Genomic DNA, 42,180 nt, shown 5'->3' with positions numbered 1-42,180 from the left:
CCACCGGACCGGCTTCCACAAAGCGAAAGCCAGCCCCGTACTCCCACTCACCGAGTACGGAACTGGCTCCCGCCACGCTACGCCACCCGGCACACTCAACCCACACGGGCATGGGTAAGCACAGGAAATCTCAGACGGTCTCGATGAAGTGCACGGCGATGCGGGCCTGGCCGGGACCGGGCACCGGGTCAGGGACGGTCTCGGGTCGGAGGTTGCCGGGAGGGCCGTAAGAGTGAAGCAGGATGGCGTGCATCGCTCCACCCTGTTACCTCAAGCTGAGTTGAGGTCAACCGTGCACCATGATGGACGCATGGACGAGATGGTGCTGCTGAGACATGGTGAGACCGAATGGAGCAGGTCGGGCAGGCACACCGGCCTGACCGACGTGCCGCTGACGGCGCATGGGGAGGAGCAGGCGCGCGCGCTGGCACCGTTGATCAAGGAGCGCCCGTTCGATCTGGTGCTGGTCTCTCCCGCCCAGCGCGCGAGCCGCACGGCGGAGCTGGCCGGGCTGAGCGGCTTCGAGGTGGACCCGGACCTGTGGGAGTGGGACTACGGCGGCTACGAGGGCATCACCACACCCGAGATCAGGCAGACCCGGCCGGGGTGGTACCTGTGGCGTGACGGCGTGATCCGGGGTGACGCCGCCCATCCGGGCGAGAGCGCCGAGGAGGTGGGCGCGCGCGTCGACCGGGTGATCGCCAAGGCTAGGAGGGTGCCTGGGCGGGTGGCGCTGGTGGCGCACGGTCACCTGCTGCGCGTGCTGACCGCCCGCTGGCTGGACCTGCCGCCGCAGGACGGCCGCTACTTCAAGCTGGACACGGGCACCTACTCGCGGCTCGCCTTCGAGCACGGCGAGCCGGTGATCGCGGCCTGGAACGCCCCGCTCAACCGACCCTGACCCGTAAGGCCGCCTCGTGCAGCGCTCGGCCGGTCAGCCAGTCGCGCAGGGGGCCGAGGCGAGGGTCGTAGGACAGCGGTCGCTCCCATAAGGCCACGAACACCTCCTGGGTGACCTCCCCGGCGAGCCCTTCGTCGCGGGTCACCCGGACCGCCACGCCGTAGACGGAGGCGCTGTGCTCGTCGTAGGCGGCGCGCAGGGCGTCGAGATCGCCCGCGACCAGCCGCGCCGACAGCTCCGCGTCGTCGTCCATCAATCACAGCCCATCAGTCACAGCCCAGCGTGGCGGCGGCGCGGAGCAGCTCGCGGGCGAAAGCGGGATCACCTTCCGCCGCGTACGGGAAGCAGCCCGGCTCCCACCGGTCGGCCAGCAGCCGGCAGAAGTCGACCGCGTCCGCCGACACCACCGCCGTCACCCGCTCCGAGGCGGGCGAGAGCGGGACCGTCCACGACCCGCCGCCCGGACCGGTCAGCACGAACGTGGCCGACACGTCGCGGCGCGACTTCCTGATCGCCCGGGGCAGCATGGCCAGCCCGAACTCGGCGATCATCCGCAGGTGGTCGGGCGGCGGCGGCTGAGCCGGGCGGCCGAGCGCCTGCCGGACGTCGTCGGCGTGCGTCCAGGTCTCGAACGTCCGCTGGATCAGCGCGTGGCGCAGCGACCCGCGTACCGGCTTGGCGCCGGCCAGCTCCACCTCCGCGCCGAGGAGCGCGCCCGTCGTCGCCGAGACGCGCTGCAGCAGTGATCCGGCCTGCTCGCGCCAGCGGGGGTAGACCGGATCGGGCTCCGGGGCGCGCACGCCGAGGAACCAGGCCACCGGCCCGTCGTTGGCGGCCAGGTGCTCGATCATGCGGCGTACGGTGCGGTGCCTGGCGACCGGGGCGCCCCACTGCCGCGTGGTCAGCCCCGCGAGCAGCTCGTCCAGGAGCGCGACCTGCTCGGCGTAGGGCACCGCCACTTCGGCGACGCCCTTCTCGGCGGGCGCCCTGCGGCGCCGGGCCCTGGTCAGCACGGCCGCACGCAGCCGCGGCGGTGCCACGGCTGCGGGGTCGGGGCCGTCGAGGAAGGTGATGGCCGCACGGCAGTGCGGGCAGGAGCCGACGTGGCCGTCGGCGCCGTGCCCGTTGGAGAGGTACGCGTCAGTCATGGCTGCCTCCGCGACCATGACGCTAACCCGATGCGCGCTCCGGCGCCAGACGGCTGCCGGGGAAGGGGGCGAGAAGGGTCTCCCGCCAGGGGCCGTCGAGGAAGTCGCGGGCACGTCTGCCCCAGGCGAGCAGCCGGGGGTCGGCCGTGGCCTCGTCGTCCAGGCCGAGGGCGGCGTCGCGGGCCCGCTGGGTGGCCAGATGGTCGTCGAGGGAGACACCCCAGAGGGTGACGGCCTCGTTGTCGGTGAACAGCACCTCGTACAGGCCGGCCAGCCGGTGTCCGTGCTCGGCCAGCAGCGGGGCGCGTTCGGCGCGGACGGCCGCCAGGTAGTCCAGGGCGGCGCCGGGCCGTACCCTGGCGCTCTCGAACAGGTAGAACTCGGCGGGCGGCACCTGAGTGAGCGGCGGGCTGCCGGCCACGGCGCCGAGCGGCCGCGAGAAGGCCGAGTGGCGCAGATCGTCGATGTCGGACAGGAACAGCCGCTGGTCCACGCCGCGGTAGATGTCCATCATCTGCCGCCAGCCGCCGTCCCATCCGCCGTGGCACTCCCACAGGGTGACCACCTTGAACTGGGGGTGGCCGGTGATGCCGACGGCGTAGAAGGCGCCGGCCAGGTCGATGTCGCGGGAGCGGATGGACATGCCGGAGGTGAGTTCGGGCGCCGTCCTGGTCTCGTCCTCGCGCTTGTAACGGGTCAGCCAGGTCAGGTACTCCAGCGGACGCCGCGAGTTCATGGGCCTGAAGTCGACCTCCTCCAGCAGGTGGATTCCGCGCCGCACCACGCCTCCTCGACCAAGCGGTTGCTCGGTCAGGAGCGTAACACGGTCAGGACAGGGCTTGAGCGGGCTGCGGCCCCCGGCCGGTCAGCCACTCCAGGACACGGCGGTGCCCGTGCGTGGCGTCCTCGAAGTGCCCCCACTGCCAGTAACGCGGCTGGTCCCGGATTCCGGTCACCCAGGTGCGATAGGAGACCGAGCCGCCGTCCGCGAGCGCCGGCGCGACACCGTACGTGCGGATCACGACCTTGCCGCCGGGTGCGAACAGCACGTCGTCGGCGATCGGATAAAGGGTCATCTGGTCGAGCATGACCTCATCCTCCACGGGCGGATAGGTCCGCCCGTTACGCCCCCGGCGCGCCCTCGTTAAGCGGGCGTGCCGGGGGTTAACAGCGTGTTACACCAGCAGAGCGTCAAACTCTCCGTCCTTCACCCCGAGCACCAGCGCCCGGATCTCGTCGCGGGTGTAGATCAGGGCAGGGCCGTCGGGGTAGCGGGAGTTGCGCACCGCGACCCCACCGTCGGGGAGCTCCGCAAGCTCGACGCAGTTGCCCTGCGAGTTGCTGTAGCGACTCTTGCGCCAGGCCACCTGGGTCAGGTCGGCCGCAGGCATGCCGTTATAGGTCTGGTTCATCTACATCTTTCTGAGAAGGCCGCCGATGAGCTCGACGGTGCCCCCTGGCGTGGTGCTCTCCACGCACAACTGCTCCATTGCAGTGAGGTACGGGTCGATATCCTCACGTTTGTCCAGGTACAGGGCACCCCAGAGCTGTTCGACGTAGACAACGTCCGACAGGTCGGACTCGGGAAACCGCAAGATGCTGAACGCGCCACCTTCAGCGGCGTGCATGCCGAACTTGAAGGGCATCACCTGAATGGTGATGTTGGGAAGGGCGGCGACTGCCAGCAAATGCTGGAGCTGCTCGGCCATGACCTTCTGGCCGCCGATGGTCCGTTTGAGCGTCGCCTCGTCGATGACCGCCCACAGACGCGGGCCGTCCTTCTGGGTGAAACGCTCCTGCCGCTGCATGCGCAGATGCACGCGGCGCTCGATCTTCTCGGGCGAAAGGTCGGGATTGCCGAGTTGGTACACGGCCCGCGCGTACGCGGCCGTCTGCAGGAGGCCGGGCACGAACTGCACCTCATAGGTCCGGATCAGGCTCGCCGCCTCCTCCAGGCCCACGTAGGTGGAGAACCAGGTCGGCAACTCCGCCGAGTACTTGTGCCACCACCCGGGAGTGTTGGCCTCACGGACCATCTCCAGCAGGGCTCGGCGTTCGGCGTTGTCGTCGACGCCGTACAGCGTGAGCAGGTCCTCGACATCACGTGTCTTGAATCCGACGCGGCCGAGCTCCATCCGGCTGATCTTGGACTCGGAGGCACGGATGTGGAATCCGGCCTGGTCGCGGGTGAGCCCGCTGCCCTCACGCAACCGCCGTAGGCTCGCACCGAGCATGATGCGCCGGACGGTCGAGCCAGAGCCGGGCGGATCGATGGACACGTGGTGCTCCTTGGTCGTTTCCTTGCCACACAGTCTGTCACTTCACGGCCGAAAGATCATGGGCCGCGGCCAAGATCCCCTTTCCCACCGATTGACCTTTTGATGGCCATACCGTAGCGGCTGCAAGATGCCTCTGCACGTGCATTCGCTCTTGCAAGTGCACGAGAGTTTGTCGCAGAATGATCACGTGCACTCCACCACGGCGCTCGGCCAATGGACCACGTTCGACTGGTGGCCCCCGGTCGGCTGGTGGCCGGACGCGGCGCGCGATCTGCTGATGTCCGGCCCTTCCGCCAGCGCCACATTCGTGCTCCCCCCGGTCGCCTCTTCCATCCACTCCGCCCGCTGCTTCGCCTCCGGGGCGCTGACCGCGTGGGGACTCACCGAGCTCGCCGACAACATGGAGCTGGTGGTCTCGGAGCTGGCCACCAACGCGCTGCGCCACGGCCTGCGCCTGGAGGAGCCCCGCTGCCATCGCCCCGTCCACATGTCCCTGGTGCGTCATGGATCACTGGTGACCAGCGCGTTCACCGATCCCGGCACCTCCGTACCGGTGCTGAGATACCCTGGCCCCCTTGACACCGGCGGCCTGGGTCTCCACATCGTCGACTCGTTAAGCCTTCGGTGGGGCTGGTCCGCGCTCTCGCCCTACGGGAAGATCGTCTGGGCAGTCCTCTGCCAGCCGGAGTGATCTGCATTACCGTGGATGGTCATGGCTCACGGTGAGTTCCACGCGCGACCCCATGAGAGTGCTGACCGATGGACGATCACCTGCTCGGCTGGCTACGAACCCTCGACGAAGACCGGCTCTGCCGCATCCTGGCGAACCGTCCCGACGCCATCGCCGCACCGTGGCCACGGCGGCTCGACACCCTGGCCCAGCGGCTGAGCAACGGCGTGGCCGCGCTGGAGGCGCTGCGGCGGCTCCCGCTGCCCTGCCTGCAGCTCGCCGAGGCCTGTCTGGTCACCCACGAGGCGACCGCCGACAAGCTGGCCGGCTTCCTCGGCGCCCCAGTCGAGGAGCTGCGCCCCTGGCTCGACCACCTCTACGACCACGCGCTCGCCTGGCCGGCCGGTGACGGCCTGATCCACCTGGCCGAGGCCGTCTCCCGGTGGTGGACCGCGCCGCTCGGCCTGGGCGAGCCGCTCGACCACTACCTCAACTCCTGGACCATCAGCGGCGACACGCTGCGCGCCCTGGCCCGCAGCCTCGGCCTGCCCCCGCACACCAACAAGCGCCGCACGGTCACCCGGGTGACCGAGGCGCTCGGCGACCCCGACCGGCTGCGGACGCTGCTGGCCCACGCCCCCGGCGGCTCGCGCGACCTGCTCGACGCCTTCGCCTGGGAGGGCCCCGTACGCGACGTCGACGGGACCAGGTTCGTCACCCACGGCACGCCGGAGAAGTGGTCGGCCGACCACGGCCTGCTCTACCGGCCGAGCTGGAACGTGGCGGAGATGCCCAGGGAGGTGGCGCTCTGCCTGCGCGGACCCGGCTACCACCCGCCGTTCGCGCCGCGGCCGCCCGAGGTGGCCACCATCCCGGTCGACCCCGAAGAGGTCGACCACCTGATGACGCTGGCCGCGCCGCACGTCGTGGAGCGGTGCGCGGCCCTGCTGGACAACACCTCCAAGACGCCGCTGCCGCTGCTCAAGTCCGGTGGCGTCGGCGTACGCGAGGTGCGCAGGGTGGCCAAGGAGACCGGCTGCGACGAGGACGAGACCCGCCTGCTGCTGGAGATCTGCGCGGTGGCCAGGCTGCTCGCGTGGGACGAGCCGTCCGGCGGCATGGTGCCCACCGAGCGGTTCGACCGCTGGCGGCTGGACGAGGGCTCGGCCCGGTTGCGGGTGCTGCTGTCGGCCTGGTGGCGCATGGAGCGCTCGTCGCTGCGCAGGTCCGACGGCAAATACGGCACCGTGCTCGGCGACGACCAGAGCGGCGCCGCCGTCGCCCGCATCCGCCGCGCGGTGCTCTCCGTCCTGCTGCACCTTCCTTCCGGTACGGCCTTCGCCGACCGCGCGGCCCTGGCGGGCAACGTGCACTGGCACGCCCCGCTGCTCGACCGCGACCTGCTCGCCGAGTGCGCCTCAGCGGTGATCGACGAGGCGCGGCTGCTCGGCCTGCTGGCCAACGACGCGCTCACCGACCTCGGCCGGGCGCTGGCGGGGCTGTCCGACCAGGCCGGTGGCGAGAGCGACGATCACGTGCCGCTGGTGGAGCACGATCCGCTGCTGGTGGAGGCCTCGACGAGGGCGCTGGCCAGCGTCCGCAGGAGTGCCCTGTTCGGCCCGGACCTGACCGCGGTGGTGACCGGACCGCCGTCGGCCGAGCTGGCGTGGCTGCTGGACCGGGTGGCCGAGCGGGAGTCACGGGGCGCGGCGTCGGTGTGGCGGTTCACCACCGAGAGCGTGCGCCGCGCGCTCGATCGCGGCTATGACGCCGACGAGCTGCTGACCGAGCTGTCCGGGGTCGGCGCGATCCCGCAGCCGCTCGAATACCTGGTGCGCGACGTGGCCCGCAGGCACGGCGAGGTGACGGTGACCACCGTGGGCTGCGTCGTGCAGGCCTCCGATCCGGCGCTGCTCGCCGAGATCGCCGGGCATCGCCGGCTGGCCAGGCTGGGGATGCGGCTGCTGGCCCCCACCGTGCTGGTGGCCGCCGCCACGGCCGAGCGCACGCTGGCCGCGCTGCGCGAGCACGGCTACTCACCGGTGCCGGTCGCCGACACCGGCGCGATCGCCATCCGCCGCAGCGCCCGCGTCGAGCAGCCCCTGGGCGGCAAGCTCATCCTGCTGCCCGGCGGCCAGGTGGCGGAGCTGCCCGAGCCCGCCGACGCCGACGAGCCCCCTTACGTGATCGCCGAGCCGACGCCCGACCCGCAGGAGCACGCCCGCCGCCTGATCGCCGACAGCCGGTCTCCGGGCGGGCAGGCCGGACGCACCTGGGCCGTCATCGGCAGGATGGCGGTCCGGCTGCCGACCGCCCAGCAGTCACTGCTCGGCTTCGTCGTCGACCGGGGCGTCCGGGCGGGCATCGAGCTGACCGACGGCACGACCGCCACCATCAGCCACGGGGAGCTGCGCGGCGGCGCGCTGGAGGCCTGGTGCGAGGAGGCGGGCGACTACCTGGAGTTCCCCCTCGCCGAGATCATCGAGGTCAGAGCAGCTCTTTAGCCTTCTTCAGGTTGGTCACCAGCTCCTCCAGGAAGTCGGCGTAGCCCTGGTAGCTGAAGGGGGCCTCGGCGCGCCACGGGTAGAGCCGGCCGGCCTTGACCGCGGGGAGCTTGGCGAAGGTCGGCTTCTTCATCATCTCCTCGGGCGTGAGCGCCTGCGTGCGGGTGTCGTACAGGATCACGTCCGCGTCGTACATGTCGGCGTTCTCCCAGCTCAGCGTCTGGAAGAAGCCGCCCTCGTCGACCTTGTCCGGCTTGACGATGTCCAGGCCGTTCTCGGTGAGGTGCATGATGTCGGCGTACTCGGGCGGGTTCACCACCCACATCTGGTCGGCGCCGCCGGACACCATGAGGATCTTGATGTCCTTGAACTGGGCGAGCTCCTTGGTCGCGGCCGCCATGCGCGCCTTGGCCTCGGGCACGCCCCGCATGTCGGCGCCGAGGGACTTGGCCAGCTCCTCGTACTTACCGATGACCTGGCTCGCGGTGCGGCCGGTGAGCATGATGCCGGCGGTGGGGGCGACCTGCTCGATGGTGTCCTTGGACTTCTCCGGGACGTACCAGAGCGTGCCCTTCTCGTACATGCTGCTGACGAGCAGCTCGGGCTGCAGGGCGATGTACTGCTCGACGTTGAACTCGTCCCAGACGTTGCCCAGGCCCGTGACCTTGGTGATGTCGACGTTGCCGACCTGCGGGTCCTTGGCGCCGTCGGCCAGCTTGTGCGGGCCGAACACGCCGACCGGGCGGACGCCGAAGTCCCACAGCGCGGCCGCCGCGCCCACCTGGGCGACGATCCTCGTGGGTGCCTTGGGCAGGTCGAGCTTCTTGTCGCGGTCGTCGGTGAACGACCACGTCTGTGCCGCCGGGGCCGGCGACGACGCCGGGGCCGCCGGGGTGGCGCCGCCGCCACCGCAGGCCGACAGGGTGAGGGCGGCCGCGAGGCCGACCGTGGCCGCGAGGAACCCCCTGCGAGCCAGTACCGGTCCCGACATGTGTAACTCCTAAGGTTAGGCTTGCCTTCGTACCGAGGCATTACATTAGCCTCGCTTGAGCTGACCTTGACGAAAGGGGGGTCCGGTGCGGCAGATCGAGCCCGCCACCCAGGCGGTCTCCGCCGATGACACCGGCCCGTCGGCCCCGGCGCACCCCCTTGGGCGCCGGGCGGCTCTGGTCGGCGGTCTCGTGCTGGCGGCGGGCCTGCTCGCGCTGGTGGCGATGGCCAGCGTGGCGCTGGGGGCGCGGGCGATGCCGCTGTCCACGGTGCTGGAGGCGTTCCTCGCCCCCGGCGCCTCCAGCGACCACACCGTGATCCGTGAGCTCCGCGTGCCGCGCACGCTGCTCGGCATCCTGGTCGGCGCGTCGCTCGGGCTCGCCGGGGCGCTCATGCAGAGCCTGACCCGCAACCCGCTGGCCGACCCCGGGCTGCTCGGCATCAACGAGGGCGCGGCGCTCGGCGTCACCCTCGCGCTCGCCGTCTTCGGCCTGTCCGATCCGACGGTCTACGTGTGGTTCGCCTTCGCGGGCGCCGCGCTGGCCTCGGTCGCGGTCTACTCGCTGGGCGCCTCCGGCCGCTCGGGCGCGGGTCCGGTACGGCTGGCGCTGGCGGGCATCGCGGTGGGCATGGTCTTCACCGCGGCGAGTTCGGCCGTCCTGCGCATGGACACCGAGACGTACGACCGGATGCGGTTCTGGCTGGCGGGCTCGCTGGCCGGGCAGACCGCCGACACCCTGATGCGGCTGGCCCCCTTCATGATCGCCGGGCTGGTGCTGGGGCTGCTGGTGGGCAGGCCGCTCAACATGCTGTCGCTGGGCGACGACGCCGGCAAGGCGCTGGGCGTGGCGGTCAACCGCACCAGGGTGGTGACCGCGGTGGCCGTGACGCTGCTGTGCGGCGCGGCCACGGCCGCCGCGGGCCCGCTGTGGTTCGTCGGGCTGGCCGTGCCGCACGCCGTGCGCGCGGTGGTGGGTCACGACCAGCGCTGGGTGCTGCCGTACTCCGCGCTGGTGGCGCCTGTGCTGCTGCTGGCCGCCGACGTGGTCGGGCGGCTCATCGCCAGGCCGGGAGAGGTGCAGGTGGGCATCATGTGCGCGGTGCTCGGCGCGCCCGTCTTCATCCTGATGACCAGGCGCAGGAGGCTGGCCGCGCTATGACCGTGATGACCAGGCGCAGGAGGCCGGCCGCGCTATGAACGTACGCATGGGCCCCTGGTCCTTGAGGGTCGCGCCACGCGCGCTCGCCGTCACCGCGCTGCTGCTGGTCATCGCCTGCGCGGCGGCGCTGGCGGCGATCTCGACCGGCGAGTTCTTCGTCTCCGTCCCCGACATCCTGACCGCGCTGTTCGGGCAGGGCACGCCCGTCGCCGAGCTCATCGTCAGCAAGCTGCGCGCCCCCCGGGTGGCCACCGGGCTGCTGGTGGGGGCGGCCTTCGGGGTGAGCGGGGCGATCTTTCAGAGTCTCACCAGGAATCCCCTCGGCAGCCCCGACTTCATCGGCTTCACCGCCGGGGCCTCGACCGGCGGCATCCTGGCCGTGGTCGCGGGCGGGTCCGCCCTGACCATCGCGGGCGGCGCGCTGACCGGGTGCGTGGTGACCGCGCTGCTGGTCTACGCGCTGGCCTTCCGGCGCGGCGTGCAGGGCTACCGGCTGGTGCTGGTCGGCATCGGGGTCAACGCCCTGCTGCTGTCCGCCAACTCCTATCTGCTGACCAGGGCCAACATCAACGACGCGGCGACCGCCGGGGCCTGGCTGACCGGCAGCCTGAGCGGGCGCGGCTGGGACCACGCGATCCCGGTGGCGCTGGCCCTGGTGGTGCTGCTGCCCGTGTGCGCGGCCGTGGCCAGGCCGCTGCGGATGATCGAGATGGGCGACGACTCCGCCCGCGCCATGGGCATCAACGTCGAGCGGGTGCGGGCCGCGGCCATCGTGTCGGGCGTGCTGCTGTGCGGGGTGGCGACGGCCGCCGCCGGGCCCGTGGTGTTCGTCGCGCTGGCCGCGCCGCAGCTCGCCCAGCGGCTCACCCGCTCGCCGGGCGTGACCCTGGCCTCCTCGGCGCTCATGGGGGCTGTGCTGCTGACCGTCTCCGACCTGCTCGCCCAGCGCCTGCTCGCCCCGACCCAGTTGCCCGTCGGCGTGCTGACCGCCGCCATCGGCGGCACCTACCTCGCCTTCCTCCTGCGAAAGGACCGCCACTGATGGCCGTACCGACGCCCGGCAGCCGCCTGTGGGCCGGCGACCTCACCCTCGCCTACGACAAGCGGACGGTCGCCACCGACCTGAGCGTGGCCATCCCCGACGGATCCTTCACCGTGATCATCGGCCCGAACGCGTGCGGTAAGTCCACCCTGCTGCGGGCCCTGGCCAGGATGCTCAAGCCCAGGTCCGGCGCGGTGCACCTGGACGGCGGCGTGATCACCGCGCTGCCGTCGAAGGAGGTCGCCCGGCGTCTCGGCCTGCTGCCGCAGAGCTCGATCGTGCCCGACGGGATCACCGTGGCCGACCTGGTGTCCCGCGGTCGCTACCCGCACCAGCGGCTGATGCGTCAGTGGTCCAAGGCCGACGAGACGGCGGTGGCGGAGGCGATGCGGGCCACCCACGTGACCGAGCTGGCCGACCGGATCGTGGACGAGCTGTCCGGCGGGCAGCGGCAGCGGGTGTGGCTGGCGATGGCGCTCGCTCAGGAGACGCCGATCCTGCTGCTGGACGAGCCGACGACCTTCCTCGACATCTCCCACCAGATCGAGGTGCTCGACCTCTGCGCCGACCTGCACGAGGCGGGCCGGACGATGGTCGCGGTGCTGCACGACCTCAACCAGGCCTGCCGCTACGCCACCCACCTGATCGTCATGCGCGAGGGCGAGATCGTCGCGCAGGGCGATCCGGCCGAGGTCGTCACCCCTGACCTGGTGCGGCAGGTCTTCGACCTGCGCTGCGAGATCATCCCCGACCCGCAGTCAGGCACCCCGATGGTCGTCCCCCACTGCCGCCGCCGAATCACCTCCCCAGCCTGACCAGCCCCCGACCGCCTCCAGCACACTCCGTAACCTCCGCACCGAGCAGGGTGTGGCGAGCACCCCGGCGTCGTAGCCGGGCCGGGCGGTGACTCAGTAAGCGCCGGACCGCCACAGCGTCGCAGGGGGCCCGGCTAGTACGCGCCGCAGCGGCGGACGGCCAGGAGGGCCAGGGCGCGGGTCACCTCACGCACCTCGCGCAACTCCACCTGCTCACGGGGCGCGTGCGCGTAACGTACGTCACCCGGCCCGTAGTGCAGGGTCGGGATCCCGCCCGCCGCGTAGAGCCGCAGGTCGCTGCCGTACGGCGCGGCCGCCTCGGCGGGTGCCGCGCCGCCGGTGTCCGCGACGGCCCGTCTGACCTCGCCCAGCAGCGGATGCCCGGCCGGCAGCCGCCCGCTGGCGAACTGCCCGCCCGGCCACGTCACCACGGGCGGGTGCTCGCGCAGCCACGGGTGCGTGAGCGACAGCACCGCCTCCTCGAACGCCGCCCGCGCCTCAGCCGGGTCCTCGTCCAGCCGCACCCCCAGGCGCCCCTCCGCGACCAGCAGATCGGGCACCGTGCTCGCCCAGTCACCGGCCCGCACGGTGCCGACCTCGATCGGGTACGGCAGCGAAAGGTCACCGAAGACCGCCGGGACATCGCGATTGCGCTCCGCCTCCAGGCGCCTGATCGCCTCGAACACCGGCCAGAACACCTCGACGGCGTTCACACCCTCCAGCCGGGCGCCACCGTGCGCGGCCCGCCCGGCGATCTCCAGCCGGAACGTCAGCGCGCCCGCGTTGGCGGTGACGACGGCGCCGCTGGTCGGCTCGGTGATGACGGCCGCCTCGGCGGTGTGCCCCCTGGCCAGCGTGCCGAACGCGCCCAGCCCGCCGTCCTCCTCGCTGACCACGCAGTGCACGGCCAGCGGCCTGGCCAGCTTCACCCCGGCCCGCCGGATCGCGCGGACCACCGCCAGGTTGGCGGCCAGTCCGGCCTTCATGTCACAGGCGCCCCTGCCGTGCAGGACGTCGCCGGAGACGCGGGCGGCGAACGGGTCGCTGCCCTCCCACTTGGCCAGGTCACCCGTCGGCACCACGTCCACGTGCCCCTGCAACGCCAGCGCCGCGACGCCCTCCCCGCCGGTCACGCCCACCAGGCCGTAACCCTCCACCCTCGGGGCCTCGCCACCGGGGAAGCCCTCCCGCCGCCTGAGGTCGTCGAGGTCGAGCTTCCATACGTCCACCTCCAGGCCGGCCTCGGTGAGCAGGCGGGCCAGGTGGTGCTGCAACTCGGACTCGGCGTCGCTGCCCGTGATGCTCGGCACCCGGACGGTCTCGGCCAGCAGATTGACGGTCTCGGCCTCGTCGATGGCGTTGAGGACCCTGGTCTCGGCGTCACGCATGGCCACACCATCTCATGACCCGCCCCCGGATCCGCGACCTGGACCATCACGGACGTGAATGCGGACCGGCACAGGCGTGAACCCGGATGGGCTCTGGTGGAGATACAGGTCGGAGGTGCGTATGCGGGCTTGGCGGAAGGTGCTGGTCTGGGGGGCGGTGACGCCGTTCGCGGGGTGGGCGGTGCTGCGGGTCTCGGGGTGGGAGCCGGTGTGGCCGTGGACTCCGCTGGTGGCGTACACGCCGTACGCGGCGGTCGTGGCGGGGGCCGGGCTGCTGCTGGCGGCGGCGATGAGACAGCGGGTGGCGGCTGTGGTGGCGCTCGCCACCACGGTGGTGCTGGCGAGCACGGTGCTGCCCCGGGGATTCGCCGACGGGCAGCAGCAGGTGTCCGCCGATGGCGGGACGCTCCGGGTGCTGGCGGCCAACCTGCTGGTGGGGTCGGCGGACGAGACGGCGCTGGTGACGCTGGTCGCGCGGCTGCGGCCGGACGTGCTGGCGCTGCAGGAGCTGACCCCCGACGCCCTGACCCGCCTCGACGCGGCGGGGCTGCGTGCGGCGTTGCCGTACGCGGTGACCCGCCCCAAGCGGGGGGCGGGCGGTTCGGCCGTGTACGCCCGTCATCCGCTCACCGCCGCCGAGGCCATCGAGCACGGCGGGTTCCGCCAGGTCAGAGCCACCCTCAGGCACCCGTCGGGGGCCGACGTAGAGGTCGTGTCGGTGCACCCGTGCGCGCTACGGCTGTATGCCAGGCAGCCGTGCTGGAGATCAGGGCTGAGGGCGCTGCCCGACGCGGGCGATGGGGGCGGGCCGTTGCGGGTGCTGGCGGGCGATTTCAATGCGACGCTCGATCATCTGCTGGTACGTGAGCTGCTCGCCACCGGCTACCGTGACGCCGCCGACGTGACCGGGCACGGCTTCACGGCCACCTGGCCGCAGGGAGGCCGGCTGCCCGGCGTCGCCATCGACCATGTGCTGGCCGACGAACGCATGAGTGTGCGGGCGTTCGGCGTGCATCCGCTGCGGGGCACCGATCACCGCCCGGTGTTCGCGGTGCTCGCCCTGCCGTGACGCTCATCCGGCGCGTTCCGTTGCCCGGCTCGGTGGCGTGAGGGGCCCGAAAAGGCGTGCGGGACCGGTGGTGGTCAGGGTGTACGTAAACTTGGGCCTGTGCAACCACCCAAGTTCGAGATTCAGATGCTGCACGACCGGGTCATGATCCGGCTGGAGCAGGCGGCCGAGGAGCGGCGCAGTGGCTCCGGGATCGTCATTCCCGCGACGGTCAAGATGGCCAACCGCCTGGCGTGGGGCGAGATCTGCGGCGTCGGCTCGAACGTGCGCTCGGTCAAGGTCGGCGACAAGGTGCTGCTCAACCCCGAGGAGCAGTATGAGGTGGAGTTGCACGCGCAGGTCTATCTGGTGATGCGCGAGCGCGACCTGCACGCGGTGGCCACCCAGGAGACCGACCACGGCACCGGCCTCTACCTGTAAGCCGGGTAGGCCGGGGCGCTATCTGCGGATGTACTGCTGCGCCATCTGGATCACGTCCAGGCCGAGGGTGCGCAGTCCGATGTAGACGATGGCCGTGGCCGCGGCCACGGTCACGACGGCCACGATGATGCGGATCGTCCAGCCCTGCCGCTTGAACCACTCGGTCCAGGCGTGCAGCATTCGCTTGCCGAACTCCAGGAGCTTGTGCGCCCAGTGGAACTCGGTGGCCAGCACCGCCAGGCCGGCGAAGACCACCAGCCAGCCGGGCCCCGGGAAAGGCACCATGATCAGGCCGCCCCCGACCATGAGCCCGCCGAGCACGCCGATGACGATCTTCAGGGTGAGCGCGCCCGCCCGCGTCGCCCTGATGGCGTCGAGCCTGCCGTGCAGCCCCGAACGACGTGCGGGCATGCCGGAGTGGGCAGCCGCCTCTTCCTTGATGAGATCGGCGTCGCCGGTCTCGGGCTTATGCGTCGGCACGGTCCCCCCGGACAGTCGGTGTATTACCCAGGATAAGGGTCAGGCATCTGTCGCCGATGTCCAAACGCGGACAATGGCGTACACGTCCAATAAACGCTCAGAGGGTAAAATATCTGCCTGATCAGGCAACTTCCCAATAACGTCGGATATCGTTTGCTATGCCCGAGGTCATGCTTCGTACCGTAACCGGCCCCATCCGCGCGGCCACCGTCAGCGGTCCCGTACTCCCCCACGAGCACCTGCGCACCGACATGCGCTGGGCCGCCGGGATCGATTCCGACCCCTACCGCTGGCTGGACGAGGAGCAGACCGTCATCGCCGAGCTCCGCGAGCTGCGGCAGTCCGACGAGCTGGGCCTGATCGTGGACCTGACGTGCATCGGCATGGGCCGCGACGCCACCGCCCTGGCCCGCATCGCCGCGGCCGGCCGGGTGCCGGTGATCGCCGCCACCGGCCTGTTCACCGAGCCGTTCGCGGACCTGCGCGACCAGGACGTGGACGCGCTCACCGGCCGGCTGATGGCCGACATCTCCGACGGACTGGAGGGCACCGGCGTCTTTCCCGGCGTGATCGGCGAGGTCGGGTGCTGGGGCGCCAGTGCCACGCCCGCCGAGGAGCGCGCCCTGGTCGCCGCCGCCCGCGCCTCGCTCGCCTCCCGGCTGTCCGTCGCGACGTACGGTCAGGACGCGCTGGGCCTGCTGGAGATCCTGCTGGCACAGGGGCTGCCGGGGTCGCGGGTGGCCGTGGGGTACGCGGGCGCCGACCCGGCCGTGGCCCGCAAGATCGCCGAAGCGGGGGCGTACGTGAGCGTGGGCGCGCTCGCGGCCGGCGTGGAGCGGTCGACCGCCGTGGCGCTGAGCCTGATCGAGGAGGGGTACGCCGACCGGCTGCTGCTCAGCACCGGGCTGAGCCGGGTGGCGCAGGTGCGCAGGTACGACGGGCCCGGCTACGCGCACCTGTTCCGCGAGGTGCTGCCCAAGCTGCGCGAGGCAGGGATCGACGACGGCACCCTGCGTACCGTGACCAACGCCAACCCCCTGCGCTGGCTGACCTCCGGCACCGCCTGACCCCGCGTCGGCGCGTCCGGGACTGGCTAGGATCGGACCACATGATCCTGGCCGGGTGAGGGATGAAGAGGCAGCGCACGCACGGGCGAGACCGCGGACGGGTGCTGTCGCGCCTGACGCGGCTGGGGGACGTCCCGGTCGTCGTCATGCTGGTGTGGGCCGGCTGGCTCGCCGTCCCGTGGTCCTTCAGCGGCCTGGCCCAGGCCCGCGCCGCCGCGGCGGCCGCCGCCGACGCCGTCCCGCCGCCCGCGCGAAGCGCCGAGGAGTCCGTACGTCATCGACTCGCGGGCGCGACACCGTCGAAGACCTGGGGCATCCCGGCCCCCAAGGCACAACGCCTCACGGTGGCGGCCACAACCGGTGAGGACGTGCGGGCTCGGCTCGCCGGTGAGGTGCATGACGCGGCGGGTCACGGGCTGGCGGCCATCGCCTTGCAGGCCGGTCTCGCCCTGGTGGCGCTGGACGACGATCCCGAGCAGGCCCGCGAGTCGCTGCAGGCGATCAGGCGGACCAGCCTCACCACGCTCACCCAGCTGCGCGCCGCGCTCGACCGCCTGGACCCCGGCGGCGCCTCTCCCGGCGGCAGCGCTCCTGGCGGCGAAGCTCCCCGGGAGGGCGAGGACCTGATCGGTCTCATCGCCGGGGTGCGGGCCGCCGGGCTGCCCGTGGACGTGGAGCCGGTGAGCCCGGTCGTCCCCGCCCACCTGCAAGGGACCGTCTACCGGGTGGTGCGTGAGTCGCTGACCAACGTGCTGCGGCACGCCGGTCCGACCAGGGCCCTGGTGCGGGTGGCCAACGATCCGTGCGCGTTCGTGCTGGAGGTCGCCGACCGGGGCACGGGCTGGACGGGTGCCGCCGACGGGCGCGGGCTCGCCGGGATGCGCGCCGGGGTGACGAGCGTGGGAGGCCTGTTCGCGGCCGGCCCACGTGAGGGCGGCGGCTTCCAGGTCGTGGCCCGCTTCCCCCAAAGGTCCGAGTTCCCCCAAGAGTCCGCGTGATCACTGTTGCCGTGGCCGATGATCAGGCCGTGGCGCGGATGGGGCTCAAGGCGCTGCTGGAGCGCGAGCCCGACCTGCGGCACGTGGGCGAGGCCGCCGACGGCGCGGGCGCCCTCGCCCTGCTCCGCCGAACCCGCCCGGACGTGCTGCTGCTGGACATTCGGATGCCCGGCATGGACGGCCTGGCCACCCTGCGGGCCATCGCGGCCGACGCCGAGCTGAGCGCCACCAGGATCGTGGTGGTCACCACGTTCGCCGTGGACGAGTACGTCTTCACCGCGCTCCAGGCGGGCGCGAGCGGTTTCCTGCTCAAGGACAGCGCCCCGGAGGAGCTGGTCAACGCGGTGCGCGTGGTGGCGGCGGGCGAGGCGCTGCTGTCTCCGGCGATCACGCGTAAGGTCATCGGCCTGTTCGGCCGGCACGGAGCGGAGCCGGTGCTGGGCCTGGACACGCTGACGCCGCGCGAGCGTGAGCTGGTCGCCTGGGTCGCCACCGGCAAGTCCAACGAGGAGATCGCCAAGGAGTTGGTGATCAGCCCGGACACCGTCCGCACCCACGTCAGCCGGGCCATGGTCAAACTGCATGCCCGGGACCGGGCGCAGCTCGTCGTGTTCGCGATGCGGGCCGGGCTGGCCGTCTGAAGCCCCGGTCAGAGCCGGAGAAACCCCTCGTAGGAGCGCTGCCGTACCTGAGCCTCGATCTGCTTGACGGTGTCCAGGCCCACGCCCACCATGATCAGCACGCTGGTGCCGCCGAACGGGAAGTTCTGCTGCGTACCAGGGTCTCTGAGGATCGCGAAGGCCACCAGCGGCACCAGCGCCAGCGCCGCCAGGTAGAACGCCCCCGGCGCGGTCAGCCGCGACAGGATGTACGCGAGATACTCCGCGGTCGGCCTGCCCGGCCGGATCCCCGGCACGAAGCCCCCGTACCTCCGGATGTTGTCGGCCACCTCGGCGGGATTGACCGTGATGGACACGTAGAAGTACGTGAACGCGACGATGAGCAGGACGTACGCCGTCATGTAGAGCGGGTGCGAGCCGGACGTCAGCGTGCGCGCGATCCACCCGCCGGCCTCCTCCCCCAGCATCGGCGCGGCCAGCGTCGGCAGGTAGAGCAGCGAGGTGGCGAAGATGACCGGCACGATCCCCGCCTGGTTGACCTTGAGCGGGATGTAGGTGCCGCTGCCGCCGTACATCCGGCGGCCGACCAGCCGCTTGGCGTACTGCACGGGCACCCGCCGCTGCGCCTGCTCCACGAACACCACGGCCGCGACCAGGAACACCCCCGACACCAGGATGACCACGAAGGCGAACGGGCTCATCACGAACATGGTCGCCATGTAGGCCGGGAAGACGGCCACGACCTGGGTGAACATCAGCAGCGACATCCCGTTGCCGACCCCGCGGTCGGTGATGAGCTCGCCGATCCACATGACCACGCAGGTGCCCGCCACCATGGTCAGCACCAGCACGGTCACGGCCGCCAGGCTCTGGTCACGCAGCAGCGGCCGCGCGCACCCCGGCAGCAGTTGCCCGGCACGGGCCAGCGCGACGATCGTGGTGGCGTTCAGCACGGCCAGCGCCACGGTCAGGTAGCGGGTGTACTGCGTGATCCTCGCCTGCCCGGACTGCCCCTCCTTCCGCAGCGCCTCCAGCTTCGGCACCATGACCGAGGACAACTGCATGACGATGCTGGCGGTGATGTACGGCATCACACCCAGCGCGAACACCGACAACCGCAGCATCGCGCCCCCGCTGAGCAGTTGCACCATGTCGAACACCCCGCCGCGCGCCGCCCCCACGCACTCGCGCACCGCCACCACGTCCACCCCCGGCGACGGCAGCACCTGCCCGAACCTGAACAGCGCGAGCAGTCCGAGGGTGAACAGCAGCTTCCTGCGGAGCTCCGGCACCCGGAACGCCCCGGCGAGCATGGCGAACATGGTCAGCATGTGCAGGAGTCTGGCCGCGCGCCGCCGCCCGGTCGTCCGCTCAGCCGCGGCGGACGCGTACGCGATTCCGCGTACGGCAGACTGATCACATGAGCGGGCCGGGTGTCGTGTGGGTGGTCAGCGGCCCGCCGGGGGCGGGCAAGTCCACGGTGGCGGCCGCGCTGCTCGCGCGCCTGTCCCCGGTGCCGGCCCTGCTCGACAAGGACACGCTGTACGGCGACCTCATCGGCGAACTGCTCCGGGCGTCCGGCAGGCCGCACGGCGAGCGCGAAGGCCCGTGGTACGACGAGCACGCCAAGGTCCACGAGTACGCCGGGCTGACCAGGACCGCCAGGCAGATCCGCGAGCACGGCTGCCCGGTGCTGCTCGACGGCCCGTTCACCGGCCAGGTCCACGCGGCGGACCGGTGGGCGCGCTGGGTGGCGGAGCTCGGCGGGTCGCCGGTGCGCCTGCTGTGGGTCCGCTCCGACGGCCCCACGCTACGGGAGCGGCTGATGACCAGAGGGCTGGCGCGGGACGCGGGCAAGCTGGCGGCGTTCGAGGACTATCTGACGGCCATCAAGGTGCACGAGCCGCCCGCCGTACCCCATCTGGAGATCGACAACCGGCCGGGAGCGCCGGCACTGGACGCGCAGCTCACGGCGGCGGGCATCCGGCCGCGACGTCGCTATGTCACCCGATAGTCGTCGTCACGGGCGTCGATGATCGCCATGTGGCCGGGCAGGTGGCCGATCGCGAAGTCGACCCCGCTGGCCATGATCGCCGCCTGCGGCGTCACCCCGCACGCCCAGAACACCGGCACCTCGCCCGCCCGTACCTCCACCGGATCGCCGAAGTCCGGCCGCGCCAGATCATCGATCCCCAGCTCGGCCGGGTCGCCCACGTGCACCGGCGCCCCGTGCACCATCGGATAGCGGCCGCTCACCTCGACCGCGGTGGCCACCAGCGGCTCCGGCACCGGCCGCATCGACACCACCAGCGGCCCCGACAGCACCCCCGACGGCTCGCACGGCACGCCGGTGACGTACATCGGCACGTTCGAGCCCTGCTCCAGATGGCGCACCGGCACCCCCTCGGCCAGCAGCGCCTGCTCGAAGGTGAAGCTGCAGCCGATGAGGAACGGCACCAGGTCCTCGCGCCACTCCGCCACCACCGCATCGCGGTCTGCCACCGGCCGCCCGTCCCGGTAGACCCGGTAGCCGGGCAGGTCCGTACGCAGGTCGCCGGGGAACAGCCGGGTCTGGAACGCGCCCGCCTCGCCGACGTCGAGCACCGGGCACGCCTGCGCGTTGCGGTGCGCGAACAGCAGCAGCTCGTACGCCAGCGCCTTCGGCACCGCGATCAGGTTGGCCTGCGTCCATCCTCTGCACCAGCCCGCGGTGGGGCGCCGCTCGCCGCCACGGAAGCGCTCCCGCGCCTGGGCGGGGGTCAGGTCTGCGACATCCACCCCTTGACAGTACGTTTCGACTCTGGACAACACCACAGAGCGAACGGCCCGGCACCACATCGTCGTGGTACCGGGCCGTGCCCCCGCCTGATGTCAGGACGCATCAGCCTGGCCTGACTAACCGCAGGCCTTCGGGGTGGTGCCGCTGCCGGGGCGATAGTGCCGCTTGCTACCGGTGAAGACCGTGATCTCACCGGAGCCGCGCCGGGAGACCCTGACCTCCGCCCAGTTGGTGCCGCAGTGGCGGGAGTAGAACAGCCGGATCGTGCCCAGCCCGTCCCCGACCTCGTTCTTCGGTGCGGCCTTCTCTCCGGCGGCCCGGCTCGTGAGTCTGCGTCCAAGTGCACACTCAGCGCATTTCCCAACAGACGCCCGTCCTAGCGCGTTGTCGGCGCTCGACCCCGGAACCGGGGCGACCTGACACTCAGCGCTCGACCCCGAAGGTGTGCGGTCCCAGGCCGTAGCCCTGCTCCGCCGGCACCACGTACCCATGGCCGATCAGCGTCTGGAGGCTCTGCCGTACCTCGTCCTCGGTCAGGCCCGTGGCCCGGACCAGCGCGCTGAATCCGGCCCAGCCGTACTCGCCCGACTCCCCCGCCACCGCCTCGTACACATGGATGTCGACGTTGGACAGCGCCTGGATGTCGTGCAGCGGGTCCATCAGCGCGCCCTCGCCCCTTCCCGCAGCCTGTTCGGGTCGATCTCCCGGTCGGGGTTGCGGCGCAGGTATTCGCTCTCCAGTTCGTTCGTCCGGGAGGTGTGGGTGGCCAGTGCGTCGTCGGAACCGTGCAGGAAAGTATCGGTTCGGGTCACGTGGAGGTGCCGCAGCTCGCGGATCAAGTCATCATCGCTGAGCTGGGCCGGATCAATTCCCATCGTGGTCATGCGTGCCCCCTACCCCGAAGCCTGGCAACAATATCTGTCACATTTCCTGACATATAGGCATTGTCGGGGAGATTGACCCGCTTTACCGTCCCGTTATGGACCTCGAGCTACGGCACCTCAGAATCGTCCGCGCGGTCGCGGACGCTGGGAGCGTCAGCAAGGCCGCTTCCCTGCTCGGGCTAGCGCAGCCGGCTCTGACCTCCCAGCTCAAACGCATCGAGAGAATGCTCGGCGGCGCCCTGTTCGAGCGGGACCGCCACGGCGCCCGGCCCACCCGCCTCGGCGAGCTGGTGCTCGCCAGAGCCCGCGTGCTCCTGCCCGCGGCCAAGGAACTCCAGGAAGAGGCGGTACGGTTCGCGCACGCACCCTCACCCGGCTACCGGATCGGCGCGACGAACGGGCCGATCCTCGGCGGACTGGTGGACCGGCTCGCCGCCGAACGGAGCGTGAGCACCTACACGAGCTGGTCGGCGCACGAGCTCACGACCATGGTGGAGCTCGGCCGCCTCGACTACGTGCTGACCGGCGCGTGCGGCGACAGCGGCACCCCCATGGGAACGCTCCTGTGGGAGACGATCAGCCTCGACCCGGTCTTCGTCCTGCTGGCCGTCCACCATCCGCTGGCCGTGGAGAAGGAGGTCGAGCTGGCGGACCTCGCCGGTGAGCACTGGGCGCTCACGCCGGGGGACGGCTGCTTCAACGACTGCTTCGCCATGGCGTGCGCGCGGGCCGGCTTCACCCCCGGCACGATCTACGAGATCGACGTGGCGACCTGCCTCCACCTCGCGCGGGTGGGCCGGGCGGTGGTGCTCTGCCAGGCCACCCACCGGCCCGCCCCCGGCCTGGTCGTGGTGCCGCTGAAGAACGCGCCGCTACGCTGGCGGCAGCTCCTCGGCCGGCATCCAGCCGCGCTGGACGCCGCGTGGGTGCGGGTGCAGGCCAAACAGACCCACATGGAGGCCGTACGACGCAGCCGGGTCTATTACGACTGGCTGACCCGGAACGCGGGGTTCGGCACCACGCCATAACGGGTTCTTGGTGTCCGGACCGCCGCAGGCCGGGGAGGGCCCGGACCGCCGCAGGCCGGGGAGCGGACGAGATGGCCGGCCACAACGGGCTACCGCGACGCGCCCGGGTCGTACACGCCGGGACCGAGCGCAGGGCTCCCGCCCGCTCAGGCCAGGTCGTACTCCCAGCCCGGCTGCCAGTCGAACGGGGCGTCCACCAGCTCCTCCAGCGGGACCCCCTCGAACAGGTTCCGCAACGCGAACCGGTTCGCCGAGTGCGCGATGACCAGCACGGTACGGCCCTGCCACCGCTTGGCGACGTCCTCCAGGAAGGCGGCGGTCTCGCCCACCACGTGCCGGTAGCTCTGCCCGCCCGGCCACGGCGTGTCGACATGCCTGCGCCGCAGCGCGTGCACCTCGCTCACCGGCCGGCCGTTGTAGATCCCGTAGTCACACTCCCGCAGCCGCGCGTCCAGCCTGATCTCACACACCCCGCCGAACGCGATCTGCGCAGTCTGTACGGCGCGCCGCAGGTCAGAGGCGTAGACCACGTCCACGCCGCGCCGCCGCTCCCCCAGCTCGGCGGCCTGCGCACGACCGGCCGCGGACAACTCGCCGGGCAGCCGGCCGGTGGCGACCCCCGTCTCGTTGTCCACACTGGTCGCGTGCGTCTCGTAGATCAGCTTCACCACCATGCCCCCGACGGTACCGATCCCCCCTGCCCCACCCGGCCCAAATCCCCATTTTTCAGGATCCGTCCACGTCCCCTGGGAAACACCCGCGAATGTGATCGCCACGGACTCCATTTACCGTGTCCGGCATGGCAGGATGTGCGAGGCAGCCACGAACCGGCGGCCGTGGCCCACCAGCCCGGACCCACGACCGACCCTCATGCTCTAGCCTTGACCCTGCGCGGGGCATAGCATGATCCATTCGTGCACACCCGCACGCCGTACAACTGAATCCAGGGGCGGTAGCTCAGCCGGTCAGAGCATCGGACTCATAATCCGTGGGTCGTGGGTTCAAGTCCCACCCGCCCTACTCACCACTACCGCGTTCTACCTGGGCTTTCTCGGTTCTCGCCAGCCTTCGATCTCGTTGTTGATCATGGTTGGTTGCTCGGTGGTTGCTCTTGTGTGCGGACCGTGTAGCGCGGTAGATCGTTCAGAGCGGCAATGTCAGCTCAGACCTCCGAGACGATCATCGGAAGACCAAGCCAGAACGTCTCTGCGGGCTGGCCGGTCAGTGATGACCATGCTGACGGTCAAGTATCGCCCGAGCCGGCAGTTCTGCCGAGTAGCCCTCCCATGACCAGCGGATAAACGCTCCGCTGGTCCATCCGCTCGGCAGGTGACACCCCGGACAAAGAGGCGGGCCCGCTGACGTGTCAGCGGGCCCGCCTGGGCTTCGATGGTTCAGATGGTGGTGTCACCGGTCATGGTCGGCAGGTTGATCAGCCGTGCTCGCGGGCCGTTGTCCGTTGCGGTGCTGATGAGCGCGGCGGTGGATTCGGCGGCGGCGCGGGCGACCTCGGGATAGACGCTGGTGTAGGTGTCGCGGGTGAAGGTGGAGGAGACATGGCCGAGCGTTTCCTGTACGATCTTCAAGTCGACTCCGGCGGCCAGCATCAGCGAGGCGGCCCCGTGCCTGAGGTCGTGCAGCCGTACCGGTGGCAGCCCCGCTTCGAAGGCCAGCAGGTAGAACTGGTCGCTGACCTGCTGCGGATGCAGCGGCCGGCCGATCTGGTCGGTGAAGACGAACCCGCTCTCCGTCCACGCCTGCCCGGCCGCCAGCCGCTCGGCGGCTTGGCGCTTACGGTGGGCGCGCAGTGCTGTGATGGTGTCGGCGTCCAGGGCGATAGTGCGGTCGCTGGCCTCGGTCTTGGGCCTGCCCTGCACCGGCTCCCAGCCCAACTGGGTGATCTGCCAGTGCACCCCGGCCGTCCCGGCGTTCAGATCGACGTCCTTCCAGCGCAGCCCGACCGCCTCACCACGGCGCAACCCCCGTAGCGCGATCAGCCGATACAGGGCGAACAACCGGTGGCCTGCCGCCTGGGCGAGAAAGGCCGAGGTGTGGGCGGGCGTCCACACCATCACCGGCGATGGCCGGGAGGTGGAGACATAGACGTTGATCGTCCCGGCGCGGCTGAGGCGCGTGCCGCGCCGCTGTTGCTCGGCGGCCAGTCGCTGATGCAGTTCACGGTTCCAGTCGGCGACCCGTTCATCGGTCCACACCAGCGCCTTCGGGCGTTCGGCATCAGGCAACTCGACCACCGCGGCCGGGTTGAAGTCGATCAGCCGATCCTGCTTGATCGCGATATTCAGGGCATGGCGGAGCGTGACGCGGATGCGATGCATGGTCGCCGGGCCGACAGGCCGCCGGTAACGCACCGCCGCCCGCTGCGCGGGGTCACCACTGGCACGCGCGGTGGTGATGACGTCGTTGAACTCCTCGATCGCATCGAACATCCCCGCGATGTCGGACACCCGCAACCTGTCCAAGCGGATGTGACCCAAGTACGGGGTGAAATACAGGCGGATATGCGCCTCGTACGAGCGCCGGGTGGTGACATCGATCTTCCGCTTACGTCGCAGAAACTCGCTCAGCCACTCCGTGACCGTGACCGTCGGGTTGAGGTCTTGGCGGGTGCGAACCTTGCGCCGCACCTCCTCCACCGGCGGCAGCGCCCGCGTGTCCTTGAGCGTGGACAGCATCAGGTCGGCGACCTTCCGGCGGACGTGCGGGTCCTCATCCAGCGCCAGCAGCGCGCGGGCGTGCTCCAGCTCGGCCTCGACCTCCTCCTGGGAGCTGAACCCGCTCCGCCGCAGCGGGTTACGCCGCCGCCCATCGGCGTGTGCGGGCAACTCCAGCTGGTAGGCCCACCGGCCATGAGTACTGCTCCACCGATCCCCGCCCCCCACCAGAGCGGCGCAGCTTCGGGCACCTCTTGCCCAGTTTCCTACCGGTCGCCTCGTCCCGGCAGGAACATGTCTTGTAGGTGGTTCCGTTCATCCTCGCGCCTCGCCTTCCTCGCTCGCCGCTGTCGCGTCTCCTTCAGCCATCCCTCCGCCCCGACGGCGCACGGCACCGGACCATGTGGCGCATGCAGCGTGACCGGCGCCCTATCGATCACGCCCGCCCGTCACCACGCATCGGCCATCAGGCCGCCAGGAATGGGGTGGCCGTGCCCCGGACCAGATAGCGTCCCCATCGGCCCACACCGGCCGTAGGCGGCCACAGCGGAACACCCAGGGGCCACCCACGGGGCCGGAGCGGTGGTATCGACGCCCACCTCCACCGTCCACGTCAAGCGATATCCGCTGGTCAGAATCCCGGGCCACGCTCTCCCCCGCGCAGGCGTACTGCCACTTGTCTTGGCCATGAAGTCCGACCCCATGCGAATGACCGGCACCGCACTGGCCGGGTGACCGCCTCCCGATCAGCACGGAACGCACCGCAAGGCCATCCGGCGAAGTGGCTGGAGTGCGCTGTCACCGCAACATGTCCCAACCGCCCAAGCGGATTGATCCCTCTCACTCATTCAAATACCAGCCCGAAGCGCTGAGCTGGGACAAAGGGATGAGCCAACCTTTGGTCAAACAGGCATCGGAAACCCGGCCGAAGAGGCGAACAACAACCGGGAACCAGATGTCGAAACCGTGACATTTCTAGACAAAGACCCACCGCTTCAACGGCGAAGAGAAGATCCCGATGGGCAAGCCGTCAAAAGGGGCTGAACGAGCCGTTCATCATGGACTGATCAAGCCGTCCGCGTCCGTGCGCAAGTTCTTCACCAGCGAGGCTCACCTATCGACGCACATCACCCCCGAGGGGCACTCTTAGTGATAAGACGATTACCTTCCGAGAGAGAGGATCGTCAGTGCGTCGCTTCCTGGTTGTCGTGCAGGCCCCGTTGTCCTAGCCGTCGCCCTTGCCTTGCCCGCATCCGCCCACAGCCGGCAACACGAGCTTCCCGCAGCAGCGAACTGTGACATATATCGAAGTCACCGCCAAAAGAGCAGCTGTCCGTGACGAAGCCAGAGCCGACGCTCCCATCGTCACCGGCGTCAAGAAAGGTGACATCCTGCAGAGCTGCACCATCGCCGTCGGACGCGGGGAGCCTTACTTCAAGTGCGGCGCAGAGCATTACGACTGGTACCTCGTCAGTACGGGCACCCCGAAAAGCGGCTACCTACCGGTCACCTGCGCCCGCAAGCTGTGCCCCCCGCACGCCGATCCCCCGCCTGACATGCGGAGACTCTGACCCCTGGCCTCACCAGTCGCCCTGGATGGCGCCCATACGCCGCTCGTGGAAGACCTCAGGCGTCATGGCGCCGCCCCGGTAATGGTGCGAGCGTCGCGGAGGAGCGAGGGCGGAGCCGGGCGCGGGATGTGCAGTCCGTCGTGGACGGTGATCCAGGCGACGTGCAATTTCGTGCCTGGATCCGCTGGTGTCATCGTTTTTGTCAGGGGTACGGGACGGAGGACGCGGGGGGCGCCAACAGACCGGGAGCCGCCCGCAGCGTACGCACATACCACCGGGACCTGCGTTAGGACGCATGATGACCGACAGATTCGCCCGTGCGCTCGGGTGGACCAGCCTCGCGCTGGGCACGGCGCAACTGGCGGCGCCCAGGGCCCTGACCCGCCTGTGCGGCGTCGACGACGCGCCCGCAGCCACGACCGTCGCCAGGCTCGTCGGCGGGCGCGAGCTCCTGCACGCCGCGCTGCTGCTCGGCGCCAAGAACCCCGCCCAGTGGGCGTGGACCAGGGTCGCCGGCGACACGATGGACCTCGGCGTCCTCGGCAGGGCCGCCGCCAACCGCACGGGCACGCGCCGCGCCCGTGCGCTGTGCGCGCTCGGCGCGGTCGCCGGGATCGCCGTCCTCGACGCCGTCTGCGCCCGGCGCGGCACCGCCAAGGCCAAGGGTCCGCTGCTGGTGCGCGCCTCCATCACCATCAACAAGCCGCGCGAGGAGGTCTACCGCTTCTGGCGGGAGCTGGAGAACCTGCCCGCGTTCATGGTTCACCTGGACTCGGTGCGCACCCTCGACCAGCGCCGCTCCCGCTGGAAGGCCAAGGGCCCGGTGGTCGACCTGGAGTGGGAGGCCGAGATCATCGACGAGCGGGCCGGCGACCTGCTCGCCTGGCGTTCCGTGCCCGGCACCGGCGTCTCCACCGCCGGCCTGGTCAGCTTCACCGACGGCCCCGGCGGGCGCGGCACCGTCGTGGACGTCTCACTGGAGTACGGCATGCACGGGCGCAAGCTCGCCGCCGCCGTCGCCCGCATGTTCGGCGAGCACCCCGAGCAGCAGGTCCGCGACGACCTGCGCCGCTTCAAGCAGGTCATGGAGACCGGCGAGGTGGTCCGCTCCGAGGGCAGCCCCGAGGGCCACCGCGCCCTGCGCCAGCTCCACCAGCGTCCCGCACAACCGATCGGAGGACGGGCATGAAGGCCAACGTGTGGACGGGCCGCAACCGCCTGGAGATCCAGGACGTCCCTGACCCGCAGATCCTCAACGCGCGCGACGCGATCGTCCGCGTCACCTCCACCGCGATCTGCGGCTCCGACCTGCACCTCGTGGACGGCTACATCCCGACCGTCAAGAAGGGCGACATCCTCGGCCACGAGTTCATGGGCGAGGTCGTCGAGGTCGGCCCCGGCGTGCGCAACCTGCGCCCCGGCGACCGTGTCGTGGTGCCGTTCCCGATCGCCTGCGGCGCCTGCTTCGCCTGCGAGGACGGTCTCTACTCTCTGTGCGAGAACTCCAACCCTAACGCCGGGATGGCCGAGAAGCTGATGGGCCACGCGCCCGCCGGCATCTTCGGCTACTCCCACATGCTGGGCGGCTTCCCCGGCGGGCAGGCCGAGTACGCCCGCGTCCCGTTCGCCGACGTCGGTCCCGTCAAGATCGAGGACGGCCTGCCGGACGAGAAGGTGCTGTTCCTGTCGGACATCTTCCCGACGGGCTTCATGGGCGCGGAGATGTGCGACATCAAGCCGGGCCAGACGATCGCGATCTGGGGCGCGGGGCCGGTCGGGCAGCTCGCCGCGGCCAGCGCGTTCCTGCTCGGCGCGGACCGGGTCATCGTCATCGACCGATTCCCGTACCGGCTCAGGCGGGCCCAGCGGACCGGCGCCGAGGTCCTCGACTACGAGGAGGTGAACGTGCTGGACGCGCTGCGCGACATGACGGGCGGGCGCGGCCCGGACGCCTGCATCGACGCCGTCGGCATGGAGGCCCACCATCCGACCCCGGCCATGTACGCCTATGACCGCGGCAAGCAGGCCGCCCGGATGGAGACCGAGCGTCCCTACGCGCTGCGGGAGGCCATCATGGCCTGCCGCAACGGCGGCGTGGTGTCCGTCATCGGCGTCTACGGCGGGTTCGTGGACAAGTTCCCGATGGGCGCCGTCATGAACCGGTCCCTGACCATCCGCACCGGCCAGTGCCACGTGCAGCGCTATACGGGGCCGCTGCTGGACCGGATCCGCGCGGGCGAGATCGACCCGAGCTTCGTCATCTCGCACCGGATGCCGCTCAGCGAGGCGCCGCGCGCGTTCGAGCTGTTCAAGAACAAGCAGGACGAGTGCAACAAGGTGGTCCTCACTCCATAGCGCCTGCCTTCGCGGCTCAGAGCCAGTTCCACTCGATCTCCGCGGTGGCCCGCCGCTCCGCCAGGTAGGCGGCACGCCCGGCGGCGGTGAGCGGCTGGATCTTCGCCAGCCCCATCGCACCGCCGAACCGGCGGCCGGGCTCGGTGCGTCACCAGGCCGCCCTGCGGATCGAGCAGGTCCTGTTCGACCTGACGGTAGAGCTGTGGCGGACACAGCCGTTCGCGGTGCACGACCTGGCCCACCTGCCCACCTCCCTGCGCGAACAGCTGACCGCCTACTCCGCCGCCATCGACGGGCGACTGCCGGCCGAGACCGCCCACATCTTCCTGTCGTGCTGGAGCAGGCTGTACGGCCTGCTGTGCATGGAAATCCTGCACCAACTGGACTTCGCCTACACCGACCTGGAGCCCGTCTTCGAAGAGTGCCTGCGCGACCTGGCGGTCGCCCTCGGCATCGACGACACAGCGGCATGACTCCGACGCCGGTCGTCGGGAGATACGTAACTGCGGGGGCTTTGGACGCCGTCCTCGTCCACGACCGCCGAAGGCGCATCCTGGGGTAACACCTGCCTCGGGGGGCTTCGCCAGCTCGGGTCAGTGCCTCTGGCAGTCTCCGAACTTGGGTTGGGCGGCGGACTCGCAGCCTCGTGATGAAGTCGGCCAGCCATCTACCACGTCGCGAGCGGGCTGTCCGAGCTGGGCAGATGATGGCCGGCACCGCCCCGGACCGGGGGATTCGCACGCGTCGGACCGGGGGTATGGGCACTGTGAGTTACAACGGTCGCAGGCACACGGCACGATCGCAGGTGCAGCCAATGAATAACCCACCGGACACACCAGGCACGCCCGGGCCTTCGTCCCTGGCCGACACCGCAGCCCATGGGGTTGCCCAGAGGCCGGAGAACAGGCGGCTGCTGGGCATGCTGGCCGCCGCCGAGCACGCAATCCTCTACCTGGTGTCGTTCGCGCTGTTGGCCCTGGGCGTCGGCATTCTAGCCCTGATGATCCCCACCATCTTTCAGAAAGGGACGTCCGGCGCGGAGATGATCATCATCATCATCGAGGAGTTGCTCCTTGTGCTGATCGTGCTGGAGATCTTCGTGATGGTGCAGACGCACCTCGGGGGTGGTCGCCTGCAACTCGAACCGTTCATCATCGTCGGCATCATCGGCGTCATCCGGCACATCCTGTCGGTGGTGGTCCGGCTGACGGTCCCGGGGTACCCGGCGGAGAGCCGCCAGCAGCTCATGGAGCTGGTCGTCTACGCGGGGAGCGTCTTCCTGCTGGTAGCGGCGCTGGCGCTGGCGCGATGGTCGCAGCGAGAGCCCGTCCCGTCCGCTGGCGGGCGCGGCGATCCCGGCTCTTCCGGATGAGGGCCGGCTGATCCCGTGGTCAGCCCTCCCCCTCCGCAGCTGGTCCAGCCGCTTGCCCGGGCGCAGACCGCGCTAGTGAGCTGGTCTTGAGATTCTGTCGCAGTAGCGGCAGATACGGTCGAGGATCTGGTCGGCGATCCTGGTCCACCGGAACGGCCTGGCGTTGTCGTTCCAGGCCGCGATCCATTCCTCCAGCGCGGTCTTCAGAGCGTCCAGAGAGCAGAAGTTGCCGCGCTCCAGGCAGCGGCGTTCCAGGCAGCGGCGTTCCAGTTCGGCGAACCGGCGTTCGACCTGGTTGATCCAGGAGGAATAGGTCTGGCCAGAAGCCGGGCGTGCACCACCGGCGCCTTGTGCGTGGACAGGTTGTCGCAGGCGAGCTCACGCCTGCTCACGGTTTTCGTGGTGGCCAGCCTCGGTCGGCTCGTCAGGGTGGTAGCCGTAGGCGGCCGCACGTACGACGTCCTCGTTCTCGAGGGCCGCGCCGAGCGCGCCACCAACGACTGCCATGGAGGCGGCGAGCCACGACAGCAGCATGTAGTCGACCGGGCCGACCGGATGCTTGAGCTCGTTCTCCAGGACACCGGGTGTGATCAATGCCAGCCCCACGAGCAAGACGATCAGGAACTGCGCCAGATACAGCGTGAGGATGCCGATCGTGACCGTGATCATGGTGGCCAGATTGAACAGCATCACCTGCTCGCGGATCTCCCTTCTTCGGCTGCCGTCGGGAGTGTTCTCCCACAGCCCGTGAACCAGGATGAGGGTGAGGCCGATGGCCAGCAGCGAACCCACCGTCAGAAGCGTGAGCCTGCCTGCTCCCATCCCGTCGGCGATCCGCCAGATGCCAGGGGAGGTGAGCGCGGCGGCGGCGGTCCCCAGTGCGGCCACCAGAGCTCGCGACAGCCCGCTCACCAGCTTCCAGGGTTGGTTGGCCCGGACCATGCCGGCGAGCAGCCGTATGTTGCCCCGTGTCGCCGCGGTGACGAGCCGGAAGGTGCCCTGCTCCGGCTCGTCCGGCCGCCCGACGGGTGAGGTGAGCTTCTCCAGCCACTGGCGCATCCCCAGGTGCCCGTCGGTGTCGGCGGAGTGCGCATCGTGGCGGGGCACCTGCTCGTAGAGCGCTCCTTCGACGATGCGCAGCACCGTCTCCTCCAAGCGCTTGTCGACCTCCACCGGCCCGAGGGCAGGCACCGATACCACGCCGACTCTGAGCGAGACGCTGACATGCGCGGTGACCGGTCTCCGCCCCACGTGTACGGGCAGATCTGTCAGGCAGATCGCCAGCTGCCATGCCTCGTGGAGCAGCCGTTTCCGGGTCATCCGAACCATGTCCTCACCGCTTCCCACCGGGCCGGCCTGCATCTCCGTTTCCAGCTCGACCCGCCAGCAGTGACCGGGGAATCGTTCACCCAGCCGTGCCGTCAGATTGCGGGCCAGCTTGCGTGCGAGCTCGGTCGTGGGACCGGGAGCGGCCAGTATCCCTACGGTCATCTCGGTTCGGATCCGTGGCTGCGCTCGGGACATGACACGCATCTATCCCGCATCGCTTCGCATCAACCGATTCCGCAGGTCATGGGACCGTCACAACGCTCCCGGCAGTCCACGCCCGGCTCGAACGGATCGCCACCAAGCGAATCACCCAGGCCAGAGCGCTCACCACGCCCTGACCTCGCCCACAAGCACATGCCGAGCGTCCGTGCGAGAGTAGGCCCACGCCTACCGTTCGGACGAGCACACCGAGGTCGGATAAGACACGCGGACTGAGTCGGGCTCACTTTTCCGTCTGGTCGTACCTGCCGGGGGAAGTCTCCTGGGCCCGTCCCTCGCGGACCGTCTGGCGCAGGGCGGCGCGGAAGCGGCCCGGCCCCCACGCGCGGCCGTGGACGCGCTCGGCGAGCGTGTCGCGATCTGCAGGGCCGTAGCGCTCCAGCGCGTGAGCCACCTTGTCGATCTCCCGATCGAGGGCTTCGTCGGCGATGGCGGCGTGCCGACTGGCCGTCCCACTGGTGCCGATCGCGCCTGGCGAGTACAGCCTGGTCCCGGGACCTGGGCGGAAGCGTCGGGCTCCTGCGCTCTCCAGCGTCCTCCGGCGCTCGCTGCGCAGGCGGGCCCGCTCCCTGCGTTCCGCCGCCTCGCGCCTGCCCTCCATGCTCAGGCCATACTCGTGCTCGGCCCGGACGCCGAACAGCAACTCGGCGATGCCGCCGGTGGCCATGGCCGCCGCTCCGATGAAGAACCCGATCGCCACCAGCTTCACGTTGCCACTGTGGATGAACTGGCCGAATAGGGCCGGCCCGGTGACGCCGCCGATCGCGGTGCCGATCGCGAAGAACAGGGCGATGGCCAGGGCCCGGGTCTCCATCGGGAAGACCTCGCTGACTGTGAGATAGGCGGAGCTCGCGCCCGCAGAGGCCACGAAGAAGGTCAGCGCGATCAGGGTCATGAACGAGCCTGTGGTCAGCGCCTTGTTCATGAGCAGCACGGCGATCAGGGCGGTCAGTCCGGCGGAGACCAGATAGGTGCCGGCGATCATCGGAATGCGACCGACGGTGTCGAACCAGCGCCCCATGACAAGGGGACCGAGGAAGTTCCCGAGCGCGAAAATAGCCATGAAGTACGGGACGTTGCCGGACGTCACGCCGAAGAAGCCATTCAGCAACGTCCCGAGATCGAACGTGACGGCGTTGTACAGGAACGCCTGGCCGACGAAGAGAGCCAGGCCCAGGAGCATCCGGCGCGGATAGCGCTCCATGGCCACCCGGGTGATCTCGCGGAAGGGGATTGCCTCACGCTGCCGGACGGTGATCGCAGAGCCGGGAGGTGGGAGCTCCTGACCGGTCTCCGCGCGGACCTCCGCCTCGATCCGGTTCACGATCTGTTCGGCCTCCTCGGTGTGCCCGTGGATGAACAGCCAACGCGGACTCTCCGGAAGATGTCGGCGGGTAACCATGATCGCGAACCCGATGACACCGCCGATGGCGAAGGCCAGCCGCCAGCCGAGGCTCGGCGAGAACAGCGGGCTGAGGAAGGCGAGCGCGGCGACGCTGCCGATGGCGGCGCCCACCCAGTAGCTGCCGTTGATGGCGAGGTCCACCCGGCCGCGGTTGCGCGCCGGGATGAGCTCGTCGATGGCCGAGTTGATCGCGGCGTACTCCCCGCCGATGCCCATCCCGGTCAGGAAGCGCATGAGAAACAGATACCAAGGCTGGACGGCGAAGGCAGTGGCCACAGTGGCGGCCATGTAAAGCCCGAGCGTGACCATGAACATCTTCTTGCGGCCGAGACGGTCGGTCAGCTGACCGAACAGGAGAGCCCCGATGCACGCTCCGGCGACGTAGATGGCCGCCGCGGTGCCGATGTCGGCGGTGTTCACGGCGATGCCACTGCCACGTTCGGTCATGCGGGAGGCGACCGCGCCGACGATCGTCACCTCCAGTCCGTCAAGGATCCACACGGTCCCGAGCCCGAGGACTACCTTCCAGTGGAATCCCGCCCAGGGCATGCGGTCGAGGCGAGCAGGGATATCGGTTCGAACGGTGCCAGGCCGCGATGTGGTCATGGTCAAGACTCCTTCACGTAACACCGACGGATGGCAGGGCAGCGCAGCCCTGGCCGTGCTGCGCTGTACGGTGGGCTACATGCTTCGCTGTCGGGTTCTCGGGCATCGGTTCCGGTTCACCAGCGAACGGGAGACGATGAGCTGGCAGTGCCAGCGAGGCTGCGAGGCAGGCGGCGCCAAACGCTACGCCTCCGCCGAGGATGCCCGTCGCTACGCCGAGGCTTTCGACAAAGAGGACCGGGACGATCTCGGCAGGCGAGCCCCCCTGGTGGGACTCCTGCCGCTCCGGCTCATCCGTGCCCTGCGTCAACGGCGAAAGAGTGACCGCTAGGGCAGCACCGAAGCCAGGTCTCTCGGCATGCTGGATTTCACGTCCTCCCACTCGCCGTCGGTAATGTGCTTCCTGAGCGCCTGCAACACCGTCTTGACGAGATCTTCCGTACTCTCCTGGACTTCGAAGTCCACCCCCCTCGACACACGGTCGAGGAACTCCTCGCGGTCGAGCTTCACCGGAACCGCGCCCGGGCGCCAGCCGTCGTAATACAGACCCCGGATCAGCAGCGGCAACTGGGCGGCGAGGTGCGCGCTCTCCTCGACGGACAGCCGGTCGCGCAGCGCGTGAAGCACCGCCCGGAGGGCGGCGTAGGATCGGTTCCGGTGCTCAGCAGACCAACCGTGCGCCTCTTCGATCTCCCGCAGGACCCGGTTCGTCTTGTCCACCGTCCGGTTGAACGGCGCATAACCGGTCTCCGCCATCTCGCCCACCCCTTCGCGTTCTCTTGCGGCATTTCAACCATGGCTCCAGCCGCCCCCGACCACATCCCCAAGACATGTAGTGCACCGAGCACAAAAGATCTCGACAGGCATGGGATTCGACGCTCCGGCGCAGGAAAGAGCTCGGTCAAGGGGACGAGATGCGGGGACGCGAACGGGAATGGAGCCAGGTCGAGGGGCTGTTTCGCACGCTGCTAGAAGGCGGGACCGGCACGCTACTCGTAGACGGTGAACCCGGGGCGGGCAAGAGCAGGCTGCTGGACGAAGCCGCCGACGCCGCTCCCCACCACGGCATCGGCGTGATCCGCGGCAGCGTGGAGGAACTCGGCGAACTCGTCTCGTGCGGCTTCCTGCTGGAGGCCCTCGACCTTCCGTTCGAGGGAGGGCCCGCCGACTCACCGGCGCACCTGCTGGACCGCCTGACGAAGGGCTTCGAAGAGCGGGCCGGAGCGCCGGTGCTGGCCGTGTTCGATGACCTGCACCGGGCCGAACCGGCGACGCTGAAGACGGTCCGTGTCCTACACGACCGGCTGACGACCTGGCCCGTCGGCTGGTTGCTGAGCGGCTCGACCGCTGAGAACGACGGCCAGGCCGCCTGCCTGTTCGGCCTCCTGAAGCGGAACGGCGCCGCGCGGGTGACGCTCGCGCCACTCGCGCCGGAAGCCGTCGCGGACCTGGCAGCGGACATGCTCGGGAGGCCACCGGATCCGACGACGCGTGCGCTGCTGGCCGAGGCCGGGGGCAATCCTCTGCTGATCACCGAATTGCTCGCCGGCCTGCGCGACGAAGGCCGTCTCGACGCGTCCTGTGGTGCCATGTCACGTGCCCATTTGCCCGCCCGGCTGCGAACGGTGGTGCGACGCTGGACCGATGCCCTGGGCGGAGAGGCCAGAAGCCTGGTGGAGACGGTCGCCGTGCTGGGCGGGCCGCTACCGATCGCGCAGACCGCGTCGTTGCTCGGCACCACACCGGCCGCGTTGCTCTCTGCCATCGAGGAAGCCACGGCGGCGGGCATTCTCGACGTCACCGGTCGTGGGCTCGCCTTCCGTTACGGGCTGGTCGGGACTGTCACCGCCACATGGGTACCTCCGCCAGTACGGGATGCACTGCTGAGCCAGGCCGACGCTCTCACGCACCTAGAACCGGCGGACGCCCGTTTCACCGCTTCGGCCGCTGCCGTCCACGCGGCGGTCACCGGTGGGCGCCTGGAGGAGGCCGAGAGCATGGTCCAGGAACGTCTCGCCGACAATTGCTCCGCACAGAACGTGGCGGAACTACGCTGCCTGCTGTCGGACATCATGTACCGGACCGGCAGGGGCGACGAGGCGATCCACGAGGCCGACAGTGTGCTGGCTCTCCCGGCCCGTTGGCATCACGTGCGTGACCGCGCGGTCGTCGTGCGGCTGTACGCCATGACACGCCTGCATGACGACTACGTACGGGCGTGCGCGGATGAGATCATCGACGGCGAATCCGGGCACGGTCCAACAGTCACGGTCGCCGCACTGACCGCCCTCGCCACGATCGAGCGGGACGAGGGCAGGCTCTCGAACGCCGTTGCACTGGCCGAGGACGCCTGGCGGCTGGCCAGCGAGGACCGGCCGGACGAACGCCGCTACGAGGCCTGTCTCACCATCGCGGCGATGCTCATCGATGTGCGCCGCCTCGACGAGGCGCGGGCCATGCTCCAGCAGGCACGCACGGACATGCTCGCTCATGACCATCTGGCCTGGGCAGCGGACGTCGCGGCATTGGAGGCTCGTGCCGAGTTCGCCGCAGGCCGGTTCGACGGTGCGATCACCGAAGGGCGAAGAGCCCTGAGCCTCGCCGCCGTTCACAACATGCCGCTGGCCGCCGAGGTGGCCAGCGGCCTGCTCGCCGCCGTCGCTCTCCGGCGGGGCGAGCTGCGAGAAGCGGCGCGACGTGTCGCGGCCCCCGCTGAGGGATCGAGCGAAGCGCGTGCGCGGCACGCGCTGCTGGCAGCCCAGGTCACCGAGGCGCGCGACGGCCCCCGGAGAGCGATGACCTTGCTCACGGATCTCTCCGGCCCGCTCCAGCAGCTGTCTTCGCTGCTCGCCATGGAACCGACGGTGAGCGCGTGGATGGTCCGGGTCGCCATGGGCGCGGGAGACCGTTCAACGGCCGAGTCCATCGTCACCATGGCGGAGTCCCTCAGCCATGCCAGCTTGGGGCTTCCGATGTTGTCCGCGTCCGCCGCGCACGCCCGGGGCCTGCTCGATGGCGATCGTGAGGCCCTCACCCTCGCTGCCGAACAGATCGAGGACATATGGGCGCAGGCCTCGGCCGAGGAGGATCTTGGCGTGCTGCTGAAGGCCGTCGGGGAGCAGCAGGAGGCGGTCACCAGATTGGATCGGGCCTTGGCGATCCACCATGACATCGGATCCACCAGGGATGCGGCACGCATCCGCCGGAGGCTGCGCGGCATGGGAGTGCGCCGCCGCCACTGGCACAGCGCTCCGCGGTCCGTCTCCGGCTGGGACAGCCTCACGGAAACCGAGGCTGCCGTTGCCCTGCTCGCTGTCGACGGATGGACCAACCGGCAGATCGCCGAGCAGATGTTCCTCAGCGTCCATACGGTCGCGTTCCATTTGCGGCATGTCTACCGCAAGCTGAACCTCGGCTCCCGAGTCGAGCTCACACGCCTCGCGGTGGCGCAGGAACGGGTCGGCCCCGACCGGTCGCACGATGCCAGGGAAAAACCGAGCCACCGAAACTACACGAGTGGGGGATGTGACCGCCCAGCGCGCCGACAAGGGTGAGAACTGTAAGTACCGAATCCGAACCTCCATCTCAGGAGGGGGACCGATGGCACTGCTGGCAATGCGCCGCAGGGGCGGCGAGACGTACCCGATGCGCGAGTTCGAGGACGTCTACGACCGGCTGGGGCAGCTGATGAACGCAGCGTTGGGAGAGTTCGCCGAAGAGAGGCCCACAGGCGTGTGGACCCCCATGGCCGACATCTCGGAGAACGAGGACTCGTACGTCGTGGAGATCGACGTCCCCGGCGTGAAGAAGGATGAGATAGACGTTCAGCTCTCCGAGCGCGAACTGATCGTCACCGGGCAGATCGAGGAGCACGAGAGTCAGCGGCGGCACCGCAAGATGCGCAGGACCGGCAGGTTTGAGCTGCGCACGCTGCTCCCGGGGGAGGTCAACGCCGAACGGGTCGAGGCGCGCCTGTCCGACGGCGTGCTCACCATCACCGTTCCGAAGGCGGCGGCTGCCAAGCCCCGGCACATCGAGGTGACCGCCTGAGGCGGGGAAAGGAGGAGCCGTGACCGTCGCGCCGACCGGTCTCATCACTGCCAACAGGGAACGGCTCGCCAGCTACGACACGTACCAGGAGGCGCAGAAGACCGTCGACTACCTGTCGGATCACGGCTTCCCCGTGCAGGGAACGTTGATCGTGGGCGTAGGGCTGCGCTCGGTGGAGCACGTCGTCGCACGCATGACGTATCTTCGCGCGGCCGGCTGGGGCGCGCTGAGCGGAGCCTGGTTCGGCCTCCTCATCGGCCTGTTCTTTGGGATCTTCGCGACTACGGCCACGTCGATGGTCGCCCTGCTCCTGTGGGCACTGCTGGGCGGCGCGATCGCCGGGGCGCTCTTCGGCCTGATCGCGCACGCGGCGCACGGCGGCCGAAGGGACTTCGTCTCCGAGACCGCCCTGGTGGCTGACAAGTACGAGGTCCTCGTCGACTCCGAGCACGCGGCCAGGGCCCAAGAGCTTCTCGGGAAGGCGAACGAGCAATGGCGAAAGCAGTAGGAATCGATCTTGGAACCACGAACTCGGTGATCGCCGCCACGGAGGAGGGTCACCCCACAGTGCTTCCCAACGTGGAAGGCTCGCGCACGACCCCGTCCGTGGTGGCGTTCACCACCGAGGGTGAGCGCCTGGTGGGTCAGCTCGCGCGGCGTCAAGCGATACTGAACCCCAAGGGAACGATCTACTCGTCCAAACGTTTCATCGGTCGTCGCTACGACGAGGTCGAGAGCGAGCTCCACGCTGTCTCGTTCGACGTCGTCGAAGGCCCGCAGGGAGCCGTCCGCTTCCAGGTCGGCGACAAGCAGTATGCGCCGGAGGAGGTCTCGGCGCTGATCCTGCGTAAGCTGGCCGCCGACGCGGCGAAGTACCTCGGCGAAAAGGTGACCGAGGCGGTCATCACCGTGCCGGCGTACTTCAACGACGCCCAACGCCAGGCCACCAAGGACGCGGGGCGCATCGCCGGGCTCGAGGTCCTGCGGATCATCAACGAGCCGACCGCCGCCGCCCTGGCGTACGGGCTGGACAAGAAGTCCAACGAGACCGTGCTGGTCTTCGACCTGGGCGGCGGTACGTTCGACGTCAGCATCCTGGACATCGGCGAGGGGGTCGTCGAGGTCCGCGCCACCTCCGGCGACGGGCATCTCGGCGGCGACGACTTCGACCGCAGGATCGTCGATCATCTTGCTGACGAGTTCCAGCGAGAGCAGGGCATCGACCTGCGCAAGGACCCGCAGGCGCTGCAGCGCCTCTTCGAGGCGGCCGAGAAGGCCAAGGTGGAGCTGTCGTCGGTGACCCAGACCACGGTCAGCCTGCCGTTCATCACGGCGGACGCCTCCGGCCCCAAGCATCTCAACACCACGCTCATGCGGTCCACCTTCGAGAAGATCACCACCGACCTCGTCGAACGCTGCATCCATCCCGTCGAGCAGGCGATGGAGGACGCCAAGCTCAGGCCCGCGGACATCGACGAGGTCATCCTCGTCGGCGGATCCACCCGCATCCCTGCCGTCCAGAACCTCGTCCGCAGGCTCACCGGCGGCAAGGACCCTAACATGACGGTGAATCCGGACGAGGTGGTCGCCATCGGAGCGGCGATTCAGGCGAGCATCATCAAGGGCGAGGTGCAGGACGTCGTGCTGCTCGACGTCACACCGCTCTCACTCGGTGTCGAGACCCTCGGCGGGCTCATGACCAAGGTCATCGAGCGCAACACCACCATCCCGGCCCGCCGGACCGAGACGTTCTCTACGGCGGAGGACAACCAGAGCGCCGTGGACATCGTGGTCCTGCAGGGTGAGCGGGAACGCGCCGCCGACAACCGGGTGCTCGGGCGCTTCCGGCTGGAGAACATCCGGCCCGCGCCACGAGGGACGCCGCAGATCGAGGTCACCTTCGACGTCGACGCCAACGGCATACTCAACGTTTCCGCCCGGGACAAGGACACCGGGGCCGAGCAGCGAATCACCATCAGCGAGAGCTCCAACCTGGACAAGTCGGAGATCGAGCGGATGGTGACGGACGCCGAGCAGCACCGTGACGAGGACACCCGGCTCCGGGAGACCATCGACGCGCGCAACGAGCTGGACTCGGTCGCCTACCAGGTGGAGCGCCGGCTACAGGAGCTCGGGGACACCGTACCCGTGCACGAGAAGGCACGTGCGGAGCAGCTCGTCGAGGATGCCCGCCAGGCGATCAAGGAAGAGGCGCCGATCGACCGGCTGCGGTCACTCAGTGGCGAGCTCCAGCAGGTGTACCACGGACTCGGCACCGCCGGTGGCGGGCCGGAGACGCCTGGGGTGCCTCCCCAGGCCCGGGAGGAAGGCGCCCCGGGCGCCGGCGACGACGTGATCGACGCGGAGTTCACCACCTCGGAGCCCGATTGACATGAACGAGAACGTACCCGAGGCCCGGAAGGAGTCCCGTGAGGAGAGCGCCACCGCGTCTGCGGAGACAGACGCCAAACTCGCGGAGCTGGAGGACCGATGGCTGCGCGCCGTCGCGGATTTGGACAACCTCCGCAAGCGGATCTCCCGCGACAACGAGCGGCTGCGGGCCGAGGAACGCGCCAGAGTCGCCGCCGCGTGGCTGCCCGTCCTGGACAATCTCGAGCTCGCGCTGAGCCATGCGTGCCGCGACGACGACGCGAAGGCGGTGCTCGACGGTGTGCGAGCGGTGCGCGACCAGGCCGTCGCCGTCCTGTCCAAGCTGGGCTACCCACGACATGACGAGACGGGAGTGATCTTCGACCCGGCGCGCCACGAGGCGGTGGCAGCCGTCGAACGGACCGATGTCGAGCCTGGCAACGTCGTGGAAGTGCTGCAGCCCGGTTATGGCGAAGGTGAGCGGCAACTGCGGCCGGCAAGAGTCGCCGTCGCGAAGAAGGCGGAATGATGGCCGCTCGGCGGGACTTCTATGAGGTGCTCGGCGTGGACAGGAACGCCGACACGGACGAGATCCAGCGCGCCTACCGCAAGCTCGTGCGCGCCTACCACCCGGACGTCAACAAAGATCCGGGGGCGGAGGACAGGTTCAAAGAGATCTCGGAGGCCTACGCTGTGCTTTCTGATCCCGAGCAGCGTCGCCGCTACGACGCCTTCGGCCACGATTTCCGCCAGGTTCCGCCCCACGTAGACCCTGCGGACTACGCCCGCGCAGGCACGCGCACTTCGGGCGGCACATGGCGGTCGGCGCCGGCCGAAAACTTTGGGTTCGGCACAGACGTCGACCTGGACGACCTGCTCGGCGGCATGTTCGGCCGCCGTGGCAGGCAGCGCTGGGGCCCTGTGCCCGGTGCAGACCAGGAGGCGCAGCTCACGCTGACCGTCGAGGAGGCCTACCACGGCGGCCGTCGCGGAATCACACTGCCCGGTGGCAGGCGCCTGGACGTCACGATCCCACCGGGGGTCACGAACGGGCAGCGCATCAGGCTCCCCAGGCAGGGCGGACGAGGAAGCGACGGAGCGCCGGCAGGCGATCTGCACCTGATCGTGCGGATCGCCGACCATCCCCGGTATCGCGTGGAGGGCCGCGACATCCACACCACTCTGCCGCTCGCTCCTTGGGAGGCGGCACTGGGCGCTACGGTGCCCATCGACACACCAGGCGGCGAGGCGAAGCTGAAAGTGCCGCCGGGCACGTCCAGCGGCCGTCGCCTGCGCTTGAGAGGGCGCGGCATGCGCAACCCGAGCGGCCCTGCGGGTGACTTCTTCGCCGAAGTCCGGATCATGGTGCCGGCCACACTCACCGACGCGGAGCGACACCTGTTCGAGCAGCTCGCTGCCGCATCGCGGTTCGACCCGAGGAGGCGCCCGTGATCTACGCACTGGTACGCCCGGCCCGGCTCGACCTCGATTCCTACGCGCGGGTCACGGGGCTGCACCCGGAGATCGTCCGCCGGCTGGTAACGCTCGGGCTGCTGGAGCCGGACAGGGATGCCAGGGGGGAGCTGTGCTTCACCCCCTCCCAGGTCATGGCGGCCGCCCGCATTCAGCGACTGCACGAGGGCCTGTCCATCAACTACGCCGCGATCGGCGTGGTGATCGACCTTCTCGACCGGATCGCGGAGCTTGAGACCGCCCTGCGCGGTCCTTTGCCACGACGCTAGGGGGACTGGAATGGACCCGAACAGGATGACGCAGAAGACGCAGGAGGCCTTGCACGACGCCCAGACCAAGGCGCTGCGGCACGGTCACACCGAGGTCGACGGGGAGCATCTCCTGCTGGCCCTGCTCGACCAATCCGAAGGGCTGGCGCCTCGGCTGCTGCAACAGGCAGGCGCCGACACGCAACGTCTTAGCGCCGATCTAGAGGCGGAGCTGACGCGCCGGCCCAAGGTCAGCGGCCCAGGCACC

45 protein-coding genes and 1 tRNA gene (1 of these 46 cut by a window edge) are annotated in these 42,180 nt (G+C 70.0%); 27 read left to right on the top strand and 19 right to left on the bottom strand.

The features are described 5' to 3' along the window. Window positions 1–130: 130 nt before the first annotated feature. A complete protein-coding gene (locus IEY87_RS46910; RefSeq protein WP_263651524.1) occupies window positions 131–253 on the bottom strand; it encodes a hypothetical protein in 123 nt (40 codons plus the stop codon). A gap of 57 nt (window positions 254–310) precedes the next feature. On the opposite strand from IEY87_RS46910, the gene IEY87_RS43895 reads away from it, so the two are divergent. Further along, window positions 311–901 carry a histidine phosphatase family protein gene (locus IEY87_RS43895; protein ID WP_189144826.1) on the top strand — a complete coding sequence of 197 codons (591 nt, stop codon included), beginning with the start codon at window positions 311–313 and terminating at the stop codon, window positions 899–901. Here IEY87_RS43895 and IEY87_RS43890 read toward each other — a convergent pair. The 6 genes from IEY87_RS43890 to IEY87_RS43865 form a co-directional block, all read right to left on the bottom strand. Next, a complete protein-coding gene (locus IEY87_RS43890; protein ID WP_189144825.1) occupies window positions 888–1,154 on the bottom strand; it encodes an RNA polymerase sigma factor in 267 nt (88 codons plus the stop codon). The genes IEY87_RS43895 and IEY87_RS43890 overlap by 14 nt on opposite strands. A 13-nt stretch (window positions 1,155–1,167) precedes the next feature. Further along, window positions 1,168–2,049, bottom strand: a complete 882-nt coding sequence (locus IEY87_RS43885; RefSeq protein WP_189144824.1) for a maleylpyruvate isomerase family mycothiol-dependent enzyme — start codon at window positions 2,047–2,049, stop codon at window positions 1,168–1,170. Between the two features lie 22 nt (window positions 2,050–2,071). Beyond that, window positions 2,072–2,830, bottom strand: a complete 759-nt coding sequence (locus IEY87_RS43880) for a hypothetical protein (protein ID WP_189144823.1) — start codon at window positions 2,828–2,830, stop codon at window positions 2,072–2,074. A 46-nt stretch (window positions 2,831–2,876) separates the two neighbouring features. After that, window positions 2,877–3,137: a hypothetical protein gene (locus IEY87_RS43875; RefSeq protein WP_189144822.1), complete on the bottom strand. Its 261-nt coding sequence runs from the start codon at window positions 3,135–3,137 to the stop codon at window positions 2,877–2,879. Window positions 3,138–3,224: 87 nt separating this feature from the next. Further along, the gene (locus IEY87_RS43870) at window positions 3,225–3,461 is read right to left on the bottom strand and encodes a DUF397 domain-containing protein (RefSeq protein WP_189144821.1); all 237 of its coding nucleotides are present in this window, start codon (window positions 3,459–3,461) and stop codon (window positions 3,225–3,227) included. Then, window positions 3,462–4,328, bottom strand: a complete 867-nt coding sequence (locus tag IEY87_RS43865; protein ID WP_189144820.1) for a Sco1979 family transcriptional regulator — start codon at window positions 4,326–4,328, stop codon at window positions 3,462–3,464. It abuts the gene before it with no gap. 187 nt (window positions 4,329–4,515) lie between these two features. Here IEY87_RS43865 and IEY87_RS43860 point away from each other — a divergent pair, with 187 nt between their 5' ends. Both IEY87_RS43860 and IEY87_RS43855 read left to right on the top strand, forming a co-directional pair. Continuing rightward, complete coding sequence (locus IEY87_RS43860) at window positions 4,516–5,019, top strand: ATP-binding protein (RefSeq protein ID WP_225277000.1); 504 nt, start codon at window positions 4,516–4,518, stop codon at window positions 5,017–5,019. Window positions 5,020–5,087: 68 nt separating this feature from the next. Then, entirely contained in the window at window positions 5,088–7,502 is a 2,415-nt protein-coding gene (locus IEY87_RS43855; protein ID WP_189144818.1) for a helicase-associated domain-containing protein, read from the top strand. Here the strand turns inward: IEY87_RS43855 and IEY87_RS43850 are convergent. Then, on the bottom strand, window positions 7,486–8,493 hold the full coding sequence (locus IEY87_RS43850; protein WP_189144817.1) for an ABC transporter substrate-binding protein: 1,008 nt from the start codon (window positions 8,491–8,493) through the stop codon (window positions 7,486–7,488). The two genes, IEY87_RS43855 and IEY87_RS43850, sit on opposite strands and share 17 nt — an antisense overlap. 85 nt (window positions 8,494–8,578) lie before the next feature. Between IEY87_RS43850 and IEY87_RS43845 the strand changes: the two genes are divergently transcribed. Genes IEY87_RS43845 through IEY87_RS43835 form a run of 3 tightly spaced genes read left to right on the top strand, consistent with a single transcriptional unit; the run spans window position 8,579 to window position 11,509 of the window. After that, window positions 8,579–9,652 carry a FecCD family ABC transporter permease gene (locus tag IEY87_RS43845; RefSeq protein WP_225277001.1) on the top strand — a complete coding sequence of 358 codons (1,074 nt, stop codon included), beginning with the start codon at window positions 8,579–8,581 and terminating at the stop codon, window positions 9,650–9,652. 34 nt (window positions 9,653–9,686) lie between these two features. After that, entirely contained in the window at window positions 9,687–10,694 is a 1,008-nt protein-coding gene (locus tag IEY87_RS43840; protein ID WP_189144816.1) for a FecCD family ABC transporter permease, read from the top strand. Then, the gene (locus IEY87_RS43835) at window positions 10,694–11,509 is read left to right on the top strand and encodes an ABC transporter ATP-binding protein (RefSeq protein ID WP_189144815.1); all 816 of its coding nucleotides are present in this window, start codon (window positions 10,694–10,696) and stop codon (window positions 11,507–11,509) included. Before IEY87_RS43840 ends, IEY87_RS43835 begins: the two co-directional genes overlap by 1 nt. Before the next feature lie 134 nt (window positions 11,510–11,643). Here IEY87_RS43835 and IEY87_RS43830 read toward each other — a convergent pair whose 3' ends face one another. After that, entirely contained in the window at window positions 11,644–12,897 is a 1,254-nt protein-coding gene (locus IEY87_RS43830) for an ArgE/DapE family deacylase (protein ID WP_189144814.1), read from the bottom strand. 121 nt (window positions 12,898–13,018) lie between these two features. Between IEY87_RS43830 and IEY87_RS43825 the strand changes: the two genes are divergently transcribed. Both IEY87_RS43825 and IEY87_RS43820 read left to right on the top strand, forming a co-directional pair. Then, entirely contained in the window at window positions 13,019–13,966 is a 948-nt protein-coding gene (locus tag IEY87_RS43825) for an endonuclease/exonuclease/phosphatase family protein (protein ID WP_189144813.1), read from the top strand. Window positions 13,967–14,065: 99 nt separating this feature from the next. Then, entirely contained in the window at window positions 14,066–14,386 is a 321-nt protein-coding gene (locus IEY87_RS43820) for a GroES family chaperonin (RefSeq protein WP_189144812.1), read from the top strand. 18 nt (window positions 14,387–14,404) lie between these two features. Here the strand turns inward: IEY87_RS43820 and IEY87_RS43815 are convergent, their stop codons facing one another. Continuing rightward, complete coding sequence (locus IEY87_RS43815) at window positions 14,405–14,866, bottom strand: TIGR02611 family protein (protein ID WP_225277002.1); 462 nt, start codon at window positions 14,864–14,866, stop codon at window positions 14,405–14,407. A gap of 170 nt (window positions 14,867–15,036) precedes the next feature. On the opposite strand from IEY87_RS43815, the gene IEY87_RS43810 reads away from it, so the two are divergent. The 3 genes from IEY87_RS43810 (at window position 15,037) to IEY87_RS43800 (ending at window position 17,572) form a co-directional block, all read left to right on the top strand. Further along, window positions 15,037–15,933, top strand: a complete 897-nt coding sequence (locus tag IEY87_RS43810; protein WP_225277003.1) for a phosphotriesterase family protein — start codon at window positions 15,037–15,039, stop codon at window positions 15,931–15,933. A gap of 62 nt (window positions 15,934–15,995) precedes the next feature. Further along, the gene (locus IEY87_RS43805) at window positions 15,996–16,931 is read left to right on the top strand and encodes a sensor histidine kinase (protein ID WP_189144810.1); all 936 of its coding nucleotides are present in this window, start codon (window positions 15,996–15,998) and stop codon (window positions 16,929–16,931) included. Further along, on the top strand, window positions 16,928–17,572 hold the full coding sequence (locus tag IEY87_RS43800; protein ID WP_189144809.1) for a response regulator: 645 nt from the start codon (window positions 16,928–16,930) through the stop codon (window positions 17,570–17,572). Before IEY87_RS43805 ends, IEY87_RS43800 begins: the two co-directional genes overlap by 4 nt. An 8-nt stretch (window positions 17,573–17,580) precedes the next feature. On the opposite strand, the gene secY is transcribed toward IEY87_RS43800, so the two are convergent. Then, the gene (secY, locus tag IEY87_RS43795) at window positions 17,581–18,873 is read right to left on the bottom strand and encodes a preprotein translocase subunit SecY (RefSeq protein WP_372462243.1); all 1,293 of its coding nucleotides are present in this window, start codon (window positions 18,871–18,873) and stop codon (window positions 17,581–17,583) included. Between the two features lie 98 nt (window positions 18,874–18,971). Here secY and IEY87_RS43790 point away from each other — a divergent pair, with 98 nt between their 5' ends. Beyond that, on the top strand, window positions 18,972–19,565 hold the full coding sequence (locus IEY87_RS43790) for a P-loop nucleotide/nucleoside kinase family protein (RefSeq protein WP_189144807.1): 594 nt from the start codon (window positions 18,972–18,974) through the stop codon (window positions 19,563–19,565). On the opposite strand, the gene IEY87_RS43785 is transcribed toward IEY87_RS43790, so the two are convergent. The 3 genes from IEY87_RS43785 to IEY87_RS43775 all read right to left on the bottom strand — a co-directional run bounded on the left by IEY87_RS43785 (window position 19,550) and on the right by IEY87_RS43775 (window position 21,214). Continuing rightward, on the bottom strand, window positions 19,550–20,329 hold the full coding sequence (locus IEY87_RS43785; protein WP_225277004.1) for a putative hydro-lyase: 780 nt from the start codon (window positions 20,327–20,329) through the stop codon (window positions 19,550–19,552). The genes IEY87_RS43790 and IEY87_RS43785 overlap by 16 nt on opposite strands. A 424-nt stretch (window positions 20,330–20,753) precedes the next feature. Beyond that, complete coding sequence (locus tag IEY87_RS43780; protein ID WP_189144805.1) at window positions 20,754–20,990, bottom strand: IclR family transcriptional regulator; 237 nt, start codon at window positions 20,988–20,990, stop codon at window positions 20,754–20,756. After that, the gene (locus IEY87_RS43775; RefSeq protein ID WP_189144804.1) at window positions 20,990–21,214 is read right to left on the bottom strand and encodes a DUF6158 family protein; all 225 of its coding nucleotides are present in this window, start codon (window positions 21,212–21,214) and stop codon (window positions 20,990–20,992) included. Before IEY87_RS43775 ends, IEY87_RS43780 begins: the two co-directional genes overlap by 1 nt. Window positions 21,215–21,309: 95 nt before the next feature. On the opposite strand from IEY87_RS43775, the gene IEY87_RS43770 reads away from it, so the two are divergent. Further along, the gene (locus IEY87_RS43770) at window positions 21,310–22,242 is read left to right on the top strand and encodes a LysR family transcriptional regulator (protein ID WP_189144803.1); all 933 of its coding nucleotides are present in this window, start codon (window positions 21,310–21,312) and stop codon (window positions 22,240–22,242) included. Between the two features lie 146 nt (window positions 22,243–22,388). Here IEY87_RS43770 and IEY87_RS43765 read toward each other — a convergent pair whose 3' ends face one another. Continuing rightward, window positions 22,389–22,916, bottom strand: a complete 528-nt coding sequence (locus IEY87_RS43765; RefSeq protein ID WP_189144802.1) for a histidine phosphatase family protein — start codon at window positions 22,914–22,916, stop codon at window positions 22,389–22,391. A 272-nt stretch (window positions 22,917–23,188) separates the two neighbouring features. On the opposite strand from IEY87_RS43765, the gene IEY87_RS43760 reads away from it, so the two are divergent. Next, a tRNA-Ile gene (locus tag IEY87_RS43760) sits at window positions 23,189–23,262 on the top strand. A gap of 374 nt (window positions 23,263–23,636) precedes the next feature. Here IEY87_RS43760 and IEY87_RS43755 read toward each other — a convergent pair. Then, window positions 23,637–25,085: a site-specific integrase gene (locus tag IEY87_RS43755; protein WP_225277005.1), complete on the bottom strand. Its 1,449-nt coding sequence runs from the start codon at window positions 25,083–25,085 to the stop codon at window positions 23,637–23,639. Between the two features lie 1,695 nt (window positions 25,086–26,780). Between IEY87_RS43755 and IEY87_RS43750 the strand changes: the two genes are divergently transcribed. The 4 genes from IEY87_RS43750 to IEY87_RS43735 all read left to right on the top strand — a co-directional run bounded on the left by IEY87_RS43750 (window position 26,781) and on the right by IEY87_RS43735 (window position 30,212). Next, the gene (locus tag IEY87_RS43750; RefSeq protein ID WP_189144801.1) at window positions 26,781–27,674 is read left to right on the top strand and encodes an SRPBCC family protein; all 894 of its coding nucleotides are present in this window, start codon (window positions 26,781–26,783) and stop codon (window positions 27,672–27,674) included. Next, entirely contained in the window at window positions 27,671–28,840 is a 1,170-nt protein-coding gene (locus tag IEY87_RS43745) for a zinc-dependent alcohol dehydrogenase (RefSeq protein WP_189144800.1), read from the top strand. Before IEY87_RS43750 ends, IEY87_RS43745 begins: the two co-directional genes overlap by 4 nt. Window positions 28,841–28,983: 143 nt before the next feature. Further along, window positions 28,984–29,313, top strand: coding sequence for a WHG domain-containing protein (locus IEY87_RS43740; RefSeq protein ID WP_229699464.1), 330 nt, complete (start codon window positions 28,984–28,986; stop codon window positions 29,311–29,313). Between the two features lie 446 nt (window positions 29,314–29,759). Continuing rightward, on the top strand, window positions 29,760–30,212 hold the full coding sequence (locus tag IEY87_RS43735) for a phosphate-starvation-inducible PsiE family protein (RefSeq protein WP_189144798.1): 453 nt from the start codon (window positions 29,760–29,762) through the stop codon (window positions 30,210–30,212). Window positions 30,213–30,590: 378 nt separating this feature from the next. On the opposite strand, the gene IEY87_RS43730 is transcribed toward IEY87_RS43735, so the two are convergent. Further along, window positions 30,591–31,703: a hypothetical protein gene (locus IEY87_RS43730; RefSeq protein WP_189144797.1), complete on the bottom strand. Its 1,113-nt coding sequence runs from the start codon at window positions 31,701–31,703 to the stop codon at window positions 30,591–30,593. 280 nt (window positions 31,704–31,983) lie between these two features. Then, window positions 31,984–33,714, bottom strand: coding sequence for an MFS transporter (locus tag IEY87_RS43725; protein ID WP_225277006.1), 1,731 nt, complete (start codon window positions 33,712–33,714; stop codon window positions 31,984–31,986). Between the two features lie 55 nt (window positions 33,715–33,769). Between IEY87_RS43725 and IEY87_RS43720 the strand changes: the two genes are divergently transcribed. Then, on the top strand, window positions 33,770–34,102 hold the full coding sequence (locus IEY87_RS43720) for a hypothetical protein (protein ID WP_225277007.1): 333 nt from the start codon (window positions 33,770–33,772) through the stop codon (window positions 34,100–34,102). Here IEY87_RS43720 and IEY87_RS43715 read toward each other — a convergent pair. Further along, entirely contained in the window at window positions 34,099–34,527 is a 429-nt protein-coding gene (locus tag IEY87_RS43715) for a DUF2267 domain-containing protein (RefSeq protein WP_189144795.1), read from the bottom strand. The genes IEY87_RS43720 and IEY87_RS43715 overlap by 4 nt on opposite strands. Before the next feature lie 158 nt (window positions 34,528–34,685). Between IEY87_RS43715 and IEY87_RS43710 the strand changes: the two genes are divergently transcribed. The 8 genes in view from IEY87_RS43710 to clpB are tightly spaced (at most 46 nt apart) and all read left to right on the top strand, a layout consistent with a single transcriptional unit that may run on beyond the window. Next, window positions 34,686–37,325 (top strand): LuxR C-terminal-related transcriptional regulator, encoded by a 2,640-nt coding sequence (locus IEY87_RS43710; protein WP_189144794.1) that lies wholly within the window; start codon window positions 34,686–34,688, stop codon window positions 37,323–37,325. A gap of 46 nt (window positions 37,326–37,371) precedes the next feature. Next, window positions 37,372–37,821, top strand: a complete 450-nt coding sequence (locus IEY87_RS43705) for an Hsp20/alpha crystallin family protein (protein WP_225277008.1) — start codon at window positions 37,372–37,374, stop codon at window positions 37,819–37,821. A 19-nt stretch (window positions 37,822–37,840) separates the two neighbouring features. Continuing rightward, complete coding sequence (locus IEY87_RS43700) at window positions 37,841–38,329, top strand: YflT domain-containing protein (RefSeq protein WP_225277009.1); 489 nt, start codon at window positions 37,841–37,843, stop codon at window positions 38,327–38,329. Continuing rightward, window positions 38,314–40,212, top strand: a complete 1,899-nt coding sequence (dnaK, locus tag IEY87_RS43695; RefSeq protein ID WP_189144793.1) for a molecular chaperone DnaK — start codon at window positions 38,314–38,316, stop codon at window positions 40,210–40,212. Before IEY87_RS43700 ends, dnaK begins: the two co-directional genes overlap by 16 nt. A 1-nt stretch (window position 40,213) precedes the next feature. Then, on the top strand, window positions 40,214–40,720 hold the full coding sequence (locus IEY87_RS43690) for a nucleotide exchange factor GrpE (RefSeq protein ID WP_189144792.1): 507 nt from the start codon (window positions 40,214–40,216) through the stop codon (window positions 40,718–40,720). Further along, a complete protein-coding gene (locus IEY87_RS43685; protein ID WP_308426486.1) occupies window positions 40,717–41,643 on the top strand; it encodes a DnaJ C-terminal domain-containing protein in 927 nt (308 codons plus the stop codon). Before IEY87_RS43690 ends, IEY87_RS43685 begins: the two co-directional genes overlap by 4 nt. Next, on the top strand, window positions 41,640–41,933 hold the full coding sequence (locus IEY87_RS43680) for a chaperone modulator CbpM (protein ID WP_189144791.1): 294 nt from the start codon (window positions 41,640–41,642) through the stop codon (window positions 41,931–41,933). Before IEY87_RS43685 ends, IEY87_RS43680 begins: the two co-directional genes overlap by 4 nt. Before the next feature lie 10 nt (window positions 41,934–41,943). Beyond that, on the top strand, window positions 41,944–42,180 hold the start of the coding sequence (gene clpB / locus IEY87_RS43675; protein ID WP_189144790.1) for an ATP-dependent chaperone ClpB. 2,382 nt of this gene lie beyond the right edge of the window; the window shows 237 of its 2,619 coding nt (coding positions 1–237); it begins with the start codon at window positions 41,944–41,946; its stop codon lies beyond the right edge, outside the window.

Origin of the sequence: Nonomuraea glycinis, from assembly GCF_014646515.1 — a bacterium.
In the GTDB taxonomy this organism is placed as follows: Bacteria; Actinomycetota; Actinomycetes; order Streptosporangiales; family Streptosporangiaceae; genus Nonomuraea; species Nonomuraea glycinis.
The sequence above is the reverse complement of the archived record's forward strand: the minus strand, read 5'-3'. Positions and strand labels throughout refer to the sequence as shown.

Bases quoted from the DNA above. Each gene is read 5' to 3' on its own strand.
- IEY87_RS46910 (WP_263651524.1), bottom strand. From the start codon at position 253: ATGCACGCCATCCTGCTTCACTCTTACGGCCCTCCCGGCAACCTCCGA.
- IEY87_RS43895 (WP_189144826.1), top strand. From the start codon at position 311: ATGGACGAGATGGTGCTGCTGAGACATGGTGAGACCGAATGGAGCAGG.
- IEY87_RS43890 (WP_189144825.1), bottom strand. From the start codon at position 1,154: ATGGACGACGACGCGGAGCTGTCGGCGCGGCTGGTCGCGGGCGATCTC.
- IEY87_RS43885 (WP_189144824.1), bottom strand. From the start codon at position 2,049: ATGACTGACGCGTACCTCTCCAACGGGCACGGCGCCGACGGCCACGTC.
- IEY87_RS43875 (WP_189144822.1), bottom strand. From the start codon at position 3,137: ATGCTCGACCAGATGACCCTTTATCCGATCGCCGACGACGTGCTGTTC.
- IEY87_RS43870 (WP_189144821.1), bottom strand. From the start codon at position 3,461: ATGAACCAGACCTATAACGGCATGCCTGCGGCCGACCTGACCCAGGTG.
- IEY87_RS43855 (WP_189144818.1), top strand. From the start codon at position 5,088: ATGGACGATCACCTGCTCGGCTGGCTACGAACCCTCGACGAAGACCGG.
- IEY87_RS43850 (WP_189144817.1), bottom strand. From the start codon at position 8,493: ATGTCGGGACCGGTACTGGCTCGCAGGGGGTTCCTCGCGGCCACGGTC.
- IEY87_RS43840 (WP_189144816.1), top strand. From the start codon at position 9,687: ATGAACGTACGCATGGGCCCCTGGTCCTTGAGGGTCGCGCCACGCGCG.
- IEY87_RS43835 (WP_189144815.1), top strand. From the start codon at position 10,694: ATGGCCGTACCGACGCCCGGCAGCCGCCTGTGGGCCGGCGACCTCACC.
- IEY87_RS43830 (WP_189144814.1), bottom strand. From the start codon at position 12,897: ATGCGTGACGCCGAGACCAGGGTCCTCAACGCCATCGACGAGGCCGAG.
- IEY87_RS43825 (WP_189144813.1), top strand. From the start codon at position 13,019: ATGCGGGCTTGGCGGAAGGTGCTGGTCTGGGGGGCGGTGACGCCGTTC.
- IEY87_RS43810 (WP_225277003.1), top strand. From the start codon at position 15,037: ATGCTTCGTACCGTAACCGGCCCCATCCGCGCGGCCACCGTCAGCGGT.
- IEY87_RS43805 (WP_189144810.1), top strand. From the start codon at position 15,996: ATGAAGAGGCAGCGCACGCACGGGCGAGACCGCGGACGGGTGCTGTCG.
- secY (WP_372462243.1), bottom strand. From the start codon at position 18,873: ATGTTCGCCATGCTCGCCGGGGCGTTCCGGGTGCCGGAGCTCCGCAGG.
- IEY87_RS43790 (WP_189144807.1), top strand. From the start codon at position 18,972: ATGAGCGGGCCGGGTGTCGTGTGGGTGGTCAGCGGCCCGCCGGGGGCG.
- IEY87_RS43780 (WP_189144805.1), bottom strand. From the start codon at position 20,990: ATGGACCCGCTGCACGACATCCAGGCGCTGTCCAACGTCGACATCCAT.
- IEY87_RS43775 (WP_189144804.1), bottom strand. From the start codon at position 21,214: ATGACCACGATGGGAATTGATCCGGCCCAGCTCAGCGATGATGACTTG.
- IEY87_RS43770 (WP_189144803.1), top strand. From the start codon at position 21,310: ATGGACCTCGAGCTACGGCACCTCAGAATCGTCCGCGCGGTCGCGGAC.
- IEY87_RS43765 (WP_189144802.1), bottom strand. From the start codon at position 22,916: ATGGTGGTGAAGCTGATCTACGAGACGCACGCGACCAGTGTGGACAAC.
- IEY87_RS43750 (WP_189144801.1), top strand. From the start codon at position 26,781: ATGATGACCGACAGATTCGCCCGTGCGCTCGGGTGGACCAGCCTCGCG.
- IEY87_RS43745 (WP_189144800.1), top strand. From the start codon at position 27,671: ATGAAGGCCAACGTGTGGACGGGCCGCAACCGCCTGGAGATCCAGGAC.
- IEY87_RS43735 (WP_189144798.1), top strand. From the start codon at position 29,760: ATGCTGGCCGCCGCCGAGCACGCAATCCTCTACCTGGTGTCGTTCGCG.
- IEY87_RS43730 (WP_189144797.1), bottom strand. From the start codon at position 31,703: ATGACCGTAGGGATACTGGCCGCTCCCGGTCCCACGACCGAGCTCGCA.
- IEY87_RS43725 (WP_225277006.1), bottom strand. From the start codon at position 33,714: ATGCCCTGGGCGGGATTCCACTGGAAGGTAGTCCTCGGGCTCGGGACC.
- IEY87_RS43720 (WP_225277007.1), top strand. From the start codon at position 33,770: ATGGTCAAGACTCCTTCACGTAACACCGACGGATGGCAGGGCAGCGCA.
- IEY87_RS43715 (WP_189144795.1), bottom strand. From the start codon at position 34,527: ATGGCGGAGACCGGTTATGCGCCGTTCAACCGGACGGTGGACAAGACG.
- IEY87_RS43710 (WP_189144794.1), top strand. From the start codon at position 34,686: ATGCGGGGACGCGAACGGGAATGGAGCCAGGTCGAGGGGCTGTTTCGC.
- IEY87_RS43705 (WP_225277008.1), top strand. From the start codon at position 37,372: ATGGCACTGCTGGCAATGCGCCGCAGGGGCGGCGAGACGTACCCGATG.
- dnaK (WP_189144793.1), top strand. From the start codon at position 38,314: ATGGCGAAAGCAGTAGGAATCGATCTTGGAACCACGAACTCGGTGATC.
- IEY87_RS43690 (WP_189144792.1), top strand. From the start codon at position 40,214: ATGAACGAGAACGTACCCGAGGCCCGGAAGGAGTCCCGTGAGGAGAGC.
- IEY87_RS43685 (WP_308426486.1), top strand. From the start codon at position 40,717: ATGATGGCCGCTCGGCGGGACTTCTATGAGGTGCTCGGCGTGGACAGG.